At 65.6% G+C, this 55,942-nt stretch carries 52 protein-coding genes and 1 tRNA gene (1 of these 53 cut by a window edge); 32 read left to right on the forward strand and 21 right to left on the reverse strand.

Translation table 11 applies throughout. The features are described from left to right. Positions 1-38 precede the first annotated feature (38 nt). The 4 genes from RB2654_RS16935 to RB2654_RS16950 form a co-directional block, all read right to left on the reverse strand. Complete coding sequence (locus RB2654_RS16935; protein ID WP_008334112.1) at positions 39-1,517, reverse strand: inorganic phosphate transporter; 1,479 nt, start codon at positions 1,515-1,517, stop codon at positions 39-41. A gap of 84 nt (positions 1,518-1,601) precedes the next feature. Beyond that, a complete protein-coding gene (locus tag RB2654_RS16940; protein ID WP_008334115.1) occupies positions 1,602-2,060 on the reverse strand; it encodes an NUDIX hydrolase in 459 nt (152 codons plus the stop codon). Between the two features lie 102 nt (positions 2,061-2,162). Beyond that, positions 2,163-4,577, reverse strand: coding sequence for an ATP-dependent helicase HrpB (gene hrpB / locus RB2654_RS16945; protein ID WP_008334116.1), 2,415 nt, complete (start codon positions 4,575-4,577; stop codon positions 2,163-2,165). Positions 4,578-4,613: 36 nt separating this feature from the next. After that, positions 4,614-5,243, reverse strand: coding sequence for a DUF3108 domain-containing protein (locus tag RB2654_RS16950; protein ID WP_083783417.1), 630 nt, complete (start codon positions 5,241-5,243; stop codon positions 4,614-4,616). Positions 5,244-5,392: 149 nt separating this feature from the next. Between RB2654_RS16950 and meaB the strand changes: the two genes are divergently transcribed. The 3 genes from meaB (at position 5,393) to RB2654_RS16965 (ending at position 10,424) form a co-directional block, all read left to right on the forward strand. Next, a complete protein-coding gene (meaB, locus tag RB2654_RS16955; protein WP_008334123.1) occupies positions 5,393-6,370 on the forward strand; it encodes a methylmalonyl Co-A mutase-associated GTPase MeaB in 978 nt (325 codons plus the stop codon). A 350-nt stretch (positions 6,371-6,720) separates the two neighbouring features. After that, a complete protein-coding gene (locus tag RB2654_RS16960) occupies positions 6,721-8,544 on the forward strand; it encodes an ABC transporter ATP-binding protein (RefSeq protein ID WP_008334125.1) in 1,824 nt (607 codons plus the stop codon). Positions 8,545-8,591: 47 nt separating this feature from the next. Further along, complete coding sequence (locus RB2654_RS16965; protein ID WP_008334126.1) at positions 8,592-10,424, forward strand: ABC transporter ATP-binding protein; 1,833 nt, start codon at positions 8,592-8,594, stop codon at positions 10,422-10,424. Between the two features lies 1 nt (position 10,425). On the opposite strand, the gene RB2654_RS16970 is transcribed toward RB2654_RS16965, so the two are convergent. Continuing rightward, positions 10,426-11,643, reverse strand: coding sequence for an MFS transporter (locus RB2654_RS16970; RefSeq protein WP_008334127.1), 1,218 nt, complete (start codon positions 11,641-11,643; stop codon positions 10,426-10,428). A 242-nt stretch (positions 11,644-11,885) separates the two neighbouring features. On the opposite strand from RB2654_RS16970, the gene RB2654_RS16975 reads away from it, so the two are divergent. The 5 genes from RB2654_RS16975 (at position 11,886) to rpmB (ending at position 15,178) form a co-directional block, all read left to right on the forward strand. Further along, positions 11,886-12,533, forward strand: a complete 648-nt coding sequence (locus RB2654_RS16975; protein WP_040885162.1) for a DUF1236 domain-containing protein — start codon at positions 11,886-11,888, stop codon at positions 12,531-12,533. 147 nt (positions 12,534-12,680) lie between these two features. Beyond that, entirely contained in the window at positions 12,681-13,433 is a 753-nt protein-coding gene (locus tag RB2654_RS16980; RefSeq protein WP_008334130.1) for an alpha/beta hydrolase, read from the forward strand. 57 nt (positions 13,434-13,490) lie between these two features. Then, on the forward strand, positions 13,491-13,703 hold the full coding sequence (locus RB2654_RS16985; protein WP_008334131.1) for a hypervirulence associated TUDOR domain-containing protein: 213 nt from the start codon (positions 13,491-13,493) through the stop codon (positions 13,701-13,703). Between the two features lies 1 nt (position 13,704). After that, positions 13,705-14,676, forward strand: coding sequence for a DNA topoisomerase IB (locus RB2654_RS16990; RefSeq protein ID WP_008334133.1), 972 nt, complete (start codon positions 13,705-13,707; stop codon positions 14,674-14,676). A gap of 214 nt (positions 14,677-14,890) precedes the next feature. After that, positions 14,891-15,178 (forward strand): 50S ribosomal protein L28, encoded by a 288-nt coding sequence (gene rpmB / locus RB2654_RS16995; protein ID WP_008334140.1) that lies wholly within the window; start codon positions 14,891-14,893, stop codon positions 15,176-15,178. A gap of 212 nt (positions 15,179-15,390) precedes the next feature. Here the strand turns inward: rpmB and RB2654_RS17000 are convergent, their stop codons facing one another. Continuing rightward, positions 15,391-16,404 carry a methyltransferase gene (locus RB2654_RS17000; RefSeq protein WP_008334142.1) on the reverse strand — a complete coding sequence of 338 codons (1,014 nt, stop codon included), beginning with the start codon at positions 16,402-16,404 and terminating at the stop codon, positions 15,391-15,393. Between the two features lie 119 nt (positions 16,405-16,523). Between RB2654_RS17000 and RB2654_RS17005 the strand changes: the two genes are divergently transcribed. Both RB2654_RS17005 and RB2654_RS17010 read left to right on the forward strand, forming a co-directional pair. Next, positions 16,524-16,862, forward strand: coding sequence for a hypothetical protein (locus tag RB2654_RS17005; protein ID WP_040885164.1), 339 nt, complete (start codon positions 16,524-16,526; stop codon positions 16,860-16,862). A 34-nt stretch (positions 16,863-16,896) separates the two neighbouring features. Then, positions 16,897-17,376: a copper chaperone PCu(A)C gene (locus tag RB2654_RS17010; RefSeq protein WP_008334146.1), complete on the forward strand. Its 480-nt coding sequence runs from the start codon at positions 16,897-16,899 to the stop codon at positions 17,374-17,376. On the opposite strand, the gene RB2654_RS17015 is transcribed toward RB2654_RS17010, so the two are convergent. Further along, positions 17,373-18,059 carry an NAD-dependent deacylase gene (locus RB2654_RS17015; RefSeq protein WP_008334149.1) on the reverse strand — a complete coding sequence of 229 codons (687 nt, stop codon included), beginning with the start codon at positions 18,057-18,059 and terminating at the stop codon, positions 17,373-17,375. The genes RB2654_RS17010 and RB2654_RS17015 overlap by 4 nt on opposite strands. Positions 18,060-18,132: 73 nt before the next feature. Between RB2654_RS17015 and RB2654_RS17020 the strand changes: the two genes are divergently transcribed. From RB2654_RS17020 to RB2654_RS17065, 10 genes are all read left to right on the forward strand, one after another. Then, positions 18,133-18,558: a hypothetical protein gene (locus RB2654_RS17020; protein WP_008334150.1), complete on the forward strand. Its 426-nt coding sequence runs from the start codon at positions 18,133-18,135 to the stop codon at positions 18,556-18,558. 77 nt (positions 18,559-18,635) lie between these two features. After that, entirely contained in the window at positions 18,636-19,430 is a 795-nt protein-coding gene (gene pcaD, locus RB2654_RS17025) for a 3-oxoadipate enol-lactonase (protein WP_008334151.1), read from the forward strand. Next, positions 19,430-20,143 carry an alpha/beta fold hydrolase gene (locus RB2654_RS17030; protein WP_008334152.1) on the forward strand — a complete coding sequence of 238 codons (714 nt, stop codon included), beginning with the start codon at positions 19,430-19,432 and terminating at the stop codon, positions 20,141-20,143. The genes pcaD and RB2654_RS17030 overlap by 1 nt, the downstream gene beginning before the upstream one ends. Positions 20,144-20,221: 78 nt before the next feature. Further along, positions 20,222-21,313 (forward strand): Zn-dependent alcohol dehydrogenase, encoded by a 1,092-nt coding sequence (locus tag RB2654_RS17035; protein WP_008334153.1) that lies wholly within the window; start codon positions 20,222-20,224, stop codon positions 21,311-21,313. A 322-nt stretch (positions 21,314-21,635) separates the two neighbouring features. Then, positions 21,636-22,352: a Crp/Fnr family transcriptional regulator gene (locus RB2654_RS22555; protein ID WP_008334154.1), complete on the forward strand. Its 717-nt coding sequence runs from the start codon at positions 21,636-21,638 to the stop codon at positions 22,350-22,352. After that, on the forward strand, positions 22,342-24,519 hold the full coding sequence (locus RB2654_RS17045; RefSeq protein WP_083783419.1) for a cyclic nucleotide-binding domain-containing protein: 2,178 nt from the start codon (positions 22,342-22,344) through the stop codon (positions 24,517-24,519). Before RB2654_RS22555 ends, RB2654_RS17045 begins: the two co-directional genes overlap by 11 nt. Continuing rightward, positions 24,516-24,896 (forward strand): DUF3307 domain-containing protein, encoded by a 381-nt coding sequence (locus RB2654_RS17050; protein ID WP_008334156.1) that lies wholly within the window; start codon positions 24,516-24,518, stop codon positions 24,894-24,896. Before RB2654_RS17045 ends, RB2654_RS17050 begins: the two co-directional genes overlap by 4 nt. A gap of 136 nt (positions 24,897-25,032) precedes the next feature. Then, entirely contained in the window at positions 25,033-26,415 is a 1,383-nt protein-coding gene (locus tag RB2654_RS17055; RefSeq protein ID WP_008334158.1) for a TolC family protein, read from the forward strand. Then, positions 26,412-28,550: a type I secretion system permease/ATPase gene (locus RB2654_RS17060; RefSeq protein WP_008334159.1), complete on the forward strand. Its 2,139-nt coding sequence runs from the start codon at positions 26,412-26,414 to the stop codon at positions 28,548-28,550. The genes RB2654_RS17055 and RB2654_RS17060 overlap by 4 nt, the downstream gene beginning before the upstream one ends. Next, positions 28,550-29,857 carry an HlyD family type I secretion periplasmic adaptor subunit gene (locus RB2654_RS17065; RefSeq protein WP_008334160.1) on the forward strand — a complete coding sequence of 436 codons (1,308 nt, stop codon included), beginning with the start codon at positions 28,550-28,552 and terminating at the stop codon, positions 29,855-29,857. The genes RB2654_RS17060 and RB2654_RS17065 overlap by 1 nt, the downstream gene beginning before the upstream one ends. A gap of 12 nt (positions 29,858-29,869) precedes the next feature. Here RB2654_RS17065 and RB2654_RS17070 read toward each other — a convergent pair whose 3' ends face one another. Continuing rightward, on the reverse strand, positions 29,870-32,101 hold the full coding sequence (locus RB2654_RS17070; protein WP_008334161.1) for a CHASE2 domain-containing protein: 2,232 nt from the start codon (positions 32,099-32,101) through the stop codon (positions 29,870-29,872). Between the two features lie 198 nt (positions 32,102-32,299). On the opposite strand from RB2654_RS17070, the gene RB2654_RS22560 reads away from it, so the two are divergent. The 3 genes from RB2654_RS22560 (at position 32,300) to RB2654_RS17085 (ending at position 38,228) form a co-directional block, all read left to right on the forward strand. Further along, a complete protein-coding gene (locus RB2654_RS22560) occupies positions 32,300-36,838 on the forward strand; it encodes an Ig-like domain-containing protein (protein WP_008334162.1) in 4,539 nt (1,512 codons plus the stop codon). A 78-nt stretch (positions 36,839-36,916) separates the two neighbouring features. Beyond that, positions 36,917-37,882 carry an MDR family oxidoreductase gene (locus tag RB2654_RS17080; RefSeq protein ID WP_008334163.1) on the forward strand — a complete coding sequence of 322 codons (966 nt, stop codon included), beginning with the start codon at positions 36,917-36,919 and terminating at the stop codon, positions 37,880-37,882. Between the two features lie 4 nt (positions 37,883-37,886). After that, positions 37,887-38,228 (forward strand): ArsR/SmtB family transcription factor, encoded by a 342-nt coding sequence (locus RB2654_RS17085; protein WP_008334164.1) that lies wholly within the window; start codon positions 37,887-37,889, stop codon positions 38,226-38,228. A 95-nt stretch (positions 38,229-38,323) separates the two neighbouring features. Here the strand turns inward: RB2654_RS17085 and RB2654_RS17090 are convergent, their stop codons facing one another. Next, entirely contained in the window at positions 38,324-39,223 is a 900-nt protein-coding gene (locus tag RB2654_RS17090; RefSeq protein ID WP_040885796.1) for a LysR family transcriptional regulator, read from the reverse strand. A gap of 127 nt (positions 39,224-39,350) precedes the next feature. Between RB2654_RS17090 and RB2654_RS17095 the strand changes: the two genes are divergently transcribed. From RB2654_RS17095 to RB2654_RS17115, 5 genes are all read left to right on the forward strand, one after another. Then, the gene (locus RB2654_RS17095) at positions 39,351-40,358 is read left to right on the forward strand and encodes a TAXI family TRAP transporter solute-binding subunit (protein WP_040885167.1); all 1,008 of its coding nucleotides are present in this window, start codon (positions 39,351-39,353) and stop codon (positions 40,356-40,358) included. 108 nt (positions 40,359-40,466) lie between these two features. After that, positions 40,467-42,383: a TRAP transporter permease gene (locus RB2654_RS17100; RefSeq protein WP_008334168.1), complete on the forward strand. Its 1,917-nt coding sequence runs from the start codon at positions 40,467-40,469 to the stop codon at positions 42,381-42,383. Beyond that, complete coding sequence (locus RB2654_RS17105) at positions 42,370-43,416, forward strand: amidohydrolase family protein (protein WP_008334170.1); 1,047 nt, start codon at positions 42,370-42,372, stop codon at positions 43,414-43,416. The genes RB2654_RS17100 and RB2654_RS17105 overlap by 14 nt, the downstream gene beginning before the upstream one ends. Continuing rightward, entirely contained in the window at positions 43,413-45,062 is a 1,650-nt protein-coding gene (locus RB2654_RS17110) for an FAD-dependent monooxygenase (protein WP_008334173.1), read from the forward strand. Before RB2654_RS17105 ends, RB2654_RS17110 begins: the two co-directional genes overlap by 4 nt. Continuing rightward, complete coding sequence (locus RB2654_RS17115) at positions 45,059-46,030, forward strand: amidohydrolase family protein (protein WP_008334174.1); 972 nt, start codon at positions 45,059-45,061, stop codon at positions 46,028-46,030. Before RB2654_RS17110 ends, RB2654_RS17115 begins: the two co-directional genes overlap by 4 nt. A 253-nt stretch (positions 46,031-46,283) precedes the next feature. Here the strand turns inward: RB2654_RS17115 and RB2654_RS17120 are convergent. From RB2654_RS17120 to lepA, 10 genes are all read right to left on the reverse strand, one after another. Then, positions 46,284-46,360, reverse strand: a tRNA-Arg gene (locus RB2654_RS17120). A gap of 52 nt (positions 46,361-46,412) precedes the next feature. Continuing rightward, a complete protein-coding gene (locus RB2654_RS17125; protein ID WP_008334176.1) occupies positions 46,413-46,589 on the reverse strand; it encodes a hypothetical protein in 177 nt (58 codons plus the stop codon). An 82-nt stretch (positions 46,590-46,671) separates the two neighbouring features. After that, the gene (locus tag RB2654_RS23215; protein ID WP_008334178.1) at positions 46,672-46,848 is read right to left on the reverse strand and encodes a hypothetical protein; all 177 of its coding nucleotides are present in this window, start codon (positions 46,846-46,848) and stop codon (positions 46,672-46,674) included. Next, entirely contained in the window at positions 46,845-47,330 is a 486-nt protein-coding gene (locus RB2654_RS17130) for a cytochrome b (RefSeq protein WP_008334179.1), read from the reverse strand. The genes RB2654_RS23215 and RB2654_RS17130 overlap by 4 nt, the downstream gene beginning before the upstream one ends. 68 nt (positions 47,331-47,398) lie before the next feature. Next, positions 47,399-47,620 carry a hypothetical protein gene (locus RB2654_RS17135; RefSeq protein WP_008334181.1) on the reverse strand — a complete coding sequence of 74 codons (222 nt, stop codon included), beginning with the start codon at positions 47,618-47,620 and terminating at the stop codon, positions 47,399-47,401. Positions 47,621-47,683: 63 nt separating this feature from the next. Then, on the reverse strand, positions 47,684-48,058 hold the full coding sequence (locus RB2654_RS17140; protein ID WP_008334190.1) for a DUF4112 domain-containing protein: 375 nt from the start codon (positions 48,056-48,058) through the stop codon (positions 47,684-47,686). A gap of 82 nt (positions 48,059-48,140) precedes the next feature. Further along, positions 48,141-48,572, reverse strand: coding sequence for an FAD synthase family protein (locus tag RB2654_RS17145; protein WP_008334192.1), 432 nt, complete (start codon positions 48,570-48,572; stop codon positions 48,141-48,143). Further along, positions 48,545-49,327, reverse strand: a complete 783-nt coding sequence (locus RB2654_RS17150; protein ID WP_008334193.1) for a LicD family protein — start codon at positions 49,325-49,327, stop codon at positions 48,545-48,547. The genes RB2654_RS17145 and RB2654_RS17150 overlap by 28 nt, the downstream gene beginning before the upstream one ends. Positions 49,328-49,653: 326 nt before the next feature. Next, positions 49,654-50,631 carry a hypothetical protein gene (locus RB2654_RS23450; protein WP_148912567.1) on the reverse strand — a complete coding sequence of 326 codons (978 nt, stop codon included), beginning with the start codon at positions 50,629-50,631 and terminating at the stop codon, positions 49,654-49,656. Beyond that, on the reverse strand, positions 50,624-52,423 hold the full coding sequence (lepA, locus tag RB2654_RS17155) for a translation elongation factor 4 (protein WP_008334194.1): 1,800 nt from the start codon (positions 52,421-52,423) through the stop codon (positions 50,624-50,626). Before lepA ends, RB2654_RS23450 begins: the two co-directional genes overlap by 8 nt. Positions 52,424-52,547: 124 nt before the next feature. Here lepA and RB2654_RS23725 point away from each other — a divergent pair, with 124 nt between their 5' ends. After that, positions 52,548-52,712, forward strand: a complete 165-nt coding sequence (locus RB2654_RS23725) for a glycine zipper domain-containing protein (protein WP_008334195.1) — start codon at positions 52,548-52,550, stop codon at positions 52,710-52,712. A 9-nt stretch (positions 52,713-52,721) separates the two neighbouring features. Continuing rightward, positions 52,722-52,880: a glycine zipper domain-containing protein gene (locus RB2654_RS23730; protein ID WP_008334196.1), complete on the forward strand. Its 159-nt coding sequence runs from the start codon at positions 52,722-52,724 to the stop codon at positions 52,878-52,880. Between the two features lie 7 nt (positions 52,881-52,887). Here RB2654_RS23730 and RB2654_RS17160 read toward each other — a convergent pair whose 3' ends face one another. Continuing rightward, entirely contained in the window at positions 52,888-53,727 is an 840-nt protein-coding gene (locus tag RB2654_RS17160) for a helix-turn-helix domain-containing protein (RefSeq protein WP_008334197.1), read from the reverse strand. A 119-nt stretch (positions 53,728-53,846) separates the two neighbouring features. Here RB2654_RS17160 and RB2654_RS17165 point away from each other — a divergent pair, with 119 nt between their 5' ends. Beyond that, a complete protein-coding gene (locus RB2654_RS17165; protein WP_008334204.1) occupies positions 53,847-54,074 on the forward strand; it encodes a DUF2061 domain-containing protein in 228 nt (75 codons plus the stop codon). Between the two features lie 97 nt (positions 54,075-54,171). Here RB2654_RS17165 and RB2654_RS17170 read toward each other — a convergent pair whose 3' ends face one another. Continuing rightward, a complete protein-coding gene (locus RB2654_RS17170; protein ID WP_040885169.1) occupies positions 54,172-55,377 on the reverse strand; it encodes a glycerophosphodiester phosphodiesterase family protein in 1,206 nt (401 codons plus the stop codon). Between the two features lie 119 nt (positions 55,378-55,496). Between RB2654_RS17170 and RB2654_RS17175 the strand changes: the two genes are divergently transcribed. Beyond that, a protein-coding gene (locus RB2654_RS17175; protein ID WP_008334208.1) for a 1-phosphofructokinase family hexose kinase crosses the window boundary here: on the forward strand, positions 55,497-55,942 show its start. Its footprint extends 502 nt past the window's final position; the window shows 446 of its 948 coding nt (coding positions 1-446); its start codon is at positions 55,497-55,499; its stop codon lies off the right edge, out of view.

A 55,942-nucleotide genomic window follows, 5' to 3' on the forward strand; every position in this document is an offset into this window, starting at 1 on the left:
CGAGGTATTTTAGGACCGAAGAAGAAGCGGGCTTGGCTTCAGGGTGTAAGCAGGTTCAGGACCGTGAAGATCAGGCCCGAGAGCAGCGCGGCGGCAGGAACAGTGATGATCCAAGCCGCGACAATGGTCATGAAATGCGAGCGTCGGACCAGCTTGCGTCGGCGGCGTTCTTCGGGCGGCAGACGGCGCTCGACGCCGCGGCGCTGCGCGTTCTGGCGGTAGCGGCGTTCGGCGTGCCATTCGCGGAAAAAGCCGACGCCGAAAACGCCGCCGACCGCGATATGGGTCGAGGACACCGGCAGGCCGAGCCACGAGGCGACGATCACGGTGATGGCGGCGGACAGGGCCACGCAGTAGGCGCGCATCGGGTTCAGCTTGGTGATCTGGCTGCCGACCATGCGGATGAGCTTGGGGCCGAACAGGACCAGACCGAAGGAGATGCCGAACGCGCCGATCACCATGACCCATGTCGGAATCGAAACCTTGCCTGCGAATTCGCCCACCTGCTCGGCATGGACGATGGCCGCCAGCGGGCCTACCGCATTCGCCACGTCGTTCGCACCGTGCGCGAAGGACAGGAGGGCCGCGGAAATCACCAGAGGCAGGCCGAACAGAACCTTGAGCGACTTGTTGCGGTTCTCCAGCCCTTCGGATTTGCGCCGGATATAGGGGCGCGAGAGCAGGGTGGTGACCACGGCGGTGACGAGGCCGATCAAAAGCGCCATGGGCAGGTCGATCGCCACGATCCGCTTCAGCCCCTTGACCGCGAGATAGGTCGCGAAGGCCCCGGCCATGATGCCGATCAGCACCGGCACCCAGCGGCGCGCGGCGGCGATCTTGTCGTCGACGTAGATGATGTTGGCCTTGATGAAGGCGAGGAAGGCGGCGGCGACCGCCCCGCCCAGAACCGGCGAAATGACCCAGCTTGCGGCGATGGCACCCATCGAGGGCCAGTTCACCGCCGAGAACCCGGCTGCGGCGATGCCCGCACCCATGACCCCGCCGACGACCGAATGGGTGGTCGAGACCGGCGCGCCGACCCATGTGGCGAGGTTCACCCAGAGCGCGGACGAGATCAGCGCGGCCATCATCGCCCAGACGAAAATGCGCAGATCGGCCATCGAGGACGGGTCGACGATGCCTTTGGAGATGGTCGAAACCACGTCGCCGCCCGCCAGAAGCGCGCCCGCGCTTTCGCAGATCGCCGCGATCAGGATCGCGCCACCCATGGTCAGCGCATTGGCCCCGACGGCGGGGCCCATGTTGTTGGCGACGTCGTTGGCACCGATGTTCAGCGCCATGTAGGCCCCGAACCCGGCGGCGACGATGACGATCAGGCTACCGGGCTGGAACCCGAAGAAAAGCGCGGCACCCAGCCCCGCGACGACGATGAAGGCGAGCGACACGCCCAGACCGACCATCGGCCGCGACACGTATTGCGTGCCGCGCTCGAGGGTCGCGATGCGGTCGAGGTCTCTGTCCAGCGTTTTCCACTGGTTGCCGCTCTTTTCGGTCATCCGTGCCCCGTTACCTGTCTGTTACACGCCTGTCACGATCGCGCTGCGCGTACCGCACGGAACGGCGAATTGCAACGAAAGCGGTCAGAAACGACGCAGGATATCCTTGAGCCCGTCTTCTTCGACAAGCTCGGCGGCTTCGTCCACAGGAAGCCAGCGACGCTCGCGCTCGCCCGCTTCGGGATAATCGTCGGACAGGTCGGCCACTTCCACCGGGTAAACGACGGTGTCGCAGGGGGTCGGAAGGCCCTCGTCCCGGTCCTTGATGTAGTCGAACGTGCCCAGCGACGTCTCACCCACCGCCTTCGCTTCGACCCCGGCTTCTTCCCAGGCTTCCATGCGGGCGGCCTCGGCGGCACTCATGCCGTCCATCGGCCAGCCTTTGGGCAGGATCCACCGGCCAGAGCCGCGCGATGTGATGAGGAGCACGTCTTTGCCGCCATCGGTCTTGCGGTAGCAGAGCGCCGCGACCTGGAACTTGTTGGGGCGCTTGATGAGAGGTTTGAACACCTCGTCCCACGCCTTTGAAAAAAGGGTTGCCATCCGAAACCGCCTGTATCGTTTATTTTTACTTGGTGATCCAAACTAGCTGTAAACGCTCCAAAAATCAACTTTGTTCGCGAAACGTGCCGAGAACGTGAGCCCTTATGTCCCGCGCGGCTTTGCGCGCAGCGTCGGCGCAGCCTCGGCGGGGTTCTCGGGCCAGGGGTGTTTGGGGTAACGCCCGCGCATGTCCTTGCGGACATCGGCGTAGGTGCTCGACCAGAACGAGGGCAGGTCGGTCGTGGTCTGAACCGGGCGGCCAGCGGGCGACAGAAGCGTGACGCGCAGGGGCGTTCGTCCGACGGTGGGGTGGTCGGTCACGCCGAACATCTCCTGCAAGCGGACTTCGATTTCAGGGGCCTCGCCAGCATAGTCGATGGGCACCTTGCGTGCCATCGGCGTGGTGAAATGCGGGGGCGCCGCGCGGTCGAGGCGCTGCATTTGGTCCCATGTCAGCGTGGCGCGCAGCGCGTCGAGGATGTCGAAGGCTTTCCAGTCGCCCGTGGTCCGAACGCCCGAAAGGTGCGGCAGCAGCCAGTCTTCCAACGACGCCATCAGCCTGTCGTCGGACAGGTCCGGCAGGTCCGGGTCGCTCGCGCGCACCAGCGCCACGCGGGCGCGGAACCGTTCGGCGGCGGGGGAGGGGGAGAGGCCGAGCTGGCGCACCCCGTCGAGCATGGCGCGCGCCACCAGCTCAGGGTCCGCATCGGACCAGACCCGGTCGTTCAGGGCGATGGCGCCGAACCTCTCCTGCTCCCGCGCGATCACGCGGCCCTCGCGTCGGGACCATTCGCAGACCTGCTGCCACGCGATGCGCTCGCCGTGGATCGCCCGCAATTCGGCTTCGCTGATCGCGATGGCCTGCCGGATGCGGGCTTCGCGCGGATTACCGTCGGTATCGGTCACGACGATCAGCCGCGTGCCGGCCAACGGGTCGGCCTCGTCCATCACCGCGCCCTTGCCGCCCGAAAGCACATAGCGCGGATCGGTGCCTTTCCGGCGCAGCCCGACGCGGTCGGGATAGGCGAGCGCGACCATTTCTGCCGGGCTCATCTTCCGCTCATGGTCGGTGAGCCGGGACAGGCGTTTGGCTTCGGCCCGGATGCGCTCGACCGCTCCGCGATTGGCATTGTGTCGTCCCGGATCGCGCAACGCGGCAAGCCGCAGCGCAAGATCGCAAGATGCGCCACGGGGCAGGGGGTCACGGTCGGCCAGAAGCGCGGCGAGGTCGGCGGCGCCCCGTCCGGCGATGGTCAGCATGTGGCCCAAACGCGGGTGCAGTGGTAGGCGGGCCAGCGCCTTGCCGTGGTCCGTTATGTGCCCTCCGTGCAGCGCCCCAAGGTCGGTGAGAAGCGCGCGCGCCTCGTCCAGAACGCCGGGATTGGGCGGGGTCAGAAAGGCAAGCCCCTCGCCGTCGCCTGCCCCCCAAAGCGCAAGTTCAAGCGCCAGCGGGGCGAGGTCGGCAACTTCGATCTCGGGCGGGGCGAAGGCGGGCAGTGCGCCCTCTTCGCCCTTGGTCCACATCCGGTAGCATGTGCCCTCGGCCACCCGGCCCGCGCGGCCCCGGCGCTGCTCGGCCTCGGCCTTGGACACACGCTCGGTCACCAGCCGCGACATGCCGGAACCGGGGTCGAACCGCGCCCGGCGCGCTCGGCCCGCATCGACCACCACGCGCACGTCTTCGATGGTGAGCGAGGTTTCGGCGATGGCCGTGGCGAGCACCACTTTGCGCCCCTCGCGCGCTGGGCGGATCGCGGCGCGCTGGGCCTTCATCTCCATCGCCCCGAACAGCATGTGGACATGGCAGTCCGGCGGCAGCGACAAGGCCGAGGCGACGCGGCGGATCTCGCCCTCGCCGGGAAGAAAGACGAGCAGCCCGCCCTCGGTCGCGGACACGGCCCTTTCGACCAGCCCAGCCACGGCGGTTTCGAACCGCACCTCCTTGCGGATCGGCGCGTCGAGCCACCGGGTTTCGACCGGAAACGCGCGCCCCTGTGAACGCAACACCGGAGCACCGTCAAGCAGGTCGGCCACGGGGTCTGCGTCCAGCGTGGCGGACATGACGATCAGCACAAGGTCTTCGCGTAGGGCCCCGCGCGCTTCCCATGCCAGCGCAAGGCCGAGATCGGCATTCAGCGAGCGTTCGTGGAATTCGTCGAAGATCAGCGCGCCGATCCCGGTCAATCCGGGGTCCGATTGCAGCATTCGTGTCAGAATGCCCTCGGTCACGACCTCGATGCGGGTCGCTTTTCCGACCTTGGCCTCGCCCCGGATGCGATACCCGACGGTGTCGCCCACCGCCTCGCCCAGCGTTTCGGCCATTCGCTCGGCCGCCGCCCGCGCGGCCAGGCGACGGGGTTCCAGCATGACGATCCGGCCGGGGATTGCGTCCAGCAGGGCAAGCGGCACCCGTGTCGTCTTGCCCGCGCCGGGCGGGGCCATGAGAACCGCACGCCCTTCGGCCCGGATGGCCGACAGAAGGGCGGGGATCACGTCGTCGATGGGTAACGGTGTCATGGCTCGCTTATCGGCGAGGTGCCCGGGCGGGGCAAGTCAGCGAGGCGTGATGGTCACGTCGCCATAGACGGTCTGGGTCCGCACTTCGGTCAGCACATAGGCATCCCCCCGTGCGGTGTAGGTCAAGCGCAAGTCGTGGCGCCGCTTTTCGAGTTCCTCGGCGGAGTAGCCCGCGACCCGCGTCATCGACCCGGTGCAGGTGATCGTGCTGGCGGTTCGGGCGACCTCGACCAGCGAAAGGTCGTTGGTCCGCTCGCCGTCGAACAGCCTCCGGTCAAGCGCGCACCCGGCCTCACGCGGGCGGGGGGAGAGGGCATAGACCATCGCGGTGTTCGGGTCCCACCGCCTGTCGCCGCTCGGAAAGGTGATCGCCGCGTTCGACACCCGTTGCCCGGTGTCCATACGTTCGCCGTAGCTGCGCGGGATCGGCAGGTGCCCGGACAGAAGCCCGCGCGACTGCATGATGAACTGGACCTTCTTCACCACGCCGGCCACGCCGGACGTGTGAAACTGCGACCGGAAATCGAAGCGGTCGGCATCGCGGCTGTGGTCTACCGTCAGGGTGCCGATCGTGATCCCACGCAGTTTGATCTGGAACTGGTCGGCTGCCGCGGCGGGCAACGGTCCTGCGACAAGGGCGGCGAGGGCCAAAGCTCTCCAGTCCATGGCGTAGGCTCCTGAAATAGGTTTCGGCAATGGGCAGTCGGAAACGTGTGGTCATAATGAAGGGGCAGGCCCATCTGGCAACCCCTGATCTTGCCCGGCTGGACATCGGCGGACGGGCGTTGCAAGACGGTCCAAACCGGAGGGCTTGGATGGACATCGACGATCTGGCGAAGCGGGTGATGGCCGGCGAACGGCGCGCGATGAGCCGCGCGATCACGCTTGTCGAAAGCGGCCGGGCGGATCACCGGGCGCAGGCCGTCGAGTTGATCGAGGCGCTGAAAACCTCCGGCAACACAGCCTTGCGCATCGGTCTGTCCGGCACGCCGGGCGTCGGAAAATCCACCTTCATCGAAGCCTTCGGAATGTTCCTACTGGATCGCGGGCTCAAGGTCGCCGTGCTTGCGGTCGACCCGTCCTCGACCCGGTCGGGCGGCTCCATTCTGGGCGATAAGACCCGGATGGAGCAGCTGTCGCGGCAGAAGGATGCCTTCATCCGGCCGTCGCCTTCGCAAAGCCATATGGGTGGCGTGGCGCGGCGCACGCGCGAGGCGATCGCGATCTGCGAGGCGGCGGGTTTCGATGTCGTGCTGGTCGAGACGGTGGGCGTCGGCCAGTCCGAGACGATGGTCGCCGAGATGACCGACCTGTTCCTTCTGCTGCTCGCCCCGGCGGGCGGCGACGAGTTGCAGGGGGTCAAACGCGGGATCATGGAGATCGCCGACATCATCCTCGTCAACAAGGCCGACGGTGAGTTGAAATCGACGGCGACCCGGACCTGTGCCGACTATGCGGGCGCCTTGAAGCTCCTGCGCAAGCGGCCGCAAGACCCGGAAGGGTTTCCCAAGGCGATGACCGTGTCCGCCTATACGCAGGACGGTCTGCCGGCCGCGTGGGAGGCGATGGAGACCTTGTCGGACTGGCGCAAGGAAGCCGGTCATTTCGACGCCCGCCGCGCCGAACAGGCCCGTCACTGGTTCCTCGAAGACCTGCGGGCCGGTCTGTTGGCGCAACTCGATCGCGACCCCGAGGTGAAGGCGATGGTTCAGCGTCTGGGACAGGACGTGGCCGAAGGCGCGATTTCCGCGACCGCCGCCGCCGATGAGGTGCTCGCCGCGATGCGCGGCTGACCCGAAAAAGGTCGCGCCTGCGGCGCGGCATGGCGAGCGCGACCCCGCCTGCGGCAGGGTCACGCGGATGGGGGAGGCCAGCCTCCCCGTCGCGCTGAAGCGCGCCTCCCCTCCGAGGTATTTTCGGACCAGAGAAGAGCGATCCGGCAGTGCTTGGTCAGACAGGGGTGACAAAATGCGGTCGGCAGGCTAAGACCGTGCCATCCCATGACGGAGGTCAAGATGCCAACAGACAGGTTCCACGTTCACGCCTAACGGCCCGGACCTGTCGGGCTGTGCGCAGCCCATTCGCATCTTTTCCAGCACAATTCAGACATTGCTGGCCCGTTTTCAGACCAAGAGTCCCCGTCATGTTTCGTTTTTTCGAGAATCTCGTGAACCCCTTCGCCGCGTTCCGCGAAGACACGCCGCCCGGCCACTACTGGCCCTATATCAAGTCGCAACTCGGTAACTTTCGTCGCATCCTGCCCTTCATGGCGCTGACCGGGATGTTCGTCGCGATCACCGAGACGGCGATCATCGCCTATTCGGGCCGGGTCGTGGACCTGCTCGACACCGGGCAGGCCGAGTTCTGGGCCGCGCATGGATGGGAACTCGCGCTCGCCGCGCTCTTCATCCTGTTGCTGCGTCCGCTCATAATCGGCCTCAACTCGCTGTTTCTTGAAAACGTGCTGGTGTCCAATATGCAGGATCAGGTGCGTTGGCGGGCGCACAAGCACCTGCTCGGCCAATCCATGAGTTTCTTCCAGAACGACTTCGCCGGGCGGTTGTCGAACCGCGTGATGCAGCTTGGCCCGGCGGTCGAGGACAGCGTGTTCATGGCGTTCGAGGCGCTCTGGTTCTCGGCCACATACGTGATCGCGGCGGCGTTCATCGTGAGTCAGATGGACCCGGTCCTCGCCATTCCGCTGGTGCTCTGGGTCGTCGGGTTCGTCTGGTACACCCTGTTCATCTCGCAACGCGTGGGTGCGGCGAGCGAGAAGTGGTCGGATGCCCGAAGCCTCGTCACGGGGCGGATCGTGGACGCCTATGCCAATGTCGAGACGGTGAAACTGTTCGGTCAGGGCAATGCCGAGGAGGTCTATGTCGGCTCCGCCATGCGCCGCCACCGGGCACGGCTGCAACGCTTCCTGAGGCTCATGACCGAGATGGCGGTGGGGCAGAACCTGCTGAACGGGCTGCTCATCGCCGGGATGCTCGGCCCCGCCGTGTGGCTTTGGTCCATCGGGCGGGTCACGGTGGGCGACGTGGCCGCGGCTTCCGCGCTGACGCTGCGCCTCAATGGCATGTCCGGCTGGCTCATGTGGGTGGCGATCCGGATGTTCGAACATGCGGGCGTGATCCGCGAGGGGCTGCGCTCGATCTCGGTCGATCACGCCGTGGTGGATACGCCGGGCGCGCCCGCCCTCGTGGTGCGTGAGGGGGCGATCCGCTTCGACGACCTGTCGCATCACTACGGCAAGGGGCAGGGCGGGCTGGATCACGTCACGCTCGACATTCCCGCCGGGCAGAAGGTGGGGCTGGTGGGCCGGTCGGGCGCGGGCAAATCCTCGCTCGTGAACCTCCTTCTGCGGTTTCGCGATGCCAAGGGCGGGCGCATCCTGATCGACGGTCAGGACGTCAGCCAAGTGACACAGGACAGCCTGCGCCGGTCCATCGGCATGGTGACGCAGGACTCGTCGCTTTTGCATCGGTCGGTCCGGGCCAACATCCTTTACGGCCGACCCGATGCGACCGAGGCGCAGATGGTCGAAGCCGCGCGGCGGGCCGAGGCGGATGGGTTCATCCGCACGCTCGCCGACCCCAAGGGGCGTACCGGCTACAACGCGCAGGTGGGCGAGCGGGGCGTGAAGCTGTCGGGCGGACAACGCCAGCGGATCGCCATCGCACGCGTCATGCTGAAGGACGCGCCCATTCTCGTGCTGGACGAAGCGACGAGCGCCTTGGACAGCGAGGTCGAGGCCGCCATACAGGAAACGCTCTACGGCATGATGGAGGGCAAGACGGTCATCGCCATCGCGCACCGGCTGTCGACCATCGCGGCGATGGACCGGATCGTGGTGATGGACGACGGGCGGATCGCCGAGGACGGGACGCATGAGGAACTGCTCGCGCTGGGCGGCACCTATGCCGGTCTCTGGGCGCGCCAGTCGGGCGGCTTCCTCGGCGGATAACGCGGGGGTGACTTGGCCGCCGCACGCCGAGGGCTTAGGTAGAACCGGTGAAGATCGCGAACCTCATCGACCCGTTCCGCCCGGCGGACGGCCCGCCGCCCGGCACGTTCATCGCCTTCGTGCGCTGGACGCTGAAGGGCGCGTGGCCGGTCCTGTGGCTCGCGGCCTTCGTGTCGGTGCTCGCGGGCCTGTCGGAAACCGGCACCGCCTGGGTGCTTGGCAAGGTCATCGACGGCGTCGTGGAAAGCGGGCGGGAGAACTTTTTCTCGGCCCGCAACCTTGGCCTTTTCGCGCTTGCGCTGGGCTTTTTCATGGTGCTGCGGCCCGTGATCTTCGCCATTTCGAACCTCATGACGCAGGTGGTGGTCACGCCCGCCATCGCGCCGCTGGTCATCATGCGGCTTCATCGCTGGATGCTCGGTCAGTCGGTCGATTTCTTCGACAACGACTTCGCCGGGCGGCTGGCGCAGAAGCAGGCGCAGACCTCGAACGCGATGACGAACTTCGTGACCGAGGCGATCAACGTGGTCGCCTTCGCGCTCGCCTCGCTCGTCGGGGCCTTCGCGCTGATCGTGTCCATCGACTTTTGGCTCGCGCCGATCTTCATCCTGTGGTTCGTGGCCTATGCCGGGGTGATCCGCTATTTCATCCCGAAGGTGCGCAAGCGCGCCAAGGCGCGGGCCGGGGCGCGGGCTGTGGTGACTGGGCGCGTGGTCGACACGATCACCAATATCCGCACGGTGAAGCTTTTCGCCAATGCCGGGCATGAGGACGGCTCCGCGCTCGACGCGGTCAAGACGTTCCGCGACACGGTCATTCACTTCGGACAGCTCTCGGCCACCTTCCGGCTGGTCCTGATGACACTCGCGGGCACCTTGCCGGTGATGCTCGTCGGGGGCACGCTCGTCGCGTGGCAAGGCGGCACGGCGACCGAGGGCGATATCGTCGCCGCCGGGACGATTTCGGTCCGGCTGGCGCAGATGACCGGGTGGGTGAGCTTCGCGCTCATGGGTCTTTACCGCGACATCGGCGAGATCGAGGACGGGATGCGCACGCTCACGCCCGACAAGCAGCTGCGCAATGCGCCGGGGTCGACGGACCTTGCGATCAGCGAGGAGGAGATCCGGTTCGAAGGTGTGGATTTTGCCTATGGCCGGTTGAAGGGTGGCGTGCAGAACATCGACCTGACGATCAGGTCCGGCGAAAAGCTGGCGATCGTCGGCCCGTCGGGTGCGGGCAAGTCGACGATGGTGTCGCTCCTCCTCAGGCTCTACGACCCCGAGGCGGGGCGCATCACCATCGACGGTCAGGACATCCGCACGGTGACGCAGGACAGCCTGCGCCGCGCCATCGGGATGGTCACGCAGGACACGGCGATGTTCAATCGCTCGGCTTGGGACAATATCCTTTACGGTCGTCCCGAAGCGGATGAAGAGGCGGTGATCCGCGCCGCCGAACGGGCCGAGGCGCATGACTTCGTGACCGATCTCGAAGACGCGGACGGGCGCGAAGGGTATGACGCGCATCTGGGCGAGCGCGGGGTGAAGCTGTCGGGCGGCCAACGCCAGCGCATCGCCATCGCACGCGCGATCCTCAAGAACGCGCCCATCCTGGTGCTGGACGAGGCGACTTCGGCGCTCGACAGCGCGGTCGAGGCCGCCATTCAGGAAACGCTCTACGACGTCATGTCCGACAAGACGGTGATCGCGATTGCACACCGCCTTTCGACCATCGCCCATATGGACCGGATCGTCGTTCTGGACGAGGGCCACATCGTCGAACAGGGCAGCCATGCGGAGCTTCTCGCACAGGGCGGGATTTACGCCGATCTCTGGGCCCGCCAGTCCGGCGGGTTTCTGGGCGAGGCGGCAGCCGAATAGGTCAGTCGCCGACCGGGCGCATCCAGATCGCGAGGGTCGCGACCGCGCACAGCGTCAGCAACGTGACCACGGCAAAGCCGATGGATTGCCATTCGGTGAAGGCGGACAGCAGAAAGGCGAGCGCCGCGGTCGAGCCGGTGTTGGCCAGCATCCAGATCGACATGACGCGGCCGCGCAATTCATCCTCGAGCCGCGCCTGCACGCCGATCTGCAACGACACGCCGACATAGGTCGACGCGAATCCGATCGCCGCGGCTGGCGGGAGCGCCCAGTTGAAGCTCGGCGCGAAGGCGGTGCCGAGGATACCCGCGAAGCCGACCCAGATCAGCGCGAACCGCAAGAGGCGGTGCCGCACCAGCCGGTTTCCCGCGACGACCTGAAAGACCGCCGCGATCAATGCGCCGCCACCGACGCACGAGGTCAGCAGCCCCAGCCCGGCGGCGCCGCGTTCGAAGACGCCATCCGCCAGAACCGCCATGATCTCGGGAAAGCCGCGCAGAATGCCGAGCGCGGCGACGGCGAGCAGGATCGACCGCCGGATCGGCCAGCGTTGCCAGACGACGCGGAACCCTTCGCTCAGATCGTCGATCATCCGGCCATGCCCGGAATGGTCGCCTTCGCGTGGGATCAGCGTCGGCGCGATCACCACGTTCGGGATCGTCATGACCAGCGCGAGGCACGCGGCCGGCAACGTGCCGAATTCGGCGATCAGCATCCCGCCGAGCGCCGGGGCGAGCAGCCGCCCGATGTTGAAGTTCAGCGCCGAGAGCGCGACCACCGACCCGATCGCGGGCCGCTCCACAAGGCGTGGTCCCAGCGACTGGCGCACCGGGTGGTAGCACGACATGACGGTGCCGAAGGTCAGCGAGACGAAGAAGAGCGCCGGGGCGGTCAGGACGTCGAGCAGCATCAGGGTTATCAGAAGCGCGGGCGCCCCCATCATCGCGAAGGCCACGCGCCGGAAGGCGAGCCGCGTGGACATGCGGTCGATGACCGCGCCGAAGAACGGGCCGAAGATCGCGACGGGGAGGAGCGTGGTCGCCGCGATCACGCCCACGAAGGTCGCGGAATGGGTCAGATCCCACGCAAGCCATGACATCAGGATGCGACTGACCCAACCACCGTTCGTGCCCGACACCGCGCCCACGTAGAACCGCCGGAACTGCGGATAGGACAGGGCGCGTTCGCTTGCCTCCGGGATGTCGGGAATGTCGGTCATGGGGCGGTTAGACGCCAAACCTGTGCCTTGTGCAAGCATTTGCGCCTGACAGCCATGTGGGGGTCGGCAGGCAGGTTTCCGCGCGCGGTGGCTGGTGGTTTCCCGTGGAATCCGGGCGGTTCCGACGGCCCACAAGCAAACCTCCGCCGAATGTCTTGGATGCGTTGGAACGTATCGCGGGTCCGGGCCGTTGTCGCACCACGCTCAAGGGCGATGACGCCCGAAAAGAGAAGGAGAATGAGATGTTTAAGAAAACTCTGCTGCTTGGGTCCGCTGCGGCCCTGACCCTTGGTGCCGGCGCGGCCTATGCCGCCGAAGGGACCGCCTCGGCTGCGACCGACCTGAACATGCGCGTCGGCCCCGGCCCGAACTATTCCATCGTCGACGTGATCCCCGCCGAAGGCATGGTCGACCTGAACGGCTGCGTGCCCGGCGGTGGCTGGTGCGAAGTGACGTTCGAAGGCACCACCGGCTGGGCCTATTCGCCCTACCTGACGGTCGAAGAGACCCCGGTCGCCGAAATGCAGAACGTCACCGTCATCGAGTATGAAGAAGACAACAACGCGGGCGAAGCGGCCTTCGTGACCGGCGCGGCGGGTGCTGCGGTCGGCGCGACGCTGGGCGGCCCGGTCGGCGCCGTCATCGGCGGCATCGTCGGTTCCGCGACCGGCGGCACGGCGGCCTCGCTCGAGCAAGAAGTCGTGACCTACGTGCAGGCGAACCCGGTCCAGCCGGTGATCCTCGAAGGCGAGCCGGTGGTCGGCGTGACCGTTCCGCAGGAAGTGCAGACCTACGAGGTTCCGGAGTACCAGTATTCCTACCTCAACGTGAACGGCGACACCGTGATCGTCGACAACGAGAGCCGTCAGATCGTGCGCGTCGTGCGCTAACGACCTGAACAGGTTCGGACGACCTTGTGAGCGGCTCCCGCCAGAACGGCGGTGAGCCGCTCATCATGTCCATATGATGTGTCCGTTCATTGATTGGGAACAATATAGGCTTAGTTGCGTTGTCGGGGTAACCGAAAGGACAGTGACATGACCGCCAGTATCCATTACCTCCGCCCGTATCACGAGGCCCGTCTGGACGATATTCCGCTGCTCTGGACCCTGCCCGAAGGTGACCCCACCGGCATCGTGATCCACATCCCCGACTTCGGACAGCGCAAGGAAGAGACCACAGGTCTGCTCGAGCTTTTCAATCGGCAGGGTCTGATCGCGGTCACGCTGGACCTGCAACGTCATGGCGCACGCCGGGACGGCCATTCGCTCGAAGCCGAGGTGGCGAACGATTACACCCGTGTGCTCTGGACGCTTCTCGGCGAGACCATCCTCGACATCCCGACCGTCGCGACATGGGCGCGCCGCCGTTTCGGCGATCTGCCGCTATCCCTCTCGGGCTTCGGCCTTGGAGGCGATGTGGCGCTGGGTGCGGCGCGCATGGTCAGCCGGGTCAAGGACGTGACTGTTGTCGGCGCCTCGCCCGACTGGACCTGTCCGCTCGACGGGTTCGACAAGATGACGGGCGCTGCCGACACCCGTGCTGGCGTGTTCCGTCAAATGCTGGAACCGATGACCCACGCGGCCGATTACGTCGGCCAGCGCATCCACTTCCTGCGCCTGCGCGGTTCGGACCGCTCCGCTGCCATCGACCAGTTCAAGTCGCAGATCCTCGATCTGTCGACCGGAGAGGGCGGCGAAATCGTCACCACAACGCTCGCCGCCCGCGACGGTGTCGATTTCGCCGACCCGACCGTCTGGTGGCCCCACATGGGGGCCGTCGCCGCCTGACATCGGAACCCGGCCTTCCGCTGCCGCGTTTATACGGCACCCGGAAGGAGGCTTGAGATGAGCATTACGGTCGGCGACACGGTGAAATGGCCCTGGGGCAACGGGACCGCCAAGGGCACGGTGCGCAAACGCTATACCCAGAAGGTCACCCGCAAGATCAAGGGGTCCAAGATCACGCGGGACGGGTCCGACGACAACCCGGCGCTGGTCATCAAGCAGGACGACGGAGACGAAGTTCTCAAGCTCGCTTCCGAAGTGAAGTCGGCGTGACATGGTTCCCGCGGGCCTGATCTACTACCCTGACAATCGCCCGGGCATCACCCGGATGCGGCACGGGCGGGGCTTCACCTACAAAGGAGCGGATGGCACGACCATCGCCCGCGGGCCCGAACGCGCCCGGCTGGAGGCGATGGCGATCCCGCCGGCCTATGAGCGCGTCTGGATGACCCCGAAGGATAATGGACATCTTCTCGCCACCGGATATGACGCCCGTGCGCGAAAGCAGTATCGGTATCACCCGGACTGGTCCGAGGCACGGTCGCAGACCAAGTACAGCGAACTCGCGGGGTTCGGGCGGCTTCTGCCGACGATCCGGCGCCGGGTGGCGCGCGACCTGAACGAAGAGCCGGGGGAGCGGGAATTCGCGCTGGCGGCCACGCTGGCGCTGATCGACAAGCTGGCGCTGCGGGTCGGCAACCCGACCTATGCCGAAGAGAATGGCTCTTACGGCGCGGTGACCCTGACCCGGCGCCACCTGCGGCTGAAGGACGGCGAGATGCAGATCGCCTTCACCGCCAAGGGTGGCAAGCGGGCCAGACGCCGGGTCACCGACAAGCGGTTGATGAAGGCGCTGGCGCAGGCCCGTGATCTTCCCGGCGCGGAACTGATTACTTGGGTCGATGACGACGGCACCCCGCATGGGGTCACGTCGCAGGGGCTGAACGCCTATCTCGCCGAAGCTGCCGGAAGGGACGGTGTCACCGCCAAGGTCTTTCGCACCTGGACCGGCACCCTTGCCGCGTTCCGCACCGTGCTCGACGGTGAGGGGCATACGATCAAAGCCTTGTGCGATGCTGCGGCGGACAGGCTGCAGAATACACCCGCGATCGCGCGCAAGAGCTATATCCACCCGGCGGTCATCGGGCTTGCGGGGGTGGAACGACCCAAGCTGCCGAAACCCGACCGCCTGCCGGGACTGGCGGCGGGAGAGGGGGCGTTGCTCGCGTTTCTGGATCGCCAGTGATAGGGCCTGCCCGGTTGGCGGGTCGGCCAGCGTGGATATGGCGACAAACCCCTGTTTTTCGGGAGGCGACTCACTTGACGCACCCGGAAAAACCGCCTAAAGCCCGCGGACGGAATTCAGGGCGCTGCGCGTGCGGCGCCCGTTTGTATTGACTGGCAAGTCTGGAAAACGGCGAAAACGCCCCGGAAACTGCCCGATAGATGAGGATGAACCCATGTCGCGCGTCTGCGAACTGACTGGCAAAGGCCCCGCAACGGGCAACAATGTCAGCCACGCCAACAACAAGACCAAGCGTCGGTTTCTGCCGAACCTGAACGACGTGTCGCTGGTCTCCGAGACCCTCGGTCGCCCGATCAAGTTCCGCATCTCGGCCTCGGCCCTGCGGACCGTCGACCACCGCGGTGGTCTGGACAAGTTCCTTGCCAAAGCCAAGGACGCAGAACTGTCGGCCAAGGCGCTGAAGGTCAAGAAAGAGATCGCGAAGGCTCAGGCCAGCGCCTGATCGCTTCCTGACGGATTTTGGAAACGGCCCTGCCAGAGCGGCGGGGCCGTTTTTCTTTGCGGGTGCTGCCGAAAGGTGCGCGCCAAGGCGCGCGCAGGTTTTGCGCCGCCTCGCGTTCCGCGAGTCGTCGCGATGGGGGAGGCCAGCCTCCCCTGAGTGCGTTTTCGAGAAAACGCACTCCACCCCTCCGAGGTTTTCGGAAACGAAGAAGATCAGGGGCGGGTGCCCTGAGCGAGTTTCGTCATGCCCGGAATGAGGGGGCCGACGGCGACATCCGTGAACCCTGCGGTTTCGATCGCTTTCGCGAGCCAGTCGTCGTCGAGCGAGCGGGCCTCGGGCGTGAAGGCCGTGTGCTGGAGTTGCCAGAGCGCGGTGTTTTTCGGCCCCGACAGGTCGGCGTCGACCACGAAGTCATGGATCAGCAGGCGCCCGCCCGGCGCGAGGTGGGCGAAGGCCTTTGCGATCAGGCCTTCGTGCGCGTGATCGGGCACGCCCGAAAACAGGTAGGACATGAGGATCGCGTCCTGCCCATCGGGCCAGTCGCCCTCAAGCGCGTTGACGTGGCGGTAGGTCACGCGGTCCGACAGCCCCGCGTCGGCCACATAGGTTTCGCCCAGAGCGGCGACGTTGGGGAAGTCGATGACCGTCGCCGTGAGGTCGGGGTTCGCCTTGCACAGCGTGATCGCGAAGGCGCCCGTGCCGCCGCCGACGTCGAGCAGGGTGCGGACCCCGGACAGATCGACGCGCTTGGCGAGGCCGCGCGCCGGGCCCAGGGATCCGGCGTGCTGGCTTTCGGAATAGAGCCGCGCCTCTTCGGGGTCGGAGAACCACTTGTCGTAGCTGTCGGTCGCATCCTCGGCCATGTCGCCGGACAGGGCATCGTCGATCTGGTCCATCAGCGGATACATCTGCTGGCCCACCTGCCGTTCGAGGTAGTCGGAGAAGTCGTATTTCGCCCCTTTCACCAGAAACGCGGCGGCGGCGGGGGAATTGGCGAAGGTGCCGTCATCGTCGACCGTCGTCAGGTCGAGGCTGGTGAGCGCGGTCATGAGCGTGCGGCACCGCTCGGTCGGCAATCCGACCCGTTGGGCCAGCGTGCCCGCGTCCAACGGACCCGCCGCGAGCGTCGTGAAGATGTCGAACTTGATCGCGGCGAACAGGGCCTTGGACCCCATGTAGGCGAACGCGATATCTGAAATGTCTTCGGCTTCGGTCAGGCCGGCCATCTGTCTCCCCTCATGTTGGTGTAGGGGCAGCCTAGGCCGGTTCCGGCCCAAGACCAACCCGATACCTGCGACGTCATGGGACTTGCCGCCCGCTTTCGCCCGCGCTACCCCGACAGGCGATGAAACGGCTCGTTGCCATAGTTCTAAGCACGCTCATTGCGTTTTCCAGCGTGGTTCTCGCCGGGGCCAAGGGCGTGCCGGCGGTGCACGGCACGGACATCGTCATCTGTTCCGGCGTGAACGTGACCACGATCACCCTCGGGCCGGACGGCGAGCCGGTCGAAAAGGTCGAGGTCTGCCCGGAAGGTCATACGATCTTCGGGGCCGTCTTCGCCGTGCCGGACATGCCCACGCCGATGGCACGGCTGGTCGCGACGGTCGCGCCGGTCGAGCCGGAAGGTCGCCTGTCGCGTGATGAACTCAGCCCCTCGGCACGGGAGCCTCCTGCTGCGGTCTGAACCCAAACCTCAGACACCCTTTCAGGAGACAGCAATGAAACGCATCCTTATTGGCGCGCTGACCGCCGCCACCTTCGCTCTGCCCGCCATGGCCGGCAGCGAGATCACCATCACCGACGCCTATGCCCGTGCCGCCGGCGCCTCTGCCATGGCGGGGGCCGCGTTCTTCGTCATCGAGAACACCGGCGACGTGGACGACCGCCTGATCGGCGCGCGTTCGGACATCGCCGCCAAGGTCGAGCTTCACACGCATATCGAGGGTGAGGGCGGGGTCATGCAGATGCGGCAGGTGGAAGACGGTTTCCCGGTCGCGGCCGGGTCCAGCCACGTGCTTCAGCGCGGCAGCGACCACGTCATGTTCATGGGGCTGAAAGCACCGATGGAACAGGACGCCACCGTCACGGTCACCCTCGTGTTCGAGAAAGCCGGAGAGATCGAGGTGGACATTCCCGTCGATCTCGAGCGGCAGCCGAACATGGGCGGCATGAACCACGGGTCCATGGGGTCGAACTAGCGCCCCAGCACCTCGTCCACCCACAGGGGCACCACCTGCGATGCCGGGCCATAGCGCCCGGCGTCGAACAGGCCGCGCGCGTCCGTGGGTTCGAGATTGAGTTCGAGCGTCTCGGCGCCGTTCTGTTTCGCCTCGGTGACGAACCCCGCCGCCGGATAGACGTTGCCCGATGTGCCGATGGCGACGAACAGGTCCACCTCTGCCATCGCGTCGTAGATCCGTTCCATGTGGTAGGGCATCTCACCGAACCAGACCACGTCGGGCCGCGTCGCCTTGGTCCCGCAGGCGGGGCAGGGATCGTCGACCGACATCTCGTCCGGCGCGTCCCACCGATGGTCGCAGGCCGCACACAGGGCGCGCGCCAATTCGCCGTGCATGTGGATCACCCCGGTCGCGCCGCCGCGCTCATGCAGGTCGTCGACGTTCTGGGTGACGAGGATGACGTCTTCGCGCGCCGAGACGAGCTGGCCGAGCGCGACATGCGCCGCATTCGGCGTGGCCCCCCGGCAGTTGGCGCGGCGCGCGTTGTAGAACGTCTGGACGTGTTTCGGATTGCGCGCGAACCCTTCGGGCGTCGCGACTTCGTTCAGGTCGTATTTCGTCCAGAGCCCGTCCTTGTCGCGAAACGTGCCAAGACCGCTTTCCGCCGAAATGCCTGCGCCTGTGAGGATGAGGATCGTCATGGGGCGAGACTAGGCCGCTTGACCGGGCGCAGTCCACCAGCAAGGATCGTGACAAAACGGGGAGGGATATCCGATGAAAGCACCGTGGCATTTGTGGGTCGTGGGCGTGCTGTCGCTTTTGTGGAACGCGGGCGGCGCCTATGACTGGGTGATGGCCCATTTCGCGGCGGACAGCTACATGGGCATGATGACCGAGGAACAGCGCGCTTGGTATTCCGACTTCCCGCTCTGGGCCGAGATCTTCTGGGCGCTGGGCGTCTGGGGCGCTGTGATCGGGTCGATCCTCTTGCTTCTGCGGTCAGGCTTCGCGCAACTGGCCTTCGTCCTGTCGCTGATCGGGCTGTTGGGCAATACGCTCCACTCGCTCACCAGCATGGGCAACGCGCTGGTCGACATGATGGGGCCGGGGTCCATGGCATTCACGGCTGCGATCATTATCGTGGCGCTTCTGTTGTGGTTCTACGCCCGCGCGATGGCGCGAAAGCGCGTGCTCCGCTAGTCCCTTGTCCCGGCCCCGACGGGGCGTGACCTTTCAATTTCCGTGCCGGGCCGCGACGTTCGGAGCGAGGAGGATTCATGCAGATCGCAAGGCTCGCGGATATCCGTGTCCACTATGACGACAGGGGGCCCAAGGACGGCCCGACCGTGTTGTTCGCCAATTCGCTGGGCACGGATTTCCGGCTTTGGGATCGGGTGGTCGCGCGGCTGCCGGACCATCTGCGCCTGATCCGATACGACAAGCGGGGTCACGGGCTGACGACGGCGCCGGACGGTCCCTATTTCATGGGTGACCTCGTCCAGGATGCCGCGCGACTGCTCGACCATCTGAAGGTGCGCGACGTGGTGGTCGTGGGCCTGTCCATCGGCGGTTTCATCGCGCAGGGGCTGGCGGCCGAACGGCTCGACCTGATCCGCGCGATGGTGCTGTCGAACACGGCCGCCAAGATCGGCACCACGGCAATGTGGGAAGAGCGGGTGGCGACGGTCCGTCGAGACGGGGTCGAGGCGCTGGCGGACGCGACGATGGAGCGGTGGTTCGGCCGGAAGTTCCGCGACAGCGACCCGGATACGGTCGAGGCTTTCCGCAACATGATGGTGCGCCAGCCGGTGGAAGGTTACGCGGGCTGCGCCGCCGCCATCGGCGAAAGCGATCTTTACGAGTCCACCGCGCGGCTCAAACTGCCGACACTCGGGATCGCCGGGTCCGAGGACGGGTCGACGCCGCCCGATCTGGTGCGCGAGACGACCGAACTGGTCGCAGGGTCCAAGTTCCACCTCATCCGCGGGTCCGGGCATCTGCCCTGCGTCGACAACCCGGACGAATACGCCCGGGTGCTCACCACATTCCTCACCGAGATAGGACATATCTGATGGCGCATTTTCTGCTTGTTCATGGCTCGAACCACGGGGCTTGGTGCTGGCGCGACGTGGTGCCGGAACTCGAGGCGCGTGGGCACACGGCCACCGCGCTCGACCTGCCGTCGCATGGTGCTGACAAAACCCCCATCGCTGAGGTCACGCTGGATGCGTATGCCGACAAGATCCTCGCCGCGCTCGACGGTCCGACCATCCTCGTCGGCCATTCGGCGGGCGGCTACGCGATCACGCAGGCCGCCGAACGCGATCCGACCAACGTGGCGGGCCTCGTCTTTCTGACCGCCTATGTGCCGCAGCCGGGCAAGAGCCTTGTCGATATGCTGGGCGAGGCGCCCGAGCAGCCGATGAAAGGCGCGTTCGACATGGCGCCCGACAAGAAGAGCTTTCGGTTCAAGCCGGAATTCCTGACCCGCGCGCTCTACGGCGACTGTCCCGAGGGCACTTATGACTACGCGATGGCGCATATCGGCTGGCAGCCGCTTTCGACCCAGACCGTGCCCGCCACTCTGACCGGGGCCTCTGATACCGTGCCGCGGCGCTATATCTTCTGCACCGAGGATCGCGCCATACCGCTCGCCCATCAGAAACAGATGGCGGCCGGGTTCAGCGCGGACGAGACCTTCGACCTCGCCACCGGGCATTCCCCGTTCTTTTCGGCCCCCGGACCGTTGGCCGACATCCTCGACCGGATCGCGAACGCCACGTAAGTCAGTTCGCACTTGCCTTGCCGGGCGAACCGGATCAAAAGCATTTGCGAAACGGCGTTTCATTTTCGGGAGGGCATCATGGACACCATCAAGGCCGCGGTCTGCCACGAGCACGGCAAGCCGCTCGTGATCGAGGAGATCACCATCCGTCCCCCCGAAGCCGACGAGATCGAGGTCGAGGTTCACGCGGTCGCGATCTGCCAGTCCGACATTTCCTTTGCCGAAGGCGGGTTCGGCGGTCCGGTTCCAGCCGTCTACGGGCACGAAGCATCGGGGAAGGTCACACGGGTCGGGGCGAACGTGCGCGGTTTGGCCGAGGGCGACACGGTCGTCGTCACGCTCATCCGCGCCTGCGGCCATTGCCCATCGTGCCAGACCGCGCGACCTGTGACCTGCGAAACGCCGTATAACTCGTTGACCGAAGGGCCGCTCAAGACGGCTTCGGGCGATCCGATCTATCAGGGGCTGGAAACCGGGGCGTTCGCGGAAAAGGTCGTCGTTCTGGCTTCGCAGGCCGCCAAGATCCCCGACAGCGTGCCGATGGACAGCGCAGCCCTTCTGGCCTGCGGGGTCATCACCGGGCTGGGGTCGGTGGTCAACGTGGCCAAGGTGCGTCCCGGACAGAACGTGGTGGTGATCGGCGCGGGCGGCGTGGGCCTCAACGCCATTCAGGGCGCCCGGATCGCAGGGGCGGCGCGGATCATCGCGGTCGACATGACCGAAGACAAGCTCGCCATGGCCAAGGAGTTCGGCGCGACACATGGCGTTCTCGGCACCGAGGAAAAGCCGTGGTCTGCGGTCAAAAAATTGACGGGCGGACGTGGGGCGGACGCGGTCTTCGTCACCGTGGGTGTCGCGCCGGTCTATGATGTTGCGCCCCGCTACCTCGCCCCGGGCGGCGAGGTCATCATGGTCGGGCTGCCGCACGCGACCGAGAAGGCGAAGTATTCGCCGCTCGGCATGGGCAACGCCAGCCAGGGCATTCAGGGCACGATGATGGGCGACACCGTGATCCGCCGCGACATCCCGTGGATGGTCGATCTGTATGAGCAGGGGCGGCTGAAACTGGACGAGTTGATCTCGAACCGCTTTTCGCTCGACCAGATCAACGAGGCGATCGCGAGCACCAAGTCGGGCAGCGCCAAGCGCAATGTGATCGTGCTGAAGTAAGGTCTGTTCCGGCGCGGCTCGTCCGTCAGGGTGAAGAGGCGCGAAGCGAGATTGTGCGCTGTTCCCGACCTTTCCCGGGGCGGCCTCGTCATACGACGGCGCATCCCTCTGGGAGCGAAAAACACGATGAACGCCTGCGGGACGCACCGCCCGCAAACCGCGCAGATGCAGCCGCGATTAGCGTCGCGCACATAGTAGGGGTGCGGGCGAAATCGACTTCCAGGGCCAGACGAATCTTGCCGACCGGGAAAGGCACGATAAAACAGGGGGATGAGACAAATAGACTTTGGTTCGCCCGAAAATCACGTTAGGCACGTTTGCGATGATCGCGTTTGACACACTCACCCCTTTGGCGCTTGCAGGATTTCTGGGTGTCGTGCTCTACGTCGGCGCCTATGCCATGCTCGCCTTCGGGGCCATTCGCGGAAATGGCTACGTCTATCCGGCTTTGAATCTGGTCGCGAGCCTTCTGGTCCTCGCCGGTCTCGCGGACGCCTTCAACTGGCCGGCGGCGGCGCTTCAGATCGGCTGGGCGGCGATTTCGGTCTTCGGCATCGTGCGTATCTACCTTCAGAACTCCCGGCTCAACTTTTCCGAAGAAGAGCAGACGCTCATCGCCTACGGGCTGCCCCGGATGTCGAAGCCGACCGCGCGCAATCTGCTCAATCGGGGTGTCTGGGTGAATGCCGAGCCGGGCACGATCCTGACGGCCGAGGGCGAATGTGTGACGCATCTGCACTTCATGCTGCACGGGTCGGCAGCGGTGAAATCGGGCGGGGCCGAGATTGCCGAGATCAAGCGCGGTTTCGTGGGCGAGATGAACGTGATGGAAGCGGCGCCCGCCTCGGCCACGGTCACGGTCGCCGAGCCGTCGCGCATCTTCACCGTCTCCGGCACCACGCTGCGGTCTCTGGCCGAAAGCGATGCGGATTTCGCGTCGAGCCTGTCCGTTCATCTGGCACGCTCGACCAAGGAAAAGCTGATCGAAGCGAACCGCAAGCTGTCTGCGCCGGCCAGAACCCCGGACCATGTCGACTGACGTTCAAGGCAGGGTGCCGCTACCAAGACGCGCACTCGCCGGTGTCGTCATGGGTTTCGACAATCTGGGCCGTTGCGTCGCGCTGGCGAGCCTCGTGTTCACCGGCAGTCTGGTGGCTGGTGCGCCGCTTTCCATCGTCCTGTTTCTTCTGAGCGGGATCGTCGGGACCGGAACGCTCCTGCTCAACCGTTACTTCGTCGGGCCCGCGTTCTCGAACGTGCAGAACACCACCGTCGCGATCCTGCTGCCCGCGGTCGTGATGGTCGGCGCGTTCGACATGCCAGACGAGGCGCGGATCGTCACGGTGTTCGCCCTTCTCGGGGTGACCGCCGTTCTCGCCGGGATCGCCATGCTCGTGATCGCGACGATGGGGTGGAGCCGGTATGTCCAGCTGATCCCGTTCCCGGTTTCGTCCGGCTATCTGGCCGCGACCGGGGCGCTTCTGATCGTGTCGGCGCTGCGCATGGTCTGCCCCCCCGACCTTTGCATGTCGGGCGTGACCGGGCCGATCTCGCCCGCCGAGGCATGGCTCGTCGCGCTCACGCTCGTGACCGCCGCGATCTTCTTCCTCGCGATCCGTATATGGCCGAACTACGGGCTGGTGGGGGCGCTGTTCACTGTGCTCGCGGGGTTCTACATCGCGTTGAGCGTGCTGGGCATCGGCATCGGCGAGGCGCGGGGCGTCGGGCTGCTGCCCGCCATCGACCCGTCCCGCGTGCCGCTCGACCTGCACGCCGACATGATCCGCGCTGTGCGCTTCGACCTCATTCTCGACGCCGCGCCCGTCATCGTCGCCGCCGTCATCGTCAGCCTGTTTTCCGCGATGCTCAACATCACCGGGGTCGAACTGGTCCTGCGTCGCGACATGAACACCGTGCGCGAGCTCAAACGCGAGGGTGCGATCAACATCGCAACGGGCCTGCTTGGAAGCACGGTGAATTTCCTCAGTTCGTCAAACACCACCGCCGCGCTTCTTCTGGGCGGGCAGGGGCGCGTGACGGGTGCCGTCACCATTGCGGTCCTCGCCCTCGGCATGGTGTTCGCGCGTCCGATCCTCGCTTTCGTGCCGCCCTTCCTGACCGCCGGGCTGCTGGTCTTTTTCGGCGTGTCGATCTTCAACCGTTGGTGGCTGGGCACGCGCGCCCAGCACTCGCTTGCCGAGTGGCTGCTGGCCGGGGCGATCGTCCTCGCTTCGGTCACGATCGGGATGCCCGCCGCCGTCGTTCTGGGCCTGACCGCGGCGTCGGTGATCTTCGTGATCTCCTATGCCCGTCTTCCGGTCGTGCGCGCCGTGTCCGACCTGACCGTGACGCGCTCCACCGTGGATCGCGGGCGCAAACAGGCGAAGTATCTCAAGAAACACGGCCACGCGGTCGGGGTCGTCGCCTTGCAGGGGTTCCTGTTCTTCGGCTCCATCGAACGGCTGATTTCCCGTGTCCGCGACCTGCTGGACAGTCAGGGGGATCTGACGACCGTGATCCTCGATTGCAGCCGGGTGAGCCGTATGGATGCCTCCTCCATGGCCGCGCTCGAAAAGCTGGACATCCTTGCCCAGAGCCGTGGCGTGAAGGTCGTTCTGGCGGAACTGAACGCCGACACGGTGCGCGAGGTGACGCGCAGCGGCGTGATCGGCCCCGACAGCAACCTGTCGTTCGCCAAGACCACCGATATGGCGCTCGAGGCGGCCGAGGATGCGCTGATCGCCCGGATGAAGCCCGCCGACGCGCAGGATGACGCTTTGTCGTCGCTCGTCTCGTTGCTGGGCGACGCCGGGGCGGCGGAGCGCCTGTTCGCCCAGATGGAGCGCGAGGTGGTTGCCGCAGGCACGCGGATCGTCACGCAGGGCGAGACGTCGGGCGATGTCTACCTGTTGGAAAGCGGGGCGCTTTCAGTGTCGATCCGCACCTCGGACGGCCACAGCATCCGGGTTCTGAAACAAAGGCCCGGCGCCATTGTGGGCGAGATCGCGGCCTATGCGGGCATCCCGCGCACGGCCGATGTCATTGCCGACGCGGATTCGGTCGTTTACCGTCTGAGCGAGAAAAAGGTGCGGGAGTTGCAGGACACGGCTCCGACACTGGCGGCCCATTGGCACAAGGCCATGGCGGCGGGGCTGGCGGAAAAACTCGACCGCACGAACAAGATACTGGGGCAAAGGGCATCATGACACCGGCTTTCGTTCTGCTCATCCTGCTGCTCTTGCAGTTCAAGCATCTGCTGGCGGACTATGTCTGGCAGAACGGCTGGATGATCGCGAACAAGGGCAATTACGGCCATCCCGGCGGGTTGGCGCATGCGGGCCTTCATGCGCTGTTGACCGTGATCGTGCTGGTCGTGACCGGCTTCGCGCTGTGGCCGATCCTGATCCTCGGCCTTCTGGAATTCGCGATCCACTATCACATCGACTTCGCCAAGGACCGGATCACGCGGGTGCGCAAGCCGGACCCGAAGAAGCGCGAATACTGGGTGTTTCACGGCATAGACCAGTTCTGCCATCAGGTGACGCTCGTCGGAGTCGTCGCCGCGCTCTTGTGGTTTGGCTGACACAGACGGGGCGGGCCTGACCGGGAGTCGAAAGCAGGTTTGCACCCAACGGGCAAATCCATATTCTTTCACGAGTATTTGCAAGTTTGAGATTCTGCCGCATGGAAGTCTGCCCGTGCGGCGAGGGGAGACAGGGATGATCCGCCACGCCGGACAGTGGGCCGCAGCACTCGGGCTATCGCTCGCGCTGGGCGTCCCGGTCCAAGCCGAAAGCCTGAAGTCTGCCGTTCAGGCCGCTGTGACCGAAAACCCGACGGCCCGCGTGCGCAATGCGGACGTGCAGGCGACGACTCTCGACCTGTTGGCCCGCGAACGCGATTTTCTGCCCACGGTGACCGCGACGGCCGAGGCGGGGGCCTATTACTACAACGACCCCGCGCGTCTGGCGCCCGCCAACAACAACCGGGTGACGGCCGGCGCACGCGCGAATGTCGAAGCGAAATACGTCATCTTCGACGGGTTCCGCCGGGCCAATGCGGTCTATCGCGACACGGCGCGGGTGGACGAGTCGATCTTCCGCCTGCTCGATGCGTCGGAAACGCTCGCCCTGTCGGCGGTCGAGGCCTATATCGACGTGCTGCGCCATCGCAACCTCGCCGCCGTCACGCGCCAGAACCTCGTCAAGCATCAGGACATCGGCAATCAGGTCATGGACCTCGTCGACGGGGGCCGGTTGCCTGCCTCCGAACGGTTCGAGGTCGATCAACGTATCGCCGCCGCGCGTCTGGTCGGCGTGCAGGTGCAACAGGCCCTTCGCGATGCCGAGGATCGGTACGAGGCGGTCGTGGGCCACAAGCCCGAGGGGCCGATGTCGATGCAGTGGGTGCGCAACCTGCCGCTGACGAAAGAGGCCTTTCTGCGTCAGGCCGTGGCCCAGAGCTTTCAGGTCAAGGCCGCCGAGACCGCGATCCGGCAAAGCCGCTACGACGAAGAGATCGTCCGGTCCGGCACCTTGCCGCAGGTCGCCGCGCGCACTGGGGTGAACGCGGGCCTCAATCAGAACGGCGTGCCGGGCCGCTCGGTCGATGCCTATGCCGCCGTCGGTGTGGAGTGGGAGATCTTCTCGGGCGGGCGCAAGGCGCAGCGATCCGCCGCGATCATGCGCACCGTGCAGGCGCAGGCCGCGCGGGATGCCGTGGTGCTCGACGTGCGCGAACTGGCCGCGACCACGTGGAACGCCTATTCCGCCAACATCGAACGCACGGTGCTGATCGACCGCCAGCTTTCCGCGACGCGCCGGACGGCGGATCAGTATTTCACGCAGTTTCAGGCCGGCACCCGCAGCCTGATCGAAGTGCTGGACGCCGAGGCCGCGTGGTTCAACGCCCGCTTCGAAGATGTGAGCGCCGAAGCCTCATACGCCTTCAACCAGTATCAGATGCTCGCCGTCGAAAGTCGTCTGGCCAGCCATTTCGGCGTGCGTGCGTCCAACATGGCGCTGGCGCCGGGATTTGAACGCCGCGCGGTCGAGGCCGGACCGTTCTCGGTCTTTTCGACGGACATCCCGGCGCTGAAATGAACCAGTCACCTGCGGCGACAACCGGGAACGGGTCCGACGCCGGACTCCGGACCGCCGCATGGCTTGCCGATCACCACAACCGCCCCTGGACGGACGACGCCGCCCGCGCGCGTCTGCCGGGGGGCGAAGACACGCGCCGACCCGAAGTGCTGTCGCGCGCGCTGGCGTCGGCGGGCCTACGCGCCCGTATGGTCACGCGCCGCCCGGATCGGCTGGACCCGGCGGCGTTTCCCGCGATCCTGTTCGACTTCGAGGGCACGCCCTTCGTCGTCACCGCCGCGCGCGGCAACCGGCTGACCATCGTGGAACCCGCGAAAGACGGGCTGGAGAGCGAAGTCAGCCCCCGCGAATTGCGCCACCGCGCCCGGCGCATGGCCATGCTGGTCACGACCGATGAGCAGCGCGACGACGCCGTCGGACCCCCGGACGGCCACTGGTTCTGGCGTCCGATGCGCGACAACCGCTGGGCTTGGGTGCAGATCGTGATCGCGGCGCTCGCGATCAACCTCCTGGGCCTCGCCATGCCGATCTTCGTGATGAACGTCTACGACCGCGTGATCCCGAACCTTGCCTTCGTCACGCTGACCACGCTGGCGCTGGGCGTCGGCCTTGCCGTTGCGCTCGACTTCGCGCTTCGGTCGGTGCGGGCGGCCGTGCTCGAACGGATCGGGCGTCGGCTGGACGTCGGCATCTCGGCCACGCTCTTTCGCCATGCGCTTGGTCTCAGGCCCGCCGATATGCCCGGCGGTGCATTGGGCACCGCCACCTTCCTGCGCGATTTCGAAATGGTGCGGGAGTTCTTCGGCTCCCAAAGCCTCGTCGCCGCCATCGACCTAGTGTTCATCGGCATTTTCATCGCGGTGCTCTGGCTGATCGTCGGGCCGCTCGCGCTCGTCCCGTTGATCGCGATCCCGATCATGCTGGTCCTCGCCTTCGCCGCACAGATCCCGATGGGCAGCGCCGTGGCCAAGGCGCAGGCCGCTGCGAACCGCCGCCAGAAGGTGCTGATCGAGGCGCTCGCAGGGTTGGAGACCGTCAAATCCCTGAACGCCGAACCCGTGATGCAGCGCGAATGGGATGCGGCCACCGCCGCCTCGGCCCGCGTCTCGGGACGTTCGCGGTTCTGGTCCAACTTTGCGGCCAACGGCACCATGGTCATCCAGCAAGGCGTGAGCATCGGGATCATCACCTGGGGCGTGTTCCTGATCGCGGACGGGCGCATCTCCATCGGCGCGCTGATCGCCGCCAATATCCTGTCGGGTCGGGCGCTGGCCCCCTTGGGCGCGATCGCCCAGACCGTGTTTCGCGCCCAGCACGCCCGGCGGGCGATGGCCTCGCTCTCCGACCTGATGGCGGTGAAACCGGAGCGCCGCGACACGATCACCAGTCCGCTGGTCGTCGGCACGGGCCGGGTCGAGACGAAGGGCCTGACCTTCACCTATCCCGGCAGCACCGTGGCCGCCGTCAACGACGTGACGCTCGACATCGAGCCGGGGGAAATCGTCGCGCTCGTCGGGCGGGTGGGATCGGGGAAATCCACGCTCGGCAAGCTGATGAGCGGGCTTCTGGCGGCTCAGCAGGGCACGATCCTGATCGACGGTCAGAACATCGCGCAATACGACCCGGCAGAACTGCGCCGCGGTGTCGGTTACCTCCCGCAGGAGCCGGAGTTGTTCACGGGAACGCTGGCCGAAAACCTCACCATCGGCGCGCCGCGCGCCACGTCGGACGAGATCGCGCGTGCCCTGTCGCTGTCCGGCATGGACGGCTTTGTCGCGACACTCCCCAACGGCCTGAACACCTTTATCGGTGAGCGGGGCGGCAACCTGTCGGGGGGGCAGCTTCAGGGCCTGTCGCTTGCGCGCCTTATCCTGCGCCGCCCGCGCATCCTTTTCCTCGACGAGCCGACGAACGCGATGGACCGGGACATGGAAACGCAGGTGACCGAGCGTCTGTCGGGCCTGCGCGAAGATGGCGCCGCGCTGATCCTGTGCACGCACCGCCCCGGCCTCGCTGCGCTCGCAGGCCGCATGATCGTCATGGACAAGGGCCGCAAGGTGCTTGACGGGTCCAGCCAGCAGGTGCTCGGCACGCTCAAACAGGCCGCGCTGACCCGGCAGGGGGAGGCAACCTGATGTTCGGTCCGACCATCGACGAGGACTTCGTGAATGCCGCCGGAGCGGGGCCACAGGGCGAGGGGCGGCGCGGGGCGCTTTTGCTGACGGTTCTGGTCGCGGGGATCGCCGGGTTCATCTGGTGGGCCGCCGTGTTCGAGATCGAAGAGGTCACGCGCGGCGTCGGTCGCGTGGTGCCGAGCCAACAGGTGCAAGTGATCCAGAGCCTCGAGGGGGGCATCGTGCGGGAAATTCTAATCGACGAGGGCGCGACGGTCGATCGGAACGCGCCTCTCCTGCGGATCGACGACACCGCCGCCGGGGCGCAGCGCGGCGAACTTCTGGAACAGGAAGCGACGCTGATGGCGGAACTCATCCGGGTCCGCACCGAAGCCGAGGGGGGCGAGGCGCTTGCCTTTCCCGAAGCTCTCGCCGCGCGGGCGCCCGAGGCCGTCGCGGCGGAGCAGGAGGTGTTCGCCTCCCGCCGGTCGCAGCTTTCGTCGGAATTGCAGGTTCTTGAGGATCAGCTGACCCAAAGGCGCGCCGAAATCGAAGAGGCGCGCGCGATGATCGCCAAGCTGGAGGGGCAGATCGCACCCCTGGCTGAAGAGGTGCGCCTGACCCGGCAATACGTGGAAACGGGCGCGGTCACGCAGATCGAATTGTTGCGGCTGGAAACCCGGCTTGCCGAGCTCGAGGGCGACCTTGCCGTGAGCCGCGCGCGGATGCCCCGGCTCGACGCCGCTATTGCCGAGGCCGAAGCCCAGCTCGAAACGGCGCGCCGTGCCTATGTTCTGACCGCGCGCGAACGGCTGGCGCGGGTGCAGGGCGAACTGTCCGTTCTGCGCGAAACCCTGCGGGCCGCCGAAGACCGCGTGACGCGCACCACGCTGCGCGCCCCCGTGCGCGGGGTCGTGAACACGCTCAACGTCACCACCATCGGTGCGGTCGTCGGCCCCGGTGATCCGCTGGTCGAGATCGTGCCGGTCGACGACCACCTGCTGATCGAAGCGCGCATCAGTCCGCAGGACGTGGCTTTCCTTCGGCCCGGTGACCCGGCCTCGGTCAAGATCACCGCCTTCGACTACGTGGTCTACGGTTCGCTGTCGGGCACCGTCGAACGGATCGGCGCGGACACCCTGACCGACGAGGACGGCAACGCGTTCTTTCAGGTCGCCGTGCGCACCGACAGCACGGATCTTGGCGGAAACCAGATCAGCCCCGGCATGGTGGCCCAGGTGGATATCCAGACCGGGCGCAAGACGGTGCTGGATTACCTGTTGAACCCGTTCCTGCGTGTCCGGGAAGAGGCGCTGCGCGAGCGGTAACCGGCAGGGCCGCTATTTCGAGGTGGCGACAAAGACCTCGTCCCAGTCGCCGGGTGGGGGCGTGCCGCGAAACGCCGCCACGCGCCCGCGATACAATTCGATATACCCGTCTAGAGCCAGCCCCGCCGATTGCCCCGCATCGGTCAGCGCCGTCAGCGCTGCGTCGCAGGCATCCCAATCCTGCGTCGCATAGGCGACGCGCATCCGGTGGTTCGCTTTCGCCACGCGCGGCCAATCGGGATGGGACAACAGGTCAGGTCCGCCCAGTAATCCGAAGATCGTCACCGGCATGGTCTTGCCCTTGACCCGCACCATGTCGATTTCGAGCATCGCGAAATTGGGGCCCACCCCGTCGTGAACGCTTTCGGAGATGATGATCCCCAGACCATAGGTCTTGGACAGCCCTTCGAGCCGGGAGGCGAGGTTCACCGTGTCACCGAGCGCGGTGTAGTCGAAGCGCGTGTCGCTACCCATGTTGCCCACGGTGCAGGGTCCGGTCGACATGCCGATGCCCACGTCGATGAGCAGCACGTCTTCACCCTCTTCCGCGATCCGCTCGCGGTTGATTTCCTGCACCCGGTCATACATCGCCAGCGCAGCGCGACAGGCGGCATGCGGGTGGTCGGGGATGTCGAGCGGGGCGTTCCAGAACGCCATGACGGCGTCGCCCATGAATTTGTCGATGGTGCCCTTTTCGTCGAGGATCGCGTTGGACAGGGCGGTGAGGAAGCGGTTCATCAGGTGGGTCAGGCCCACCGGGTCGGTGCGGTAGCTTTCCGCGATGGTGGTGAAGCCGCGCACGTCGGAAAAGAGCAGCGTCAACTCCTTGCGCTCGCCGCCCAGCGTCAGCGCGTCGGGGTTTTCGGACAACTGGTCGACAAGATCGGGCGACACATACTGACCGAAAGCCGACCTGATCTGTCGCCGCATCCGTTCCTCGCGCAGATAATTCAGGCTGGCCATCAGGATCAGTGTCAGGACCGCGGTGATGATCGGGAAGGTCGGGTCGAGCAGCAGGCGCCGCGCGTCGAAGGCGTACCATGACGCGCCCGCATATCCGGCCATGACGACGACGGCGAGGATCATGACGAAGCTCGCCCGGAACGCGGGCACGAGGGTCACGATCACCAGCCCGAGAAGCGCGGTGATGACCAGTTCCACCGCGATGGTGGTATTGGGTCGCTCCAGCATCGTCCCGGCGAGGATATTTTCGAGGATCTGGGCGTGGATCTCCACACCCGCCATCGAAACGCCCAGCGGGGTCGGGCGGAAGTCTTCCAGTCCGATGGCGGAGGTGCCGACGAAAACGAGGTGCCCGGCGAGCCGCCCCTGCGGCATGTGTCCGGTCAGCACATCGGCGGCCGAGACGTAGCGCGCATCGTTCGACGGTGTGAGATAGGGCCAGACCGAACCGTCCGCCGCCGTCGGCACCAACTGCCGGGCGACCACCACGCCCTCGATCCCGGCGGCATTGGTGCGCACGGCAAAGGCGTCGCCCCCGGTCGCGGCGCGCAGGAGTTCGGGCGCCAGACCGAGCCGTAGGCTGTCCTGAACCATCAGGACGAGCGGGGCGCGCCGATAGATGCCGTCGGGGTCCGGACGCGTGGAAAACACCCCATGCCCCAGCGCCGCGTCTTCTATCACCGGCAGGTTCTGCAAGAGACGGGGGTATTTCTGGAGGAACGGCGTCGGGTCGTCGCCGAGGATCGCGTGCGGCACCTCGCGGATCGGGGAGGCATCGCCACGGTCGCCGGCAAGGCGCACGCTGGTCTGGCCCGCCACGACGCGGGATCGGGCGATGGCTTCGGCGAAGAGCCGATCGTTGTCCGGCAGATCGACCAGTTCGTCGCGCAAGGCGTCCGGCATACCAGGGCGCTCGGCAAGTCGGGCGGGCGACAGGCGATCGGGTTCGGAAAAGATGACGTCGAAGGCGATGGCCGCCGCCCCATCCGCCGTGATCGCGTCGACGAGATCGGCAAGACGATCCCGTGGCCACGGCCATTGCCCCAAGGCTTCGATGCTGGCGTCGTCCAGATCCACGATGGCGACCGGCTGGCGCGTAAACTCACGCGGTTTGATCTGCTGGAACAGGTCGAAAGCCCCGAACCTGAGGGCCTGAACCGGGGACGGGTCCGCGATCCGCAGCGCCAGAAGCAGGCACACGAGGCCGAGGCCAAGGGCCCTTGACGACGTGAACCGGCGCACCCCGCTTGCGAACCGTGTCCAGATACTCCCTGCGCCCATACCGCCCCTGCCTGTTGTCCCGCCAAGCAAACGGGCGCGGGGGCCGTGGGTCAATCCTCAATCGAAACAATGCCCCGCCGATGGCGCGCGCAAGGCGCATCCGCGAAACCATTCGACACCCAAGATGCAATTTTCTTTCGAATCGGGTAAGAAAAGATGGCAATTTTGTGAAGCTACATTTCTTAGGCACGGGACATTATGCGCCAGCTCGACTTCTCGACCGGCTCCGGGGCCGCGCCATCGGCCGTTCAACACGTGACGAGTGCCGACCCGGTCGTCGTCGATGACCGCCCGATCTTTACCGCCGATTTCAGCCGCGAGGGCTATGACCTCGTCCTCGCCTCGCCCGGGCAACCCGATCTCCGGCTCGTCGATTATTTCCTGCAAGAGACGCCCCTCGATCTCGTGACCGGGAACGGCGCGGTCCTGCGCGGCGATCTGGCTGCGCGGCTCGCGGGGCCGATCATGCCCGGCCAGTATGCGCAGGTCGGAGGCGCCGCCAGCACCGATCCCATCGGTCAGGTCGAGGCGCTGGACGGCGTGGCCTTCGCTGAACGCGCCGACGGAACGCGCGTGCAACTGGACGTAGGTTCCAAGATCTACCAGAACGACGTGCTCATCACCGAGGGCGGCAAGCTGTCGGTCACCTTCGCCGACGGGACGATCTTCACCCTCGCTGCCGACAGCCGCATGGTCATCGACTCGCTCGTCTACGACGCCGAGTCACAGGACGGGAACAGCGGGGCCTTTTCGCTGATCGAGGGCGGGTTCGTCTTTATCGCGGGCGAGGTGGCCAAGACGGGCGGCATGGACGTTACCACGCCGACCGCCACCATGGGAATCCGGGGCACGACCGTGCTGGTCGAGATCACCACGCTGGACGGTATCTCGACCGTCGAAGTGTCGCTCAACACCGACCCGGATGGCGGTCAGGGCGCGTTCGAACTGCGTGATCTGGACGGCAACCTGATCGCGACCATCGACTCGACCGACACCAAGTGGATCGTGTCGCCCGTCGAAGGCGAAACGCGCGAGGTCGTGCGGACGGCGGAGGACCTGGCCGACGACCAGACGCTCCTCCTCGACGCCGCCCGCGCCTATGCGCTTGCCTTCGAGCGGGTCGATGCCGGCGGCACCTTCGTAGAACTCGTCTCGAACGCCGGGTCCGGGTCGAACGGCCCAAACATCGGCGACGACACCGGGACGCAAGGCAACCAGAGCGACCCGGACAACACGCCACCGCCGCCGCCCGGCACCTCCGGCGGCACCACGGGCGGCGCGCCCAGCCCGCCGCCGCCCACGACCCAGACGGGGGGCGACGAGGCACCGCAGAACACGGCCCCCGAGGCCCGGAACGATGCCAGATCGACGGTCGAGGACGGCCCGGTGACCGGGAACGTGCTCGCGAACGACAGCGATACGGACGACGACGACCTGTCGGTCATCATCAATACGCGGCCCAAGCACGGGACGCTCACGATCGGTCAGGACGGCAGCTACAGTTACACGCCGGAGCCGGACTTCAACGGGACCGACAGCTTCACCTACACGGTGTCGGACGGGAACGGCGGTACCGACAGCGGCACCGTGACCTTCACCGTGACCTCGGCGCAGGATGCACCCGTCGCGGCGGACGATGCGCTGACCCTCGCGGAGGACGCCGGTCCGGTGACCGTCAACGTGCTCGCCAACGACAGTGATGCCGACGGCGACACGCTGAGTGTCATCGACTGGTCCGTGCTGGACGTCGAAGGCCCGTGGACGGCGGGGGAGGATGGCGACATCAGCTTCGCTCCGCCCGCCGATTTCAACGGATCGGAAACCATCGAATACACCGTGTCGGACGGGCACGGGAACACGGATACGGCGACGCTCACCGTCACGGTCACACCCGTCGGCGACGCGCCCGTTGCCGAAGATCAGGCAAGCGAAACGGCTGAGGATACGCCGGTCCAGATCCTACCCGCGTTCGCGACGGCAGATGCCGACGGCGACCCGGTTTCGATCATCGCGTTCACCCAAGGGTCATTCGGGACGGTCGTGGACGATGGCGAAGGCGGGTTTCTCTACACCCCTGCCGAAAACGCCCACGGCACCGACAGTTTCACCTACACGGTCAGCGACGGCACAGGCGCGACAGACATCGCGACGGTCAGCGTCACGGTGACTCCCGTCAACGACAACCCCGTCGCGACGCCGGAGAGTCTGACGGTGGCAGAGGACGGCTCGGGCGTGGTCTACCCCGCCTTCGACGGGACCGACGTGGACGGCGACCCGGTGTCGATCAGCGGCTTCACGCAAGGCGCGCACGGCAGCGTGGACACGGACGAAGAGGGCGGTCTGGTCTACACTCCCGACGCGGATTTTAACGGAAGCGACAGCTTCACCTACACGGTGAGCGACGGGCAGGGCGGGACGGACACGCAGACGGTGACCGTCACGGTCACACCCGTCAACGACGACCCCATCGCTACGCCGGAGAGCCTGACGGTGGCCGAGGACGGTTCGGGCGTGGTCTATCCGGCGTTTGCCGGGACCGACGTGGATGGCGACCCGGTGTCGATCAGCGGCTTCACGCAAGGCACTCACGGCAGCGTGGACACGGACGAAGAGGGCGGACTGGTCTTCACACCCGAAGCGGATTTCAACGGCACGGACAGCTTCACCTACACGGTGAGCGACGGACAGGGCGGCACCGACACGCAGACGGTCAGCGTCACCGTGACCCCGGTGGAAGACGGACCGGAGGCCGTCGACGCCGCCGTCAGCACGGATGAGGATGTGGGCGTCACCGTCTATCCGTCGTTCGCGGGCACCGATCCGGACGGCGACGAGGTGTTCATTTCGGCCTATTCCCAAGGGGCGCACGGTTCGGTCGCACCCGATCTGGAAGGCGGCCTGACCTATACGCCGGACCCCGATTACAACGGGAACGATACCTTCACCTACACGGTCAGCGACGGGAACGGGAACACGGACACGGCTGAAGTCACCGTCACGGTGGACGCGGTGAACGATGCGCCCAAGGCGCAGGACAGCGTGCTCGAGGTCGATGTCGATACCGCCACCGCGGGCGCGGTCGTGGCGACCGATACCGAGGGCGATACGTTGACCTACACGCTGGCCGAAGCGCCGGACCACGGCACGGTCGAGCTGGATGGGGAAGGGGGCTACATCTATACGCCGGACGAGGGCTACACCGGGTTCGACCAATTCGTCATGCAGGTCTCGGACGGCAATGGGGGGAGCGACCTTGCCACCGTAACGCTGGAAGTCGCGCAGGAGAATTTTCCGGTGTCCGGCGGGCAGTCCGTCTCGCTCGCCCTGTCGGAAGAGCCGGTGGGCGATGCTCCGGCCGGGAACCTCAGGATCGGCGTGAGCGAGGTTCAGTCCAACACGATCAACCTGTCCTTCGCGCTGGATGCGTCGGGGTCGGTCGGGTCGACGGGTTGGAACCACATGCGAGCGGCGGTCGGAAACGCGCTGTCGGCTTTGTCCGATCAGTTCGCCGGGTCCGAGACGACCGTGAACGTCCAGTTCATCCGCTATGCCTCGGACGTCAGCTACAACCAGACCTTCGACCTCGTGGAAGACAAGGTCGCACTCATCGACGCGATCACGACGCTTGGCTTTACCGGAGGCGGCACGCAATGGGATGACGCGCTCGATGCGGCGAAAGGCTTTTTCGACGCATCGGAATCGGACGCGGCGAATGCTACGAACATTCTCTACTTCGTCACCGATGGGCAGCCCACCTCGAACTCGCCGTGGGAAACGTCGCTTCAGAACATCGAGAACGCGCCCTATGACGTCGACATTCAGGCTTTCGGTATAGGATCTGGATACAACACGACCCAGCTTGCGCGGGTCGACAGCGACGATGAACCGACGGCGGTTTCGGAGCCGGGCGCTCTGCTCGCCGCGATACAACAGTCCCCCCTGTTCGCCGCAAAACTCGTCGGGCTGTCGATTTCACTGGTGGCAGACGGTGTCGAACATCTCGGCATTGCCGACGAAACCAGCCCGGCCCTGACGTCCGACGGGCTGAACTTCGACCTGCCGTTGGCCGAGATCGCCGGGATCGGAGTGCTTCTGGGGGAAGAGAACCTGTTCTCCGCATTCGCGACATTCGATCTGGACGGTGACCTCGGAACCACGGACGATCAGGTGACGATCAATTCGTTCGAACGGATCGCGAAGAAGGACGCGGCGCAGACCCTCACGGGCACCGACAAGTCCGACCTCCTGCTGGGCAGCGACGAGGATGACGTGCTGTCCGGTGGCGCCGGGGACGACATCCTTATCGGTTTCGGCGGGACCGACGTGTTCGACGGCGGCGCGGGGAGGGACCTTCTGGAACTCGCGACCGGGGCCGCCTCGGACCTGATCGAGACGCTTTCGGGGTCCGACATCGAGGCCATAAGCCTGTCGAACGGGCTTGCCGATACGCTGTTCCTCGACGTGACGGACGTTATCAACCTGTCCTCGACTGCGGATACCGACCTCGAGCTTCTGTTGAACGCGGCATTGGGCGAGAGCGCCACGATCCTCGGCGAGACGGGCGATGTCATCACGCTTCTGCCCGATGGGCCCGGCGCCTGGCAGGCGGTTCAGAGCGGCGTGGCAGACGGGCAGGGCAACACGCTCGACATCTATCAGTTCGTCGAAGGCGGCGTGGTGATGGCGACGCTGGGCATCGACGACGACGTGACCGTGAACATCCCGCTGCCTGCCTGATCCACTTCGCTTGACGGCCACGCCGCGCGCGCCTAGCGTCAATTCGAAAATTTTCGAACTGACGACGGGAGGTGCATCATGCGTGCATGGGTTCAGAACGACAAGGAAACGCGCGGCGGCTGGGCCGAGATCGACGAGGTCGTGCCGGGTGATGGCGAGGCGCTGATCCGCGTCACGCATTCCGCGATCAACTACAAGGACGGGCTGGCGCTGACCGGCACCTCGCCCATTTTCCGAAGCTTTCCAATGGTGCCGGGCATCGACGTGGCTGGCGTGGTCGAGCACGATCCCTCGGGCCGCATGGCGCCGGGCACGGACGTGGTCATCACCGGACATGGCATGGGCGAAACCCGCTGGGGCGGATATGCTGAAAAGCTGGCGGTGCCCGCCGACTGGCTGATCGCGATCCCGTCGTCGATGTCGAACGAACATGCCGCCGCCATCGGGACCGCGGGCCTCACGGCCGCGCTTTGCCTCGACGCGCTCGAGGATCATGGCGTGCGCCCGGACGGCGGGCCGATGGTCATCACCGGCGCGTCGGGCGGCGTGGGCGGCTATGCCGTCGCCCTTGCCGCAACCGCCGGGTTCGACGTGAAGGCGGTTTCGGGCCGGTCCTCGGAAAAGGACTACCTGATGGGCCTCGGCGCCTCGGAAGTGGTCGACCGCGCGCCGTTCGAGGAAAAGCCACGTCCGCTGGGGAAAGAACAATGGGCCTCGGCCATCGACGTGGCGGGTGGCGAAATCCTCGCCAATGTCATTTCGGGCATGCAGTACGGCGGTGCGGTCGCGGCCTGCGGGTTGGCTCAGTCGATGAACCTGCCCACTTCGGTCGCACCCTTTATCCTGCGGGCGGTCGCGCTGCTCGGCGTCGATTCCGTCTATGCGCCGCCCGAAAAGCGCGCGCGGGCCTGGGGCCGGTTCACGCCGGAGGTGGTGAAACGCTTCGACCCGATGCTGGTGCGCGAGAAATTCGACGCGGTCGACGGCTTGGCGCAAGACCTGCTCGACCAGAAAATCCGGGGCCGGGTCGTCCTGTCGTGGTGACGCGATGACGGCCCCGGACAACCGCACGCTGGACCTCTTCGAGGCGCTTGGGCATCCCCTGCGCCTCAGGATGGTCGAGATGATGGCGGCGGTCGACGACCTCGCCTGCACGACGCTGGAAGCGGAATTGCCGATCGCGAAGTCGACGATCTCCTACCACGTCAAAATCCTCTCGCAAGCCGGGCTAATCGACGTACGGCGGGACGGACGGTGGTTCAACTACCGCTTGCGTCGGGACGTGCTCAAGGACCAGCTAACGGATTTCGCGGCCTCACTCGACCAGCCGCGCGCGGCGTCCGACGCGCGGTATTCGCCAGCCGGGGCGGCAGGTAAACGCGCCGGGTGAGGGTGAGGTCCACCCAAAAGCGGTGCCCTGCCAGTCCTGGCCGTGCAGATCGGCTGGAGCGCCGGAAACCACCGTCCCGGCCCCCCGGCAAGACCCTACTCCTGAAGGTCTTCCGCAAGCATCTCGATGAACCGCTCGGCACTATGCGATAGCGTATGGCGGCGGCGCTTCACGAGGCCGGCGTCGCGGGCCACGACCGGGTCGACCAGCGGGACGCTGCGAATGCCGGGGGCGGGTTGCGCGCGGGCGAGCCGGCCGGGCAGGATGGCGAAGCCGATGCCGCAGGCCGACATCCAGGCCGCGCTGCCCAGAAAGCCCACCTCGGCGACCACGCGCGCCCGAATGTTGAGCTTGGCCAGCGTCGTTTCGACCATGCCCCGCACCCCGTAGTCGCGGCGCGACAGGATGAGCGGTTGGTCCTTCAATTCGCGCCATCCGACGCAATCGCGTTCGGCGAACGGGTGGTCGACGGCGCAGATGATGCACAGCGGATCGGAATTGAGGCTTTGCCAGTCGAGCGCGGACTTGTCCTCGGGCTCGGTCCCGATCCCGAAATCGGCCCGTTGCTCGATGATGTTGGAATAGAATTGATCGGGCGCGCAGTCGTCGAGGATCAGGCTGACGGCGGGATAGGCGGCCCGGAACCGCCGCACCGTTTCGGGCAGAAGCGTAAGCCCGGTCGCGGGGGTCGCGGTCAAGCGGATGCGGCCGCGTTCGAGGTCGCGCAGTCCGCGAATGGTTTCTTCCAGCGTCGATAGGTCGCCGAGGATGCGTTCGACCAGACCGATCACGCTTTCGCCCGCCGCCGACGGGGCCAACGAGCGCGTCGTGCGCTCGAACAGCGTGGCACCAAGGACCGTCTCGGCCTGCCGGATCAGAACGCTGGTGGCCGATTGCGTGATGTTGAGCGCCTCTGCCGCAGCCGAAATCTGGCCGGTGCGATAGACCTGCTGGATCGCGCGAAGCTGTTTCAGGGTGAGGCGTGAGACGGACATCAGATACATCAATTTAGTTCATGAATAAATTAGAAAAATTCGATTATCTTATCAAGTATCCCGGTTTAGCCTGTCATCACACGTCGGTCGCACCGAAGAAAAGACGACGGCGTGCAGGGAGGAACACATGATTTCGAAGATCAAAGGACTTGCCGCCTCGGTGGCACTTGTCGCTTCAATGGGTTTTGCAGCGGATGATGCGGCCGCACAGGGTCGCGTCACCATCGGGACCAACCCGCAGGGCTCGCTCTACTACACGATCGGCAGCGGGATCGCGGCCGCGCTTCAGGATGCGATGGGGCGGCAGGTGACGGTGCAGCCGTTCACCGGCTCGTCGGTCTATCTGCCGCTGATCTCGGCGGGCGAAGTGACGGTCGGGTTGAACTCCGCCATCGATGCCGGCGGCTGGTATTCCGGCGAAACCTCGGGCGAGGCGCTGACGGACCTGCGCGTTCTGGCCCGTCTTTGGCCGCTCCGGCAGGCCTTCATCACCCGTGCCAACGATGGGATGACCGAGGTCAGCGACCTTGCGGGCAAACGCACGGTGATCGACATGACCGCGCTGACGGGTGTGACCGCCGTGAACCTCGCGACGATTCAGGCCGCGGGCCTGACGCGCGACGATGTCGAACCGGTCGAGGTGTCCGGTCTGAAAGCCGGGCTCGACGCGCTCGTCGAAGGCTCGGTCGATGCGACCGCGGCGGCCATCGGCATTCCGCTGACGCAGCAGGCCAACGCGGCGATCCCCGGTGGCATCCGCTATCTTAGCCTGACGGGCGAGACCGCGACGGAAGCCTTTTTCGATGAGACTCTGCCGGGCGTCTACCCGCTCGAGGTCGGTCCGAACCCGGCCATGCCCGAGATCACCGAGCCGGTCGTGGTGTCGGCCTACGACATCTTCCTGACGACCAGCGCGGCGCTTTCGGATGAGGAGGCGACCGCCATCCTCACAGCGCTCTACGATGCCTTCCCGCAACTGCGCGAGGATTATCCGCCGCTGCGTGGCGGTGCGCAGGATGCGATGGGCAACGCAAGCAACACGGTGCCGTATCACCCGGCCGCCATCGCCTTCTTCCAAGAGAAGGGGTTGTGGACGGACGCGAACGAAGCCCGCGAAGCGAGCTTCGCGCAGTAACCGCGAAACCGGCGGCCGGGTCCGACCCGGCCGCCACGTCTCGTCGCCCGAAGGGCGTTGATCGGTGTGCCGGTGTCCCGGCGCACGCCCAATCCCGGAGCACCATAAATGCGCGCCGTTGCCGCTGTCCTTGCCGCGAGCCTGCCTTTGCTCGGCATCGCGTGGACCTTCAACCTGCCGGGCCTGCTGGGGCAGGTCTACATCACCGAGCAATACCTCGCGGTGATTTTGGGCCTGACCGTGCTCGCCGGATTGGTGCTCAAGCGCCAGCCCCCGGTGCCGATGGTCGTGGATGTGGGGTTCGGCCTGCTCTCGCTTGCCGGCTGGTGGTGGCTGGCCCTGAATTATCAGGACTGGCTCCTCGACCCGGTGAACCGGGGGCCTGAGAAATGGGTGCCTGCGGTGGTGGGCATTCTCGGCCTGTTCGAAGCGACCCGCCGTCACTGCGGGCTGGTTCTGAGCGCGCTGGGCGTGGGTTTCATGCTGTATGGTTTTATCGGTCACTTTGCGCCCGGCATCTTCGAAGCCGCCTATCTGTCGCCGCCCCGCTACCTTCTTTACGTCTACAACGACTCGAACGGCGTGCCGGGGCTGGTCCTCGGTGTCGGGGCCACGCAGATCCTCGGGTTCATCATTTTCGGCGCGGTGCTGACGGCGGTGGGTGGCTCGGCGGCTATGACCGACCTTGCGATGGCCACGATGGGCCACCGGCGGGGCGGCCCGGCCAAGGTCGCGATCCTCGCCTCGTCGCTGTTCGGCACCCTGTCGGGCTCGACCGTCGCGAACGTCATGTCCACCGGGGTCGTCACGATCCCGATGATGAAGAAAAGCGGCTGGCCTGCGCGCCATGCCGGGGCGATCGAGGCCGTGGCCTCCAACGGTGGCCAGATCGCGCCGCCGGTCATGGGCGCGACGGCCTTTATCATCGCCGAGTTTTTGCAGATTTCCTACACCGACGTCGTGATCGCGGCGCTTCTGCCTGCGGCGTTCTACTATATCCTGCTCTATCGGCAGGTGGACAGCTACGCCGCCGCGAACGGACTGATCGGCGAGCCGCGCGAGTCGCTGCCGCGCCTCGGTGCCGCGCTCAAGGGCAGCACGCCGCTGATCGTTCCGTTGGGCGTATTGATGTATTTCCTGTTCTGGCTGGGCTATGCGCCGGGCAAGTCGGCGCTTTATGCCTCCGGCGCGGCGCTTGTGCTTTATCTCGCGAAGGGAATGCGGCTTGTGTCCGGGCTTCGCGAACTCCCCGGCATCCTCGTGAGGGCCGGCGAGACGCTGATCCCGATCCTGCTGGTCTGCGCCATCGCCGGTATCATCATCGGGACGATCAACGTGACCGGGCTCGGCTTTGCGCTGACGCTCGCCCTCGGCAAGATCGCCGAACTGGGCGGGGTGCTGCCGCTGCTCCTCACCACCTCCGTCATCGCCATCGTTCTGGGCGTCGGAATGCCGACCTCGGGCGTCTACGTGGTGGTCGCGGTGCTGCTGGCGCCTGCGCTGGTGCGTCAGGGGATCGACATCACCGCCGCGCACCTTTTCATCCTCTACTTCGGCCTGCTGTCGATGCTGACGCCGCCGGTGGCCATCGCGAGCTATGCCGCCGCCTCCATCGCCAAAAGCGATATGTGGCAGACCGGCGTGACCGGGGTGCGGCTTGCCTTCGTGGCCTATCTGCTGCCGTTCGTCTTTGCCTTCAATCCCGCGCTTATCATGGACGGCACATGGCTCGAGATCGCGGTCTCCTGCGCGACCGTCTATGCCGGAGGGTACATTCTGGCCGACATACTGGCCCGAAAGCACGCCTTCGGCGGCGGGCTGGGCCGGATCGCGGCGGCGCTCGCAGGGCTCGTCCTGTTCTGCGCGACGGCGGTCTTCGATCCCGCCCATCCGGTCGCCGTGGTCGCGGCCGTAGGCAGTATCGCCCTCGTGGTCCTTTTCGGCTGGCAGGCACGGCGCGCTGCGGCCCTTCCAGAGCTTTCCACCAAAACCCCGAAGAACGGAGAATCCGATGCCCGAGCATAACCCGAACCCGCCCTACAAACGGATCGCCACCGAAGAGGCGTGGCTGCCGCAGGAGATTCTCGAACTCTACCGCGCCGAGATCCGCGACAAGGCGATCAACGAACCCGGCTTTCAGGCGCTCTGGGGCTTCTTCGCAGGCGACAATCCGATCGCCAAGGATCACAACCGCCGGATCGTCGATCTCGGGGAGGAGCGCCTTGCGGACATGGACCGCGCGGGCATCGACATCGCGGTTCTGTCGCTGTCTTCGCCCGGCGTCCAGATCTTCGACGCCGCGACCGCGACGAGCCTTGCCATTCGCGCCAACGACGAACTCGCCGAAGGGATCGCGAAAAACCCGGATCGCTACGTGGGTTTGGCCGCGTTTTCGCCGCTCGACCCGGAAGGCGGCGCGAAAGAGCTCGAGCGCGGCGTGACCAAGCTGGGCCTTCGGGGCGGCATCCTGAACTCGCACACGCTCGGCACCTATATGGACGACGAAAAATACTGGGACGTGTTCGAAGCGGCCGAAAGCCTCGGCGTGCCGATCTACCTGCACCCGAACACGCCGTCGCCGCAGATGTTGGAGCCTTTCCTGTCGCGCGGTCTCGACGCGGCGGTTTACGGTTTCGCCTGCGAGACGGGGCTGCACGCGTTGCGGCTGATCGTGTCCGGGCTGTTCGACCGGTTCCCGAAGCTTCAGATCGTGCTCGGCCATACGGGCGAGGCTTTGCCGTTCTGGCTCTACCGGCTCGATTTCATGCACACCCGTCTGTCGCATTCGAACCGGTATCCGGGCGTCGGGCCGCTCAAGCGCAAGATGTCCGAATACCTGCGTGAGAACTTCTACTACACCTCCTCCGGCGTCGGGGACCCCAAGCCGGTCATGTACGTGCAGGACGTCATCGGTGCCGACCGCATGATGTATGCGATGGATTATCCGTGGCAGTACGTGGTCGAGGAAACCGCGTTCTTCGACGCAATGCCGGTGCCGCCCGAGACGCTGAAGGCGTTCTACGAGGATAACGCCCGGAAGGTCTTCGGCATCTCATGACCGACCTGTCCGCAGATGTCGTGATCGTCGGGGCCGGTCCGGTCGGGCTGACGCTGGCGATGGAGCTTGACCGGCACGGTGTCTCGACCCTCATCGTCGAAAAGCGCCGCGCCGGTGAACCACCGAGCGTCAAGTGCAATCACGTCTCAGCGCGCTCGATGGAGATCTTCAGAGGCCTCGGCATCGCCGACGATATTCGCGCGACCGGCCTGCCGGACGATTATCCGCACAGTGTCAGCTATCGCACCACACTCACGGGGCGCGAGATCGCCTGCGTTCCCATCCCGTCGCGTGCGGGGCGGGAGCGCGGCGATCCTGGACCAGACACCGACTGGCCGACACCGGAACCTCCGCATCGCATCAACCAGATCTATCTCGAACCCGTTCTGTTCGAGGCGGCGCTGGCGCGGTCGGGGATCACGGTGCTGAATGAGGCGGAGGTGACGGATTTCACGCAATCCGCGGGCGGTGTCCGGGTCGAGATACGGGGGGCGGGCGGCGAGGCCCTCAGCGCCCAAGGCCGGTATCTGGTCGGATGCGACGGCGGGCGGTCGATGGTTCGCGGCGCGATCGGTGCCAAGCTTCGCGGTGACGCGGTGGTTCAGCGCGTGCAATCGACCTACATCCGCGCGCCCGGGCTTATCGACCTGATGGAAGTGCCGCCGACTTGGGGGATGTTCGCCTTCAACCCCGTGCGCACCGGCGTCGTCTATTCCATCGATGGGCGCGAAACTTGGCTCGTCCACAATTACCTGAGGGATGACGAGGCCGATTTCGACAGCATCGACCGCGATTGGGCGATCCGGCAGATCCTTGGGGTCGATGACGATTTCGAATTCGACATGCTCGCGCGCGAAGACTGGTTCGGGCGCCGGCTGGTGTCTGACAAGCTGCGCGAGGGCAATGTCTTCATCTGTGGCGACGCGGCGCATTTGTGGGTGCCATACGCGGGCTACGGCATGAATGCCGGGATCGCGGATGCGCACAATCTGGCCATGCACATGGGCGGGGTCTTTGCCGGTTGGGCCGACCCACGGTCGCTGGACGCGCACGAGGCCGAGCGACTGCCGATTACCGAGCAGGTGTCCTATTTCGCGATGAACCATGCGCATGAGATGGCCCGCAAGCGCAAGGCCGTGCCGCCCGAGATCGACGACGACACGCCCGAAGGCGCGGCTGCGCGCGAGACGGCGGGGCGGGCACTCTATGACCTGAACGTTCAGCAGTATTGCTGTGCGGGCCTGAACTTCGGCTATTATTACGACGCCTCACCGCTGATCGCGAAGGACGGCACCCCGCCGCCCTACACGATGGGCAGTTTCACGGCTTCGACCGTTCCGGGCGCCCGTCTGCCGAACGTGCAGGTGGAGGCGGAGCGGTGGCTCTATGACGTTCAGGGCGACCGCTTCGCCTTGGTGCGAACGGACACGTCCGTCGACGTGGATGCGCTTCTGGACGCCGCGCGGGCCGCCGGTTTGCCGATCACGTTGATCGACCTGCCGGATGCCCCCGCGCCCTATGCCGAGGCGCTGGTGCTGGCCCGCCCGGACAACCACATCGCATGGCGCGGGAACGCACTCCCGCCTGACCCGGAGGCCCTTGTCGCACTGCTGCGCGGCGCACGGATGGCCGAGGTGGCGGCATGATCGTCGACGTCCACACGCACATGCTTACCGAAGATTACCTCGATCTGCTGCGCCGCGAGGGCGGGCCGGACTATTCGTTTCGCACGCTTCCGGGCGGGGGAGAGGTGATCGACAAGTGCGGCGTGCCGTTCTTCACGCTCCTGCCGCCGATGTGGGATTTCGACCAACGCATTCGCGACATGGACGCCGACGGGGTCGATGTCTCGGTCATCTCGCTGACCTCGCCCAATGCGATCTTCCCTGATGCCGATCTGGGCAGGCGCGCGGCGCGGCTGATGAACGATGCCTTCGCCGAGGCGCGCACCGCCCATCCCGATCGACTGCGGTGGTTCGCCTCGCTCCCGTGGACCGATCCGACCGCCGCGGGCGAGGAACTCTTGCGCGCGGTCGCGCTCGGGGCCTCGGGCGTCATCGCGGTCGCGACCGTCGACGGCACGCCGCTCACGGATCGCGCCTTCGCGCCGATCTGGGCCGCGATCGACGCGGCGGGCCTGCCGGTCTTCCTGCATCCGTCCGTGCCGCCGGGTGGCGAGGCGCTGGGCCTTGGCGACTACAACCTCTCGCCCCCGGTCGGCTTCGTCTTCGATACCACGCTCGCAATCAGCCGGATGCTCTATGACGGGTTTTTCGATCGCTATCCGAACCTGCACATGATCCTGGCCCACGGGGGCGGCACGCTGCCGTTCCTGATCGGGCGGCTGGACATTTGCCACGAGCGCATCCCGGCCTGCGCGGCCGGCACGAACCATCGACCCTCGCACTTCCTAGACCGGATCTACCTCGACAGTGTGGTCTACACCAAAGGCGCCCTCGACTTGTGCATCGAGACGGTGGGCGCGGATCGGATCCTGTTCGGGTCCGACTACCCCCACAACATCGGGGACATGAAGGGGCGACTCGACCTGCTCGGGGCAAGTGCCGCGGCGCACGAAAGCGCGGCGGCGAGCCTGTTCGGCCTGCCGGACTGACGGGTCGGAGAGGCAAGCCGTTTTCGTGAAACGGAGCAAGGCAATGATGGGCGTTCGACCACGAAACGAGGGTTGGGCCTCGGCCCGGACTGTGCGGCGGTCCGGGCAACTCGCACCCAAGGGGCGGAGTTTGGCCTAGGACTACCCGCGCAACGGGAGAAACTGTTCACCGGAAGTGCAAAGCGAAAAGCACCCTGCGCTTGCCCTCTGCAACATCAAGACGACCAATTTCATGCCAATGACCTGATGTCTTTGGCGACCCCTCCAGGACTCGAACCCGGAACCTGCTGATTAGAAGTCAGCTGCTCTATCCAGTTGAGCTAAGGGGCCGCTTGCAGGCGAGATAGCCGCAGCAACCGACCCCATGCAACCGCTTTCACGCCTATCCGCGCAACTTGCGGCCCACCATCCACACGACCGGCAGCGCCACCACGAAGCCGGCGACGGCGGCCCAGACGATCGGCATGGTCGTGGTGTAGCCCGCCGTCAGCGCGGCGACGATGAATATACCGGCGAGCGTCGTGCCGCCCATGGCGTAAAGCGCAATCCAAAGGAACATCGTTCCCTCCCCAATTCACACGCGCGTTCCGGGTGAAGATGCGCAGGCGGGCCGGACCTGTCCTTGATCTACGTCATTCCGTTTACTGAATGCGTTTGGCGATGACGAAGGCAATGGGCCACGCGATCACCCAGCCCGCGACGGCCGAGGCCAAGAGAGGCCAGAGGCCGGTCACACCCGACACCAGCGCGATCACGACGGCCACGCCCGCGAGCGTGGCCCCGATGATCGAGTGCATCATGAAGACGAGGCGGGTCACGGGTTCGGGCGCACCATCCGCGTCATGACGTCGGACTTGAAGATCACCCGTTGCGCGACCGCGCCGAGGAAGTGGATCAGCACGACGATGAGCAGAACGGTCTTGAGCAGTTCATGCCCCTCGGCCGCGTTTTCGATGCCGCCGAACCAAGCGACCGCGCCCGACACCGGGACGAGGATCATCAGAAGATAAAGGGTGACGTGCGTGGCATGTGCGGCAAGCTTCAGCACGGCAGGCTCGTTCTCGGGCAACGGCGGGGCACCCCGCCGCAACTTGATCGCGAGCCGCCAGATCGCCAGAGCCAGAACGGCCAACCCGGTGAACACGTGCTGCGCCACAAGCGCGTTGGCCTCGTAGCCGCCTGTGCGCATGAGGCTGCGCCACGCCTCGGACATGGCATCGTGAAACACGAATTGCGCGGCGATCAGAAGGAAGATGGCCCAGTGCAGAATGATCTGGGTGCGGGTATATCCATGCGGCATGGCGAAGCTCCGGGTTGTTCACCCCTAACATACGCCACGCCACGGCATTTCCGTCGCGGTAATTCGCCTCAGGCCGGGATGTGCCGGTCGGTCTTCCAGTCGGGATCGTCGCGGCGCACCTTCTTGGTGTTCCACAGGCCCGCGGGGATGCCCACGACCAGACCGACGACGCCGGCGACGACGAAGGTCACCCATGTGAACAGCCCAAGCGCAAGCCCGGCGATCACCACCGCACCGGCGACGCAGAGCGCCCAGAGCGGGATGAAAAGCAGTCTCCAACCATGTTTCATGATGTGTCTCCTTTGCCGCTCAACGCGCGGGCAAAGGGGCCGGTTCCGATGCGCGACGGGTCTCTAGGCACCCCTCGCAAGCGCCTCGCGCAGAAGCGCGGCGTTCTTGCGGTGCGACTTGAACACGAGGTCGAACAGATCACCGACGAGCGGGATGCTCCCGATGACGTAATCGACGCCCGCATTCCACGCCATCCGCCCGATGGTGCGCTTGGGCACGCCGTGTTTCCACACGACCGACATGATCCATAGCGAGGGCAGGAGCATCGCCGTGTCACCGACGCCGGGGATCAGCCCGATGATCGAGTCCAGGCCGAACCGCAGGCGCGTGCCGGGGATGCCGTAGCGCGTGTCGAGCAGCCGGGCGACCCGGTCCACGCGGGCGAGGTCCTCGGCACGGTCGGGCAGTCGGGCGGTCAGGGAAGTGTCGGTCGGCATCGGTATCTCCTTCGGGAAACCGAACGACCGCCCGCGCGCTCTTGTTCCGCCGGCGGCGGATGCCGCAGGGGCCAAGCGGGCGTCAGAGTGTCCCGTCCGCCAGACGCCGCCGCACCGTTTCGATGATCTGCGAGGTCGAGATGCCCTCATGATACGGCAACCGCCGAAGCAACCCGCGCCGTGTCATCGGCTCGAACGCCTCTTCGAACCCCTCGCCGAAATAGACGAAATGATCGGGGCGGAACCGCTGATACCGCGCCTCGTAGCTGTCTGCGACTTCCGGCAGTGGGTCGATATAGGCCTCATCCACCCAGCGCACCGCCTGAACCTGTTTCAGCCGTTCCTCGGCGGGCAGGATCGGCGTGCGCTTGTAGCTTTCGACGACGGTATCGACATGGACGCCCACGATCAGGTGGTCGCCGAATGCCTTGGCCTCGCGCAGCGCGGCGAGGTGGTTGGAGTGCATGAGGTCGAAGACCCCTGTGGTCAGAACCACGGAATGCGGTTTCGCCATCCTCGTCTCTCCTTGATTTCGAGCGGTGGCATCGGGTCGGCGGGGGGCATCGGCGGCGGCCCGTCGCCCGCACCCTGCGCCTCGGTCCAGCGCCCCGCGACACGGCGCAGAAATTCGGGCGCGCCGGTGGCCCGGACAAGACCGGGCGGGCTGAAGAAATGGTCCCAATGGGTGACGGGCACGCGCCAGCCGGGCCCGTAGAAGGCACCGAGCATCCGCTCGGGCGCGCTCGGACGCCAGAGCCTGACCCCGGCCACGGTGAACCGTTCCCGGCCCGTATGCGGAAACCCGTAGGTGAGGAAGCCGTTGCGAAAACACCCGGTCGAATGCAGCATCGGCTGGTCGTAGAACGCCGTGCCGTCCTCGCAATAAAGTCCTGCAATATCGATGTGAAAACTGTCGCGGGAGACGCCGACATTGACCAGCCTGTTCTGCACGAAAATCTGCCGGAACGGCACGAACCCGGCACCGGCGAGCGTGGCGACAAGGTCGGGGGTCAGGGCCTCCAGCGGCAGCTTCACGTCGATGTCGTTGTCGCCGGGAATGAAGCCCGCGTCACGGATCAGGCCAAGGAGCGTGCCGTCCGACACGAAATGCTCGACCCCCGCCTTGTCGAGTGTGCGGGAGAGGTCGCCAAGCGTCGCCAACGCCGCCTCCCAATGGTCCGAGAGCACACGAAACCGGGGCCGCTCATCCGCGCCCAACCGCTCCATCCGGACGCCCACCCGGTGCTTGATGACGAGTTGCAGGTTCAAGGTCTGGGGTGTCCTCCTTGTTGGGAGAATAGCGGGTTTGGGTGTGGGGGGTAGGTCCGACGATTTGTTTCACCACATCTGTGGCGAGGGCGACTTCGCGGGGGGCTGCGGTGTCGTTGGGTGAACCCGGTGAACCAGGGGTCGCCGGACGGCCCGAGGCTTGGCCGTGGTCGTCGGTGTGACGGGATGGGCGGTTTAGGGTGGGGATGGATTTGACGTTGTGATGACATGGCATCGTGGAGAAGCGATTGCGTAGGGCGGGCGTCAGCCCGCCATTTGGCGCGAGGGATTGGCGGGGAGGCGGGCTAAAGCCCGCCCGTCGGTTGCTAGTCTGCCAATTCTCTAAGAATTGATGTCAGCACGAATTCACCGTCAAACCTGAAACCAATTCCGTCTAGAACGATGCTATGAATTGCACGTTCGTCCAAACTAGATTGAGTACCTATCTCCGCATGATGGACCAGACTGTCACGCAAGGACTTTAGTCGCGATACTGTCTGCTCAGCAACATTCTTGGCCTTTGGGTGTCTCTTGTACCTCCTCCGAATTTCATTGATATAGTTTCGTCCCAATGACTGTTCTAGCGCAGCACGGTAATAAACCCACTTCGCAGCTTCATCCTTACTACCCCGTGCCTTGGTCAACATCCTTAAGGCTTTCTTCGCAGGTTCTCCAAGCAAGGAAAAATCCACCTCAGCATCAATTAGGTTTCCAAATTTTTGGGCAATGTCGTCAAGCGGAGCCTTCTCGCGAATAGTGAGTTTCCGAGTAAAAAATTTTCGTTCTTTTGCACTGAAGAAAGACGAAATGATGGGTGGAAAAATCATCCCAGAACCAAGAAAACATGAAACTAAACCCGTTTCTGAATAAGCCCTATGAATTGAAAAGCCATCCTCCTTCTCAACAGAAGCCTCCCTAAAGGCGACCAATACCTCCTCTTCATTGAAACGATGTGAAAACTCGGAAACGTTGACGTTCTTCACACAATCAGAGTTGAAGTTGAGCGAAAGATGATGTGACCGGAACTCATCTCCAGTTTTGGTCGTAAGAATGATATAATGGGCATCGCTACCAGCGAACTTCAACGTTCTGCGGTGATATTCTTTTTCGGATAGCCTGGGCGATAGGGAATAGAGGGAGAGAAAAACAAAATCAATCTCGGAACAAATCCCTCTTATGGTTGTGGCGAGACGTTCCTCGAACTCAGTTGGCTCGCTGGCGGAACAAATCCAAAACCACGAACCAACTTGCAGGTCTGGTGCCACTTGCGCAGCATCAGTTTCTTCTTCTTTCCCCTCACCCATCCATCTTCAAAGCCGAGATAAACGCCTCCTGCGGGATCTCCACCTTGCCGAATTGGCGCATCTTCTTCTTACCGGCTTTCTGCTTCTCCAGCAGCTTCTTCTTCCGGGTCGCGTCGCCGCCATAGCATTTGGCCGTCACGTCTTTGCGCAGCGCCGACAGCGTCTCCCGCGCGATGACCTTGCCGCCGATGGCCGCTTGGATCGGGATCTTGAACATGTGGCGCGGGATCAGGTCTTTGAGTTTTTCGCACATCGCCCGGCCACGCATTTCGGCGCGGTCGCGGTGGACCATCATCGACAGCGCGTCGACGGGTTCGTCGTTCACGAGGATCTGCATCTTGACGAGGTTGTCCTGCCGGTAGCCTTCGATCGAATAGTCGAAGCTCGCGTAACCTTTCGTTACCGATTTCAGCCTATCGTAGAAGTCGAAGACCACTTCGTTCAGCGGCAGGTCATAGACCACCATCGCGCGTGATCCGGCGTAGGTGAGGTCAAGCTGGATGCCGCGACGGTCCTGGCAGAGTTTCAGCACGTCGCCCAGAAACTCGTCCGGGACCATGATCGTCGCCTTGATGCGCGGTTCTTCGACGTGGTCGACATAGGTCAGGTCGGGCATGTCGGCCGGGTTGTGCAATTCCTGCATCGTCCCGTCCTTCATGTAGATGTTATAGACCACCGAGGGCGCGGTGGTGATGAGTTCGATGTCGTATTCGCGTTCCAGCCGGTCGCGCACGACTTCCAGATGAAGGAGGCCAAGGAAACCACAGCGGAACCCGAAGCCGAGCGCGGCCGAGGTCTCCATCTCGTAGCTGAAAGAAGCGTCGTTCAGGGCGAGTTTCTCGATCGCGTCGCGCAGATCCTCGAACTCGGCTGAATCCACGGGGAACAGGCCGCAGAACACCACCGGGATCGACGGGTTGAAGCCGGGCAGGGGCTTTTCGCACCCCTTCTTCTCATGCGTGATCGTGTCGCCGACTTTGGTATCGCGCACCTGTTTGATCGAGGCCGTGATAAAGCCGATCTCGCCCGGTCCAAGCTCCTTCACGTCCTGCATCTTGGGGCGGAACACGCCGATCTTGTCGATCTGGTGCACCGTGCCGTTCTGCATGAACATCACGCGGTCGTTCTTTTTCATCTTGCCGTCCATGACGCGCACCAGCACGACGACGCCCAGATAGGGGTCATACCAACTGTCGACCAGCATGGCCTTCAGCGGCGCATCGGCGTCGCCCGTCGGGGCGGGCAGGCGGTGCACGATGGCTTCCAGCACCTCGCGGATGCCCTCGCCGGTCTTGGCCGACACCGCAATCGCGCCCGAGGCGTCGATCCCGATAACGTCCTCGACCTGTTCGGCCACGCGCGAAATGTCGGATGCGGGCAGGTCGATCTTGTTGAACACCGGCACGATCTCATGATCCGCGTCGATCGCCTGATAGACGTTGGCCAGCGTCTGCGCCTCGACCCCTTGGGTCGAGTCCACGACCAGAAGCGAGCCTTCGACCGCGCGCATGGACCGGCTGACCTCATAGGCGAAATCGACGTGACCGGGCGTGTCGATCAGGTTCAGCACATAGGACTGGCCGTCGAGCGCGTCGTATTCGATGCGCACGGTGTTGGCCTTGATGGTGATGCCCCGCTCGCGCTCGATATCCATGGCGTCGAGCAACTGCTCTTTCATGTCGCGATCCGGCACGGTGTTCGTGGCCTGGATCAGGCGGTCGGCAAGCGTGGATTTCCCGTGGTCGATATGGGCGACGATGGAGAAATTGCGGATGTGAGCGAGGTCAGTCATGGCGGTGGGAGATAACACCCTTCCGACAGGCGTGGAAGTGGGCAAAATCGTGCTGGCGGGTTTTGTTTGCAAGGCCCGGATATGTTACGGGACAGATGTGCTTTTACTGTGAAAGGAGACCGGGATGAGGCTGAACATGGGTATCTGCGTCGCCTTGGGCATCGCCATCGGCGCGTCGTTCGGGGCGGCCACCGGAGCTGCGGCCGAGGGGGCCGCCTGGGGCGTGGCGCTGGGTGCCGCCATCGGCGCGGTCGCCAGTGGCCTGCGCAGCCGGATGGACCGGGGCTAGGGGGCCGCCATGAACATGGGGGCCGCCATCGCGCTGGGCATCGGGATCGGCACGGCCATCGGCGTGGCGATGGACAATGTCGGCGCGGGCATCGCGATCGGGGCCGGGATGGGCGCCGCCATCGGCGCGGCCCTGTCCAGCCGCACGAAGGACGACGACGAGACCTGATTTCGGCTCACAGCCGCGACAGATACCGCCCGAAATCGCGCGCATCCACCTCCGCCTCGCGCACCAGCCAGTCGAAGTGCTCGGTCAGCGACCGCAGGCGCGAGGATTCGCGAAAAGCGAGGTAGAAGCGCCCGACGTAGATGACCCCGATCAACGGTCCATAGACCGTCAAGGGTGCTGAAAACACGCGCCGCGCGTCATACAGGAACACCCGCAAGCTGGGAAAATACTCCTCGTGAAGCGCGATCAGATGGTCGATCTGCGCCCGCCGCGCGCCCGCCTCCAGCCCCCGGTAATAGCCTTCGCCCGCGGCCAGCGCCGTCACCTCCTGAACGGGCAGGGCGATCTCATGATCGGATGACCGGGCGCGCAGGAAATCCAGCCGCTCGCGCATCGCGGAAATCGCCTGATCCGACGTCTTCGACAGGAAATCCGCGTATTCCCAGCGCAGCACATCCTCGGTCTTGAGCATATCGGGCAGGGTCGCGGGCACGTGGCGCACCTTGTATCCCGTCGCCTCGCGATACCAGTCGAGAAGCTGGTCGTCGGCAGGGGTGCGGTCGGCCTCGGTCATCTGCATGGCCGCCGCGATGGCGTCGCCGGGCCGTTCGGGCCGGTCGGTGAGCCCCAACAGCCAGTCGGTCGAAACGCCCAGTTCCTGCGCCAGGTCTGCGGTCAGTTGGGCCGAGGGCAGGCGTGCGGCCTCGGCATCCAGAACCTGCGATATCGTGGACCGGTTCACGCCCGTCGCACGGGCGATCCCGGCGCGGCTGGCCCCCGCGAGGGTCATCGCCGACAGCAGGCGTTCACGGAACAGGCTCGCACGGTCGCGCTTGTCGATTTTCATAAGCGATGTTGTCTATTATAAACAAATGGTCGGTTCAGTTTACGGGTAACAGACTTCGCGCCCACCCGTCCAGCCGATAAGCCTTTCCCACGCAACGCCAAAACGAACGGGAGCCTCGGATGGACACCGCGCGCCGCACAGTCGCGAAAGCGATCACATGGCAATTGCTCGGTCTCGTCACGACCACCGTTCTCGGCTATGTCGCCACCGGATCGCTCACCGCAGGCGGGGCGCTCGCCCTTTCCTCGGCGCTCGTCGGCTTCGTCTGCTACGCGGCCCACGAACGGCTCTGGTCCCGCATCCACTGGGGCCGCATCTTCCCACAAAATGACAAAAGCGCGACCTGAGCCGCGCCTCTTCTCTGTTTCCAGAAACCTCGGGGGAGCGCGAGGGGGCAGCGCCCCCTCGCATGGATCGCCGCGGGCTTGCCCGCGGCGAAACCGCTTACATGCCCTGCGCCATGCAGTTTGCGTAGTAGGTGACGGTCGCGGGCCAGTCCGAGAACACGCCGTCCACGCCCACGTCCTGCGCCAGCACGTCGAGTACGGTGAAATAGTCGGCGTCGTTATCCACGGCCTCCGCGACCGACTGGTAATACCAGCCGCCACCCGTGGTGAGCGGGCCGGAGCGTTCCAGCGTCCATGTGATGAGGTTCAGGCCAGCGTCCTTCGCCGCCAGCGCATACTCCGACGCGGCGATTTCGCCGTCCTTCACGGTGACCAGCATGTTGATCGACGGGGCGAGGTAATTGACGCCCTGATCCACCAGCGCCGCGAAATCCTCGTTCCACGTCTCGGCGTTCTGCTCGTCGAAGCCCTCGGACCATTCGACCAGATACACCGCCTGCTCACCGAACTCCGGCTCGTTCTCGATCCAGTAGAGCACGTCTTCGAGGTTGAAGGATTGCGGCCAGACGCGGTTCGGCGCGATGCCCGCGTCCTTGTATTCGTCGATCATCTTCTGGGCGTAGTCGGCCTGCGCGAACCCGTCGAAGGGCATTTCGACCGACGGCGATTTCAGCTCGGGCGTGAAGTCGGCGCCAAGCTCGTCGAAGAGCGCGATCGACTCGGCATGGGTCATCAGCGTGCCGCCCATGGCCGCGTAAAGGTCGGTGCGCCAGCCTGCGGTGCCGTCCATATAGGCCTCAACGGTTTCGCCAGCGGGGTTCGCGGCATCCATCTTGCCGGTCAGCGTGCGGAACTCGGCCAGCGTGATGTCCGAGGTGCGGCATTCGGCGGCGGCGGGCGTGTCGCCGTCGGCACCCGCGAACGGCGTGGTGCACTTCGCGCCGAGGTCCGTGGCGAGGATGTCGGTCGTGGTGTGCAGGTCGTTCTGCGCGTGACGGCAGACGAGTTCCTTGTCGGCCGTAAAGGTCACGTCGCATTCGAGGACACCGGCCCCCATCCGCGCGGCGGCACGGTTCGATTCCACAGTGTGCTCGGGGAACATGAGCGGCGCGCCACGGTGACCGATCGAGAATTTCTGCGCGGTCATGTCCATGTCCTGACAGGCCAAGAGCTTGTCCTTGAGCGCGCCCTCCTCCATCCGGTCGATGAGGTAGTAGGGGCGGGGGCCCAGTTCGATGGGGGCGGCGATGGCGGCGCCTGCCAGCATCGCGCTGGCGAGGGCGAGGGTGAGCGTGCGGGTCATGTCGGAATACTCCCTGTTGACGTGTCCGGTGCGCATAGAATGGGCGGGATTGAAACCGGGGCATGACGGTTTCGCGAAACCTTGGTGACAGTCCCTCCGGGGGCGGCTAGCGTCTGGCCATGACAGGCATTCTCACCGTGACGTTGAACCCCGCGCTGGACGTGTCGACCTCGGTCGACAGGGTGCGGCCCGAGGACAAGCTGCGCTGCGCCATGCCGTCGCTCGACACCGGCGGCGGCGGCGTCAACGTGGCGCGCGCCATCGGCGAGCTTGGCGGGCGGGCCGGGGCCTTCGTCGCGCTGGCGGGGCATACGGGCGCGCAGTTTCGCGATCTTCTGGAGGACGAGCCGCTCGACCCGGTGGTGTTCGACATCCCCGGCGACACGCGCCAGTCGCTCGCCGTGACCGACGAGGGCACGGGCGAGCAGTTCCGGTTCGTCATGCCGGGGCCGCGCTGGTCGCCGGATCTGGCCGAGGCCGCGATCCGGGCTATCGTCGCGGCGGCCCCGCGGGACGGTTTCGTGGTTCTGTCGGGCAGCCAGCCGCCCGGCGTCCCAGTGCATTT

The organism is Maritimibacter alkaliphilus HTCC2654 (genome assembly GCF_000152805.1).
GTDB classification, from domain to species: Bacteria; Pseudomonadota; Alphaproteobacteria; order Rhodobacterales; family Rhodobacteraceae; genus Maritimibacter; species Maritimibacter alkaliphilus.

What these genes read in the sequence shown, in the direction of transcription:
- RB2654_RS17010 (WP_008334146.1), top strand. Translation starts at nt 16,897, where the DNA reads ATGAAACGCATCCTTATTGGCGCGCTGACCGCCGCCACCTTCGCTCTG.
- RB2654_RS17130 (WP_008334179.1), bottom strand. Translation starts at nt 47,330, where the DNA reads ATGCCGCATGGATATACCCGCACCCAGATCATTCTGCACTGGGCCATC.
- RB2654_RS17065 (WP_008334160.1), top strand. Translation starts at nt 28,550, where the DNA reads ATGTTCGGTCCGACCATCGACGAGGACTTCGTGAATGCCGCCGGAGCG.
- RB2654_RS17080 (WP_008334163.1), top strand. Translation starts at nt 36,917, where the DNA reads ATGCGTGCATGGGTTCAGAACGACAAGGAAACGCGCGGCGGCTGGGCC.
- RB2654_RS17000 (WP_008334142.1), bottom strand. Translation starts at nt 16,404, where the DNA reads ATGGCCGGCCTGACCGAAGCCGAAGACATTTCAGATATCGCGTTCGCC.
- RB2654_RS17035 (WP_008334153.1), top strand. Translation starts at nt 20,222, where the DNA reads ATGGACACCATCAAGGCCGCGGTCTGCCACGAGCACGGCAAGCCGCTC.
- RB2654_RS16950 (WP_083783417.1), bottom strand. Translation starts at nt 5,243, where the DNA reads ATGGACTGGAGAGCTTTGGCCCTCGCCGCCCTTGTCGCAGGACCGTTG.
- RB2654_RS23730 (WP_008334196.1), top strand. Translation starts at nt 52,722, where the DNA reads ATGAACATGGGGGCCGCCATCGCGCTGGGCATCGGGATCGGCACGGCC.
- RB2654_RS16960 (WP_008334125.1), top strand. Translation starts at nt 6,721, where the DNA reads ATGTTTCGTTTTTTCGAGAATCTCGTGAACCCCTTCGCCGCGTTCCGC.
- meaB (WP_008334123.1), top strand. Translation starts at nt 5,393, where the DNA reads ATGGACATCGACGATCTGGCGAAGCGGGTGATGGCCGGCGAACGGCGC.
- RB2654_RS17095 (WP_040885167.1), top strand. Translation starts at nt 39,351, where the DNA reads ATGATTTCGAAGATCAAAGGACTTGCCGCCTCGGTGGCACTTGTCGCT.
- RB2654_RS16990 (WP_008334133.1), top strand. Translation starts at nt 13,705, where the DNA reads ATGGTTCCCGCGGGCCTGATCTACTACCCTGACAATCGCCCGGGCATC.
- RB2654_RS17045 (WP_083783419.1), top strand. Translation starts at nt 22,342, where the DNA reads ATGTCGACTGACGTTCAAGGCAGGGTGCCGCTACCAAGACGCGCACTC.
- RB2654_RS17060 (WP_008334159.1), top strand. Translation starts at nt 26,412, where the DNA reads ATGAACCAGTCACCTGCGGCGACAACCGGGAACGGGTCCGACGCCGGA.
- hrpB (WP_008334116.1), bottom strand. Translation starts at nt 4,577, where the DNA reads ATGACACCGTTACCCATCGACGACGTGATCCCCGCCCTTCTGTCGGCC.
- RB2654_RS17115 (WP_008334174.1), top strand. Translation starts at nt 45,059, where the DNA reads ATGATCGTCGACGTCCACACGCACATGCTTACCGAAGATTACCTCGAT.
- RB2654_RS17005 (WP_040885164.1), top strand. Translation starts at nt 16,524, where the DNA reads ATGAAACGGCTCGTTGCCATAGTTCTAAGCACGCTCATTGCGTTTTCC.
- RB2654_RS17125 (WP_008334176.1), bottom strand. Translation starts at nt 46,589, where the DNA reads ATGTTCCTTTGGATTGCGCTTTACGCCATGGGCGGCACGACGCTCGCC.
- pcaD (WP_008334151.1), top strand. Translation starts at nt 18,636, where the DNA reads ATGCAGATCGCAAGGCTCGCGGATATCCGTGTCCACTATGACGACAGG.
- RB2654_RS17110 (WP_008334173.1), top strand. Translation starts at nt 43,413, where the DNA reads ATGACCGACCTGTCCGCAGATGTCGTGATCGTCGGGGCCGGTCCGGTC.
- RB2654_RS16940 (WP_008334115.1), bottom strand. Translation starts at nt 2,060, where the DNA reads ATGGCAACCCTTTTTTCAAAGGCGTGGGACGAGGTGTTCAAACCTCTC.
- RB2654_RS17145 (WP_008334192.1), bottom strand. Translation starts at nt 48,572, where the DNA reads ATGGCGAAACCGCATTCCGTGGTTCTGACCACAGGGGTCTTCGACCTC.
- RB2654_RS17085 (WP_008334164.1), top strand. Translation starts at nt 37,887, where the DNA reads ATGACGGCCCCGGACAACCGCACGCTGGACCTCTTCGAGGCGCTTGGG.
- RB2654_RS23450 (WP_148912567.1), bottom strand. Translation starts at nt 50,631, where the DNA reads ATGGGTGAGGGGAAAGAAGAAGAAACTGATGCTGCGCAAGTGGCACCA.
- RB2654_RS17135 (WP_008334181.1), bottom strand. Translation starts at nt 47,620, where the DNA reads ATGAAACATGGTTGGAGACTGCTTTTCATCCCGCTCTGGGCGCTCTGC.
- rpmB (WP_008334140.1), top strand. Translation starts at nt 14,891, where the DNA reads ATGTCGCGCGTCTGCGAACTGACTGGCAAAGGCCCCGCAACGGGCAAC.
- RB2654_RS22555 (WP_008334154.1), top strand. Translation starts at nt 21,636, where the DNA reads ATGATCGCGTTTGACACACTCACCCCTTTGGCGCTTGCAGGATTTCTG.
- RB2654_RS17100 (WP_008334168.1), top strand. Translation starts at nt 40,467, where the DNA reads ATGCGCGCCGTTGCCGCTGTCCTTGCCGCGAGCCTGCCTTTGCTCGGC.
- RB2654_RS17165 (WP_008334204.1), top strand. Translation starts at nt 53,847, where the DNA reads ATGGACACCGCGCGCCGCACAGTCGCGAAAGCGATCACATGGCAATTG.
- RB2654_RS16980 (WP_008334130.1), top strand. Translation starts at nt 12,681, where the DNA reads ATGACCGCCAGTATCCATTACCTCCGCCCGTATCACGAGGCCCGTCTG.
- RB2654_RS17140 (WP_008334190.1), bottom strand. Translation starts at nt 48,058, where the DNA reads ATGCCGACCGACACTTCCCTGACCGCCCGACTGCCCGACCGTGCCGAG.
- RB2654_RS17160 (WP_008334197.1), bottom strand. Translation starts at nt 53,727, where the DNA reads ATGAAAATCGACAAGCGCGACCGTGCGAGCCTGTTCCGTGAACGCCTG.
- RB2654_RS17015 (WP_008334149.1), bottom strand. Translation starts at nt 18,059, where the DNA reads ATGACGATCCTCATCCTCACAGGCGCAGGCATTTCGGCGGAAAGCGGT.
- RB2654_RS17050 (WP_008334156.1), top strand. Translation starts at nt 24,516, where the DNA reads ATGACACCGGCTTTCGTTCTGCTCATCCTGCTGCTCTTGCAGTTCAAG.
- RB2654_RS17105 (WP_008334170.1), top strand. Translation starts at nt 42,370, where the DNA reads ATGCCCGAGCATAACCCGAACCCGCCCTACAAACGGATCGCCACCGAA.
- RB2654_RS17170 (WP_040885169.1), bottom strand. Translation starts at nt 55,377, where the DNA reads ATGACCCGCACGCTCACCCTCGCCCTCGCCAGCGCGATGCTGGCAGGC.
- RB2654_RS16935 (WP_008334112.1), bottom strand. Translation starts at nt 1,517, where the DNA reads ATGACCGAAAAGAGCGGCAACCAGTGGAAAACGCTGGACAGAGACCTC.
- RB2654_RS16985 (WP_008334131.1), top strand. Translation starts at nt 13,491, where the DNA reads ATGAGCATTACGGTCGGCGACACGGTGAAATGGCCCTGGGGCAACGGG.
- RB2654_RS16975 (WP_040885162.1), top strand. Translation starts at nt 11,886, where the DNA reads ATGTTTAAGAAAACTCTGCTGCTTGGGTCCGCTGCGGCCCTGACCCTT.
- RB2654_RS22560 (WP_008334162.1), top strand. Translation starts at nt 32,300, where the DNA reads ATGCGCCAGCTCGACTTCTCGACCGGCTCCGGGGCCGCGCCATCGGCC.
- RB2654_RS17055 (WP_008334158.1), top strand. Translation starts at nt 25,033, where the DNA reads ATGATCCGCCACGCCGGACAGTGGGCCGCAGCACTCGGGCTATCGCTC.
- lepA (WP_008334194.1), bottom strand. Translation starts at nt 52,423, where the DNA reads ATGACTGACCTCGCTCACATCCGCAATTTCTCCATCGTCGCCCATATC.
- RB2654_RS17020 (WP_008334150.1), top strand. Translation starts at nt 18,133, where the DNA reads ATGAAAGCACCGTGGCATTTGTGGGTCGTGGGCGTGCTGTCGCTTTTG.
- RB2654_RS17090 (WP_040885796.1), bottom strand. Translation starts at nt 39,223, where the DNA reads ATGTCCGTCTCACGCCTCACCCTGAAACAGCTTCGCGCGATCCAGCAG.
- RB2654_RS16970 (WP_008334127.1), bottom strand. Translation starts at nt 11,643, where the DNA reads ATGACCGACATTCCCGACATCCCGGAGGCAAGCGAACGCGCCCTGTCC.
- RB2654_RS23725 (WP_008334195.1), top strand. Translation starts at nt 52,548, where the DNA reads ATGAGGCTGAACATGGGTATCTGCGTCGCCTTGGGCATCGCCATCGGC.
- RB2654_RS17070 (WP_008334161.1), bottom strand. Translation starts at nt 32,101, where the DNA reads ATGGGCGCAGGGAGTATCTGGACACGGTTCGCAAGCGGGGTGCGCCGG.
- RB2654_RS17030 (WP_008334152.1), top strand. Translation starts at nt 19,430, where the DNA reads ATGGCGCATTTTCTGCTTGTTCATGGCTCGAACCACGGGGCTTGGTGC.